Origin of the sequence: Cupriavidus sp. IK-TO18 (assembly GCF_015549295.1) — a bacterium.
Classification (GTDB): domain Bacteria; phylum Pseudomonadota; class Gammaproteobacteria; order Burkholderiales; family Burkholderiaceae; genus Cupriavidus; species Cupriavidus oxalaticus_A.
Genome location: NZ_JADGMP010000013.1, coordinates 1 through 54,564, shown reverse-complemented (window position 1 = coordinate 54,564; position 54,564 = coordinate 1). Strand labels below are relative to the sequence as shown.

Genomic DNA, 54,564 nt, shown 5'->3' with positions numbered 1-54,564 from the left:
TATGCCCATGACCGGAAAACCCATTGCCGAAGAGCGCGACGTCGCCTGGGAAGCCGATGCGGGCGAACGCCCGTTCGGCCTGCTGGCGCCGCTGCGCGACAAGGCCCCGATCTACTACCGGTTGCCCGATACGCCTGACGGGCACCATATCAAGGAATTCGCCAGCGGCCTGCGCCAGCTGGTACGTTTTGTCGGCGTCGAAGAACAGGTCGTCAAATACTGCCTGACCTGACTGGCGCGCTGCCTTTCCTGTGGTTGTCTCCTCCGAGCCCGATCCTGCGGGCAGGGACTTGAACCCGCGATTGCCGCGGGTTTTTTTCTTGCCGTGACGGTGTCCGGATGCGCCCGCCTCAGAGCTGCGGCGCACGGCAGGCCGCACCGCCGGCATTGGCGGCTTCAGGCATGCCGAACACCGCCCGCGCCCCGCACTGCGAACCGAACATGCGCGCCTGGTCGTGCCCCACGCCCACCACTTCATACGCCTGATGGCGGATGGCCAGGCCCGGGCTGGCGAGGTAGCGCTCGTAGCGCAGGTAGCCGCGCGCACGCTGCAGCCGCGTCGCGCCCTCGGCCTCGGCGCCGCAGGCCTTGTCGAGTACGCGGTGGTTGGGATCGTTGTCCTCGGTGCCGGCGAGATAGGTCACCTTGCGCCCGGCATAGCGCTTGTACAGCGCCATGCCGTCGGCACCTCTCGCGTACGGCACCATGTCCTGCACGCCGTAGCTGTACTTGTCGTAGTCCGGGCAAATGGCCTTGTCATACGGCGCGAACGACTTGCCATTGGCGCCGGCCGGCCGTACCGGCGTGAAATACAGGTAGGACGACGGATTGGCCACGACGTAGCGCAGGTCGATGCCGCCCGCGCGGATGCGCTCGTCGACATTGTTCAGCACCGCGTAGCGGTGCACGACCTGGGCGCCGCCGGAATGGCCGGCCACCGTCACCTTGCCGACCTGCGGCAGCCGCGCCTTGTCGGTGACGAAGGCGAGCAGGTCGTCGAGCACCTGCAGCGAACTGACGCGGGCCGGGCCGTCGATCGCGTCCTCGCCGCTGAGCCAGCCTTGCACCGACCATTGCGGCATGCCGGTAAAACCCTTCTTCTGGTCAGGCGTGCCGGGAAAATTCGGCGCGAGCAGCAGCACCTCGTCCGGCTTGCGGCCGCTGGCCTTCAGCAGTTCGGCGCCGGCGGCATAGTAGTCGTCGCCGTTGCGCTGCAGGCCATGCTGGACAAACACGACTTCACGAATGCGCGACAGGTCGCCGTCGAGCCGGTGGTTGGCATAGACCGGGAAGTCATAGCCGGCGCCAGCGCCAAGATGCACGCGTTGCCAGTGCGGTGCGGCCACCGCGGTATCGGCAGCCTTGGCCGCGGCGGGCGGCACTGCCGTCGTGCCGGCGCAGCCGGCCAGTACCACAGTCATGGCTGCAGCGGCCAGGGCCAGGGACAGGCGAGAACGGTTGTGCTGAGGCAAGCTGGCGGTCGACAGGATCATGGCTGGGCGCCTCCGGTTGGCATGCCGGCGATGGTAGGCCAGGGGCAAGCGGTTCGGCAACGCCTGCCGTGCCCGCCATCCCTGCGTTACGCCAGCCGCCTGGCCAGCGCCGCCACGTCGGGCCAGGTCACGCGCCGCACCATGACGCGCAGGCCCGGGCCGTGGAAATCGTCTTCGAACGGTTCCGATGCCTCGCCGCCCAGCCGCTGGTAGAACTCGCGCGCCTGCGTATTGGCCTCGAGCACATAGAGGAACAGCGGCTGCCCGGGCCAGCGCTGCGCCACGCGCTGCACGCAATGCGCCAGCAGCCGCTTGCCCAGTCCCTGGCCATGGAAGGCAGGCAGGACATGCAGGTTGTCCAGGTAGATGCCGTAGCGGGGGTCGGCCTCGGGCAACAGGCAGGCAAAGCCGGCGTCCGCGCCATCGACCAGCGCCAGCGTGGCCTCCACGGGGCCATCCGCGCCGTCATGCATGCGCGCGCGCCAGGCCGCCAGCCGCTCCGGATTGGCCTGCTCGCGCAGGTACGCGTCTGGCAGCATGCCGGGATAGGTGTGCTGCCAGCTGGCGGTGTGCATGGCGGCGAGGCGGTCGGCATCGGCTGCGGTGGCGGGAATCAGCGCAATATCGGGCATGGAGTGCATGGAGTATCGGGACGAGACGGGAACGGCACAGCGACGATGCCAGAAACGCCCATTGTGCCCGTGGCACGCCAAAGCTTGCAAAAGTCCGAGGAACAGATTGCAATCGGCATGCACCGCGAACCCTGCCTTCGCCCCTGCCCTGCCGGGAACGAAGGTTGCAGCGCCTCGTGGTCACCGGCGCAATCGAGAGGAATGCCTTATGTACATGGTCTACTGGTCCGAAGCCCACGGCACCGGACTGACGCCGCACGCGCAGTCGTTCCCGAGCGACGCGATGCGCGAGGCGCTGCACTTCACCGAAGCGCTGCGCCAGCGCCAGCATGCGGGCGAGCCGGTGAGCTTTGTCACACTGTGCTCGGAAAACCCCAACTCGGTCGGCCGCGCCGGCGCGGCGGATCCGCCGCCCGACTACGAGTGGAAGAAGCGGCGGCCGTGACGATTGCGGTCAGGCACCGGCCTGCTGCGCCGCACCGGCGCGCGCCGCCGGCCGCAGCGCGGCGCGCACCACGAACGCCATCACCACCGCGAACACCAGCATCGCCGCCAGGAAGTACAGCCCCGCCGCCAGGCTGCCGGTGGCGTCCTTGATCACGCCGATGCCATACGGCCCGAAGTAGCCGCCGAGGTTGGCCAGCGAGTTGATGGTGGCAATCCCCACCGCGGCGCTGGCGCCGGTCAGGAATTCGCCCGGCAGTGCCCATACCACCGCCTGGATCGAATAGATCGAGAACGCGGTCAGGCAGATAAACAGGAACTGCAGCACCGGCGACTGCACCCAGGCGCTCAGCGCCATGGTGATCGCTGCCATCCCCGACACCACCACGATATGGCCGTAGCGCTCGCCCTTGCGGTCCGAGTGGCGCGGCACCAGGTACAGGCCGACCACGGCGAACAGGTAGGGCACCGCCGACAGCAGGCCGGTCATTGCATCGGTCACGCCGAACTGCTTGATGATGGTCGGCAGCCACAGCGATAGCCCGTAGATGCTCAGCGGGAACGGCAGGAACAGCAGCGACAGCAGCAGCACGCGCTTGTCCCTGAGCGCCTGCAGAGGATTGCCGTGCGGCTTGAGCGCATAGGCGGCCTGGTCGGCGGCGAGTTCGCGCTCGATCCAGGCGCGGTCGGCCGGTGCCAGCCATGCGGCACTGGCGGGCGATTCCGGCAGGATGCGCAGCGTCGGCAGGCACAGCAGCACCGCGGGCAGGCCGCTCAGCACGAACAGCGTCTGCCAGTTGGACATGCCGAACAGCCCCTGTGTCGACAGCACCAGGCCTGCAATCGGTCCGGTGATGATCAGCGCGATCGGCTGGGCCAGCACCAGCAGGCCGATGATGCGCGCGCGATGCCGCATCGGGAACCACTTGGTCAGGAAGTACAGGATGCCCGGATACAGGCCGGCTTCGGCCGCGCCCAGCAGGAAGCGCAGCACGTAGAAGCTGTGCGCGCCCTGCGTGAACGCCATCGCCATGGTGATCAGGCCCCAGGTCAGCAGGATGCGCGCGAACCAGCGGCGCGCGCCGAAGCGCTCCAGCGCCAGGTTGCTCGGCACCTCGCACAGGAAATAGCCGACGAAGAACAAACCCGCGCCCAGGCCATAGGCCGCGTCGCTGATGCCGATCGCCGCGTTCATGTGCAGCTTGGCAAAGCCGACCACCGAGCGGTCGATATACGCGACCACGTAGATCAGCGCCAGGAACGGGATCAGCCGGCGCACCAGCATGCCGACGATGCGGGTCTCTTCCTGCGCCTGTGCGCCGGTTTCCTGTGCTGGGACGGCGCGCTCCAGCGGCGCGGTCTGTGTGCCTTGCATGGCTAGTCTCCTCTGTTCTTGTAAGGGGTCGCGCGCGCCGCCGGGGCCGCGCGCATTCAATGCAATGGGATGGAATCAGTGCGAGTGGCGCGGCACTTCACGTCCGCGGCAGCCGACCAGGAAGTCGAGGTCGCAACCTTCGTCGGCCTGCAGCACGTGGTTGACGTAGAGCTTGCGATAACCGCCGTCGGCGGGCGCCTGCAGCGGCTGCACGTCGGCCATGCGGCGTTCGAACTCGGCGGGATCGATATCCAGGTGCAGGCGCCCGGCCTCGCAGTCCAGCTCGATCCAGTCGCCGTCGCGCACGATCGCCAGCGGCCCGCCGGCGGCGGCCTCGGGCGCCACGTGCAGCACCACGGTGCCGTAGGCGGTGCCGCTCATGCGTGCATCGGATATGCGCACCATGTCCTTGATGCCCTGGCGCAGCAGCTTGGGCGGCAGGCCCATGTTGCCGACCTCGGCCATGCCGGGATAGCCGCGCGGGCCGCAGCGCTTGAGGACGAGGACGGAATTCTCGTCGACATCGAGCGATTCATCGACGATGCGCTCCTTGTAGTGCTCCAGGTTCTCGAACACCACCGCGCGGCCGCGGTGGCGCAGCAGCTTGGGCGTTGCCGCCGACGGCTTGAGCACCGCGCCGCGCGGCGACAGGTTGCCGCGCAGGATGCGGATGCTGCCGTCGCGGATCAGCGGCTTATCCAGCGGTCGGATGACTTCGTCGTTGGTGATCGGCGCATCCCTGACGTTGTCCCAGATCGCCTTGCCGTTGACGGTCAGCGCGCCCGGATGCGGCAGCAGGCCGGCCTCGCCCATGCGGCGCAGCACCGCGGGCAGGCCGCCCGCGTAGTAGAACTCTTCCATCAGGAAGCGGCCCGACGGCATCAGGTCGACGATGGTCGGCGTGTCGAGCCCCACGTTGCTCCAGTCTTCCAGCTCCAGCGGCACGCCGATGCGGCCGGCGATCGCCTTCAGGTGGATCACGGCGTTGGTCGAGCCGCCGATCGCCGCATTGACGCGGATCGCGTTCTCGAACGCCTGGCGCGTCAGGATCTTCGACAGCGTCAGGTCCTCGCGCGCCATCTCCACGATGCGGATGCCGGACATGTGCGCCAGCACGTAGCGGCGCGAATCGACCGCCGGGATCGCCGCGTTGTGCGGCAGCGACGTGCCCAGCGCTTCGGCCATGCAGGCCATGGTCGAGGCGGTGCCCATGGTGTTGCAGGTGCCGGCCGAGCGCGACATGCCGGCTTCGGCCGACAGGAACTGGTGCAGGTTGATCTCGCCTGCCTTCAGCGATTCATGCAGCTGCCACACCGCAGTGCCCGAGCCGATGTCCTTGCCGTCGAGCTTGCCGTTGAGCATGGGCCCGCCGGTAACGACGATGGCCGGCACGTCGCAGCTGGCCGCGCCCATCAGCAGCGCCGGCGTGGTCTTGTCGCAGCCGGTCAGCAGCACCACCGCATCGATCGGATTGCCGCGGATCGCTTCTTCCACGTCCATCGCGGCCAGGTTGCGTGTCAGCATGGCGGTCGGGCGCAGGTTCGATTCGCCGTTGGAAAACACCGGGAATTCCACCGGGAAGCCGCCGGCCTCGTACACGCCACGCTTGACGTGCTCGGCCAGCTTGCGGAAATGCGCGTTGCAGGGCGTGAGTTCCGACCACGTATTGCAGATGCCGATCACCGGGCGGCCGTCGAACGCGTGCTCGGGAATGCCCTGGTTTTTCATCCAGCTGCGATACATGAAGCCGTTCTTGTCGGCGGTGCCGAACCACGCCGTCGAGCGCAGCGGCTTGCGTTGCTTGTCCTTGGAATCCGACATGTTGTTCCTGATGCGAGGGCTGCCCGGGAAGGCGGCGGGAATGGCAGGGACGACGGATCCAGCGGCCTGGCGGGCTCCACGCTGTCTCCTGTCGTTGTTGTTTTGTCGGACGGAGTGTATGCAGCTTGCCGATATGCTACTAATGAAGAGTTCGGCATTTGCGATATCGATATCGGCATTGGTATTTACCCTATGGACGCCCCCAACCTTTCCGTCGCGGCTGATGCAGCACCTGCGGCACCCGTATGGCACAGCCACACCCGCCTGAAGACGCGCCAGCTGCTGCTTTTACTGGCCGTCGCCGACGAGGGCAGCATCCACCGCGCCGCGGAACGGCTGGCGATGACGCAGCCGGCCGCGTCCAAGCTGCTGCGCGAGCTGGAAGAGATGCTGTCGGTCCCCCTGTTCGAGCGCCTTCCGCGCGGCATGGCGCCGACGGACTATGGCCGCGCGATGATCCGGCACGCGCGCGCGGCGATCGGCAGCCTGAACCAGGCGCGCGAGGAAGTGCTGGCGTTGAAGGCGGGCCGGCTCGGCCACGTGGCGATCGGTGCGATCACCTCGCCCGGCGTGCGGCTGCTGCCGCCGGCGATCGCCCGGGTGAAGGCCAGCTATCCGGGATTGCGGGTCTCGGTGGAGATCGACAACAGCAACGTGCTGCTCGACCGGCTGGGGCAGGAGAAGCTGGACATGGTGGTCGCGCGGCTGTTTCCCGAGCACGACAAGGGCCGGTTGCGCTACGAGCCGATGGCGGAAGAGCCCGTCTGCGCCGTGGTGCGGCCCGGCCACCCGATGCTGGCGGCGCCCGCCCTGTCGCTGGCCGACACCACCGACGCCGCCTGGATGATACCGCCGGCCGGCACGGTGCTGCGCCACCGCTTCGAGCTGATGTTCCAGCGCGCGAGCCTGGCGCCGCCGACCAACGTGGTGGAAACCGCCGCGCTGCTGTTCCTGACGCGCATGGTGACGCAGTCAGACATGATCGCGGTGCTGACCGCGGATGTTGCGCAGTACTACGCGGCGTTCGGCATGGTGGAGGTGCTGCCGATGGCGATGCCCTGCCATATGGACGACTTCGGCCTGATCACGCCGACCGACCGGCTGATGTCGCCCGGCGCGCTGCTGGTCGCGGATGCGCTGCGCGAGACGGCGCTGCGCATCTACGGCCCGTAGTGCTAATGCCCGCTTCAGATCATCCCTGCCCGTCCTCGCGCGCTGCGATCCGGCGCCTGACGGTCTCGTCGAACCAGCGGTCCATCATCGCCTTTTCATAGCGCAGCCTGTCGCTCTGGCTGTAGACGTTGACACCCATGTTGAAGTTCTGGTCGGAGATGCGCTGCTCGCCGCTGCCGATCACGGCACCGTCGCTGCCGCGCAGTTCATAGCGCAGCGTCATGCGCGGCCAGGTGACATCGCGCACGATGCGCACGTCATCGCCGCGCACGCGCCATGGCTCGAAATGTCCTGCGAGATCGACATCCAGCACCGCGATGCTGAGCGCATAGCCCTGCGGCAGGTAGCGTGCCGCCAGCTCGTCGAAGTGTCGGCGGATATCGTTCATCACCTGCGCGCGCTCGCGGTCGCTGCCGTATGCGCTGCGGTAGGCGGCATCGGTGTAGGTTTCGGGATGGGGGAAGGAAACTGTCAGCGTTCCGGCAGGCGGCGCGGCGAAGGCACTGAAGGCGCTGACGGCACCGATGGCACACATCAGGCCCATGGGTGCCGCGCAGGCGGCCAGCAGACGGCGGGATCTGGCCATGGCGAACTCCAGCACAAGGGCATTGCGCTTCTTGATTGTAGTGCGCCAGGGCCGGTCAGCCAGCGACAGCCCGCCTGTCAGCCTGTCAGCCGATGATGTTGAACTGGCTGAAGTACTCCTCGTTCAACTCCAGCCCCAGCCCCGGCAGGTTGTCGTCAAGCTGCAGGTAGCCGTTGTCCGGGGCCGGATCCCCCTTGAAGATGTAGTAAAACAGCTCGTTGCCGACCTCGACGTCGTGCACGGGGAAGTACTCCGACATCGGCGATGCGGTCGACGCCATGGTCAGGTGGTAGTTATGCATCTGCCCCGCGTGCGGGATCACCGGCACCGACCACGCCTCGGCCATCGCGTTGATCTTCTGCGCCGCGGTGATGCCGCCGACGCGGTTGGTGTCGTACTGGATCACGTCGACGGCGCGGCGCTCCAGCAGGTCCTTGAAGCCGTACGAAGTGAACTCGTGCTCGCCGCCGGAGATCGGGAACGGGCTCGCCTTCTTCAGCTCAACATAGCCTTCGATATCGTCGGCGATCACCGGCTCTTCCAGCCAGCGGGGATTGAACTCCGCCAGGCGCGGCAGCATGCGGCGCGCGTATTCCAGCGTCCAGCCCATGTAGCACTCCAGCATGATGTCGACGCCGTCGCCGACCAGCTCGCGCAGCAGCCGCACCTGCTCGATGTTCTTCCGCATGCCGGCAGGGCCGTCCTTGGGGCCGTAGCCGAAGCGCATCTTCATCGCGGTAAAGCCCTGGTCGAGGTAGCCTTGCGCTTCGGCCAGGAAGGCGTCGCGGTCGTCGTTGTTGTAGAGCTTGGAGGCATAGCACCAGATCTTCTCCTTGGTGCGCCCCCCCAACAGCTTGAACACCGGCTTGCCGACGGCCTTGCCCATCAGATCCCACAGCGCGATATCGACCGCCGAGATCGCCGCCATGCCGATGCCCTTGCGGCCCCAGGCCTGGGTGCGGCGGTACATCTTCTGCCACAGGTATTCGTTGTCGAACGGGTCCTGGCCGATCACCACCGGCGCCAGGTATTCGTCGACGATCTGCTTGGCCACGCGCGGGGCCAGCGCGCAGTTGCCGATGCCGACCAGCCCGCTATCGGTCTCGATCTCGACCACCATCCAGCCGTGGAAGCGGAACGAGCCCATGGCGTCGCCGCGCTCGAACAGGATGTCGGTGGCGTTGGTGCAGAAATGCGCCTGCGGCGGCACGGTCTTGCCCTTCCATTCGAAGACGCGGGCGCGGACGTTGGTGATCTTCATGTTCAGCTCCTGATGGCAATGCGTTGGCGCGAACGCTCCCCGGCCGCGCCGGGGGCGGTCATGCTGATCCGGTATGGATTGATGGTGGCTAGGCGTTTGCGGCGGCGCGCCGTTGCGCGCCCATGCGGCAGGCGATCTGGAACGCCTGCTGCGTGGCGCCGGGATCGGCGCGGCCCTGCTGCGTGATATCGAACGCGGTACCGTGCGCCGGCGTGGTGATCGGCACCGGCAGCCCGCCCTGCACCGTCACGCCGCGCGAGAATCCCATCAGCTTGATGCCGATCTGTCCCTGGTCGTGGTACATGGTGACGATGGCGTCGAACTGCCGCTGCGACGGGCCGCCCTGCACCTTCAGGAAGATGGTGTCGGCCGGGAACGGGCCCTCGACGTTCACGCCGCGCCCGCGGGCAGCGGCGACGGCCGGGGCGATCACGTCGATCTCTTCGCGGCCGAAGGCGCCGTTGTCGCCGTTGTGCGGATTCAGGCCGCACACGGCGATGCGCGGGCTTGCCATGCCGGCGCGGCGCAGTGCCTGGTCGATCAGGTCGATGGCGCCACCGACGCGTTCCGGCGTGATCATCGCCGGCACGTCCTTCAGGGCCACGTGCGAGGTGACGCGCGAGGTCCACAGGCCGTCGAGCACGTTGAATTCGCAAAAATTGCCGTGGTAGCCGAGCTGCTCGGCAAACCAGTGCAGCTCGTCGCTATGGTCCATGCCGGCGGCATGCAGCGAGCTTTTATTGAGCGGCCCGAACAGGATCGAATCTGCCTGGCCCGACTGCGCCAGCTCCAGCGCGAGCGACAGCGTGCCGAGGCTGTAGCGGCCGCCCTCGGCACTGGATGCGCCGCGCGGATAGGCGGGCTTGCCGTCCAGCTCCCAGTGGTAGAGGCGCGGCGCGCCTTGTGCGAACGCGAGGGTATCGGTCTCTGCCAGCGCCAGCTCGACGCCCGCCACCTGCATGCCGTGGCGCCATTCGTCGCGGTCGGCGATCAGCAGGATGTCGGCCTGTTCGCTGGTGGCCGGGTCGGCCAGCAGGCGTGCGATCAGCTCGGGGCCGATGCCGGCGGGATCGCCCAGCACCATCGCGATTCGTGGACGTGAAGTCATGAAATTCTCTTGAAATACAGGCTCAGTCGAGCTTGACGCCAAGCTCGGCGATCAGCTTGCCATAGCGCGCGTACTCGGCGCGCGAGAAGGTATCGAACTGCGCGGCCGTCAGCGTGCCGGGCACGGCGCCGACCTCGCTCAGGCGGCGCACGGTATCCGGGTCCTTGATCACCGTGGTCAGCGCCGTGCCGAGCTTCTGCAGCGTGGCGGGAGGCGTGCCGGCCGGCGCATAGACGCCGTACCAGGCGTTCATCTGGATGCCCGGCACGCCGGCCTCGGCCAGCGTCGGCACATTGGGCAGCAGCGCCGAGCGCTTGTCCACGGTCACCGCCAGCGCGCGCAGCTTGCCGGCCTTGATATGGTTGATCACCGACGGCATGGTCTCGAAGCTCATGTCCACCTGGCCGCCCATCAGGTCCACCAGCGCGCTGCTGCTGCTCTTGTAAGGCACGTGCAGCAGCTTGCCCTGGATCTGGCGCGCAAACGCGGCGCCGGCCAGGTGCTGGGTGCTGCCGACGCCCGACGAGCTGAAGCGGAACTTGTCCGGGCTCGCCTGGATCTGCGCCACCAGCGCCTTGACGTCGCGCGCCGTGACCTGGTTGTTGACCACCAGCACGTTGGGCACCGACGACACCAGCGCCACCGGCGCCAGGTCCTTGAGCGGGTCGAACTGCAGCTTGAGCAGGTGCGGCGCGATCGCCTGCGAGGTGACCACGCCCATCAGCAGCGTGTTGCCGTCCGGCGCGGCCTTGGCGGTGATGTCCGCGGCGATGGTGTTGGACGCGCCGGGGCGGTTGTCGACCACGACGGGCTGCTTCAGCTGTGCGGCCAGCTTGTCGGAGACGATACGCGCCATCACGTCGGTGCCGCCGCCGGGCGCGGCGCCCACCATCAGGCGCACCGGCCGTGTGTCCTGCGCCCAGGCGCTGGTCGTCGCTGCAACGGCCACCGTGGCCAGGCCGGCAAGTGCGCCGGCGAGTTTGCCGGCGCACTTGCCAACATTCCGTGTCTTCATCGCTGTCTCCGTTGTGCTGTCCGGCTCTGGTGGCGCGGATGAGCAGACTATATGGGTATCAGCGATTCGCTACTACTGACGTTTTTTGAACTGGCGATCACCTGGCGTTATACCTCGGCCGCTGGCTTCCCCGCCTGCGCTTTCAGGATCGCCACCAGTTGCCGTGCGGAAGCCGACAAGGCGCCGCCGCGCCGCGTGACGATGCCGAAGGTCTGCTGGCGCGACTGCAGGTGCACTGGCAGTATGCGCAGCATCTTCTGGCGCACGAACAGCTCCGCCACGCTGGTCGGCAGCAGCGACACCAGCCCGGGATCGCGCTGGAGCATGGCCACGGTGATCAGCGCCGACGACGTCGAAATGGCGTTGGCGGGGAAGCTGACGCCGGCATGGTCCAGTTCGCGCTGCAGCAGGGCATGCATCGGCATGTGCCCCGCGTAAGTGATCCAGCGATAACCCTCAAGGTCGGCAAAGTCCATCGCCTGCACCCTGGATGCGGGGTGAACGTGACCGACCACCACGGACACCTGCTCGTCGCCGAGCGGGTGATAGTGGTACTTGCCGGGTTCGTCGCTGACCAGCGAGCGGCCGAGCACGAGGTCGAGGTGGCCGTCGTCGAGCTGGCCGAGCAGGCGCAGGCTGGTGTCCTCGATGATCTCGAGCGCCAGGTCGGGATGCGCCTGCCGCAGTTGTTCAAGCGCCGGCACCAGCACCTCGGGCACGGCGCCCATGATCACGCCGACGGCGACGCGCCCGCCACTGCCAGCGCGGATGCCGGCCACTTCCTCGCACATCGCCCCCAGGTCCGCCACCAGCTGCCGTGCATGGCGGATCACGCAATGGCCGAAGGCGTTGGGGCGCATGCCGCGTTTGGAGCGCTCGAACAGTGGCGCTTCCAGCATGCCTTCCAGTTCCTGCAAAGACTTGCTGGCGGCCGACTGCGTCATCGCCATCGCGCCCGCGGCCTGGTGCAGTGACTGGTGCTCGTCCAGCGCGATCAGCAGTTGCAGTTGCTTCATGCGCAGTCGGCCGGTGAGGGTGTCCAGGGTGGATTTCATATCGGGACCGTGTGAGTCGCAAAAGCGATCACAAGATGGAAATGATTCAATATACAGGCCCTCCCCCCGCTCGTATATTGGCCCGACCCGATTGACTGCCCAGAACCCGCGCCGGCCGCGTGCCAGCCGCAAGGAGGAGACCATGACCCGATCCCAGCCGCCCGTCTACCGCGGCGTATTCCCGGTAGCGCCAACCATTTTCGACGAGCAAGGCGGCCTCGACCTCGACGGCCAGCGCCGCTGCATCGACTTCATGATCGACGCCGGCTCGCACGGCATCTGCATCCTGGCCAACTTCTCCGAGCAGTTCGTGCTGACCGACGACGAACGCAGCGTGCTGATGAAGACCGTGCTCGAGCACGTGGACGGCCGCGTGCCGGTGATCGTCACCACCACGCATTTCAGCTCGCGCATCTGCGCCGAGCGCAGCCGCGCCGCGCAGGACGCCGGCGCCGCCATGGTGATGGTGATGCCTCCCTACCACGGCGCCACCATCCGCGTGCCCGAGCGCGGCATCTACGACTTCTTCGCCACCGTCTCCGATGCCATCGACATCCCCATCATGATCCAGGACGCGCCGGTCAGCGGCACCACGCTGTCCGCGCCCTTCCTCGCCCGCATGGCGCGCGAGCTGGCCAATGTCTCGTACTTCAAGATCGAAGTGCCGCAGGCCGCGGCCAAGCTGCGCGAACTCATCGAGCTGGGCGGCGACGCCATCGTTGGCCCGTGGGACGGCGAGGAGGCCATCACGCTGATGGCCGACCTGGAAGCCGGCGCCACCGGCGCGATGACCGGCGCGGGCTTCCCGGACGGCATCCGCCAGGTCCTGGATGCATGGCAGGCCGGCGACGCCGAGCTGGCGGCGCAGCGCTACCAGCAGTGGCTGCCGCTGATCAACTACGAGAACCGGCAGGGCTGGCTGGCAACCAGCAAGGTACTGATGAAGGAAGGCGGGGTGATTGCCTCGGATGCGGTAAGGCATCCGCTGCAGCCGATGCATCCGGCCACGCGCGAGGGGCTGCTGAAGATTGCGCGGCGGCTGGATCCGCTGGTGCTGCGCTGGGGGCGGTAAGGAAGCGCCACGCATCTTGTAGCGCCGGCCCTCTCCCCCGGCCCTCTCCCGCGTAGTGGGAGAGGGCCGGGGGAGAGGGCAAGAGCCTCCACGAAGTCGCGGCGGGTAACCAATGCCACTGCGCATACTCCATCGCTAGCCACAACACCCTTTCAAAGGACCAACCATGACCCTCACCGGCGAACTCCTGGTCGGCCGTCAATCCGTACCTGGCACCCACGGCACCCTCCACGCCATCGACGCAACCACCGGCGCAACGCTCGAACCCGCCTTTGGTGGCGCCACGCTGGCACAACTCGACCAGACCTGCGCCCTCGCCTGGCAGGCCTTCGACACCTATCGCGAGACCGCGCCCGCGCGGCGCGCCGACTTCCTCGAAGCCATCGCCGGCAACATCCTGGCGCTGGGCGATGCGCTGATCGAGCGCTGCGTCAGCGAATCGGGCCTGCCGCGCGCCCGCATCGAAGGCGAGCGCGGACGCACCGTGGGCCAGCTGCGGCTGTTCGCCGGCATGCTGCGCCAGGGCGATTTCCTTGAGCTGCGCGTCGACCCGGCCCAGCCCGAGCGCCAGCCGCTGCCGCGCCCCGACCTGCGCCTGCGCCATATCCCGCTGGGCCCGGTCGCGGTGTTCGGCGCCAGCAACTTCCCGCTGGCGTTCTCGGTGGCGGGCGGCGATACCGCATCCGCACTGGCCGCCGGCTGCCCCGTCATCGTCAAGGCGCATCCTGCGCACCCCGGCACCTCCGAACTGGTCGGCCGCGCCATCCAGAAAGCGGTGGCGGAACTGGACCTGCCCGAAGGCACCTTCTCCTTGCTCTTCGATACCGGATTGGAAATCGGCCAGGGGTTGGTGGCGGACCGCCGCATCAAGGCAGTCGGCTTCACCGGCTCGCGCGCCGGCGGCCAGGCGCTGATGGCGATCGCCGCGGCGCGCCAGGAGCCGATTCCCGTCTATGCGGAGATGAGCAGCATCAATCCGGTGCTGCTGTTCCCACACGCGCTGGCCAACCGCGCGCAAGCCATCGGCACGGCGTTCGCCAGCTCGCTGACGCTGGGCGCCGGACAGTTCTGCACCAACCCCGGACTGGTGCTGGCGGTGGAAAGCGAGGGCCTGGACCAGTTCCTGGAAGCGGCGGCGGCGAGCCTGGCGGACATCGGCGCACAGAACATGCTGACCGCCGGCATCCTGCGCGCCTTCTGCAACGGCGTGGGCACGCTCGCGCAGCATCCGCAGGTACAGCTGGTGGCGCGCGGCAAGGCAGGCAATGCGCTGCAAGGTCAGGCGGCACTGTTCAGCACCAGCGCCGAGGCCTTCCTGGCCGACGAGACGCTGCGCCATGAAGTCTTCGGCGCGTCGTCACTGGTGGTGCGCTGCCGCGACGCCGCGGAAATGCGGCGCGTGGTCGAATCGCTGGAGGGCCAGCTTACCGCGGCGCTGCATATCGACCCCGCCGACCACGACGCGGCGCGCACGCTGCTGCCCGCGCTGGAGCGCCTGGCGGGCCGCATCCTGGTCAACGGCTTCGGCACCGGCGTTGAAGTCGGACATGCCATGGTCCACGGCGGCCCCTGGCCGGCTACGTCGGATGGCCGCTCGACCTCGGTCGGCAGCCTGGCGATCGCGCGCTTCGTGCGGCCGGTCAGCTACCAGGACATGCCGGCGGACCTGCTGCCCGCGTCGCTGCGCCCCGACAGCGAACAGCGCCATCTCTGGCGCCTCGACGGCAAGCCGCAGCACTAGCGCGACAGCGCCCGCAGCGTATCGATCAGCAGGCTCATCGATGCGGTCGGCGGGCGCCCGCGCCGCGTGACGATGCCGTACGGCCCCAGTTTCCGCGGCAGCGGCAATGACAGCACCGCCAGCGCGCCCAGGCGGCCGTAGTAAGCCGCCACCGACTCCGGCAGCACCGCGATCAGCTCGCTGTCGGCCAGCAGCGACGTGGTCATCAGCACCGCGGCGGTCTCGATGGTCGACGGCGGCGCCGGCACGCCGGCATCCTCGAACGAGCGGTCGATCAGCGCGCGCATCGGGCTCGGCCGTGGCTGCATGATCCACGGGTAGCTGGTCAGTTCCGCGAACGACAGCTTGCGCCGCCGCGCCAGCGGATGTTGCGGCCCGACCACGATCGCCAGCCCCTCGTCGCCAAGCTGCTCGAACTCGAGGCCGCTGCTGTCCCAGCCATCGGGCACGCGGCCCAGCACGATATCGAGCTGGTCGCGCTCCAGCAGCGGCACCAGCAGGTCGCTGGTCTCCACCTGCACCGCCACCTCCAGCCGCGGATGATCGCGATTCAGCCGGCGGATCACCTCGGCCAGCAGGCCCGGCGTCGGCGCCATCACCGCGCCGACCCGCACGCGCCCGATCTTGCCCGACTCCAGCGCCACCAGCTCGTCGCGCAAGCCATCCATGTCGGCAAACACCAGCCGGGCGTAGCGCGTGGCCGCCATCCCGAAGCGCGTCGCACGCAGCCCGCGCGCATGGCGCTCGAACAACGGCACGGCCAGCAGGTCTTCCATATCCTGCAGCATCTTGCTGACCGCGGGCTGGGTCAGCGTCAGCGCTTCGGCGGCCTGCCGCAGCGAGCCGCGTTCCTCCACCGCCAGCAGCAGGCGCAGGTGCTGCATCTTGAGGCGGCCGTGGAGTGTGCTGACGGGTGGGATCATGGGTGGGACGAGGGGCAGAAAAGCGTGAAGGCCGGCTTGCGCCTGCGATCACAAATTCTTATCGCTTCATCCCGGATGGTCAAGCCGGAGATATCGCTGCAAAGCCCACGCCCGACATTCGACTACGACTTCCTGGGCGAATCCAGCGAGACTTTCGACGGGGTGATTTCCCCGACATCCGTCCATGCCTTGGTGTCGAAACGGAATTTGGCGACGGCGCAGGTCGGCATGTCGCTGATCTCGTCCGACAAGCGCTGCGCGAAGTCAGTGAACTCGGGGTTGTGACCGAACAACATCACGCTGCCAAGCTTCTTGTCGAGCGCACGGACGACAGCGAGCAGGTCATCCGCGCTACTGGCGTACAGCCGGTCTTCGATCTCGATGTCCTTGCGGGCAATGCCGAGTTCGTCGGCGATCAGGTGCGCCGTGGTCAGCGCGCGCACGGCCGGACTCGACACGAGCAGGTCTGGCTTGACCTTGCGCTCGGCCAGGCGCTTGCCCATCTCCGGGGCGTCGCGCAGGCCGCGATCGTCAAGCGGACGCTCGCGGTCGGGCAAGGATGGGTCATCGCGACTTGACTTGGCGTGGCGGACGAGAAACAGGGTCTTCATGGCCCCTCCTGATGCATCGGGATGTTGGTCGACTGTTGTTCGATTGCGGGCGTCCGCGGACCAGCAGACGAAGGCTGGCCTCGCCGCCACGCTCGCCCTATAGTGGACTGCGATGGGGCCGATTGCAACGCGGGCAGCGTCGAAGCACCATCTTCCGGAGGGCGGCCATGCGTAGCAGCAGTGCAGATGCCAGCGAGGTTGTGATCCCCGCGGATGGCGTGGCGTTGCAAGGCATGCTGGCCTTGCCGCCAGGCGCAGGCGCCCTGGTATTGTTTGCGCACGGCACCGGCAGTTCGCGGCATAGTCCGCGCAATCGGTACGTGGCCGCCGAACTCAACCGCTGCGGCATGGGAACGCTGTTGATGGACCTGCTCATGCCGGAGGAGGACCAGGTGCAGGCGATCCGCTTCGACGTCGGGCTGCTGGCCAAGCGGCTGGCACAGGCGACCGACTGGGTGGCGCGGCAGCAAGGCGTGCCACCGCGGTTGGGCTACTTCGGCGCCAGCATAGGTGCCGCCGCGTCGATCCGTGCCGCGAGCCAGTCGCCGATCCCGATACACGCCATCGTTTCACGAGGCGGCAGGGTCGACCTGGCGGGCGCCGACGCCCTTGCGAGCCTGTCCACGCCGACCATGCTGATCATCGGCGGACTCGATGTAAGCGTCATTGAACGGAATGAGTTCGCCTTTGCCCAGCTCAAGTGCCAGAAGAAGCTGGTAATCGTGCCCGGCGCCTCTCACTTGTTCGAGGAGCCCGGCGCACTGGAATCCGTCGCCCGCCTGGCAGCGCAGTGGTTCGAGCGTTATCTGGGCAAGGCCTCGCCCTGACCACGGGGCCTGCGGATCCCGGGATCCGCTTTTCGCGCCAAAGGTACAATGCGCCCGGGCCCGGCCTGACGGCCGGGCGGGCCATGCCATTCCGCAAACCTCTCTGGGAACAGGACACCACCCATGCGCGAACCCAGCCGGGAATTCCTCCTCGGTCCGCTGCTCAAAGGCGTTTCGCGTTCGTTCTACCTCACGCTGGGCGTGCTCCCTGCCCGGATGCGCGATCCGGTCGGCCTGGCCTACCTGCTGGCGCGCGCTGCGGACACGATTGCGGATACGGCGCTGGTTGCGCCGGAAAGGCGGCTGGCGTTGCTGCTGTCCTTGCGTGACCAGGTCAACGGCAACCCGGATGGCGCAGCGCCGGCGCTCAGCATCGCGACGGAAATGGCTCGCCACCAGGAGCATTCGGATGAGCGGATCCTGCTGGAGTCGCTCGATCCCGCGCTGGCGGTGCTGACGCAGCTGGAACCGGCTGACCGGCAAGCGGTGAGGCAGATCGTTTCCATCCTCAGCGAAGGCATGGAGTTCGACCTGCGCACGTTCCCCGACGAGCGCGCCGGCCGTGTCGTGGCGCTGCCTGACCTGGCGGCGTTGGACCACTACACCTACATGGTCGCCGGTTGCGTTGGCGAATTCTGGACCCGCATGACCGCGGCGCATGTGCCGGGTGCGATCAATGGCGACCTCGGCGCCATGCTGCGCAGTGGGGTCCGCTTCGGCAAAGCCTTGCAGATGACCAATGTGTTGCGCGACTGCGGCAAGGACCTGCGCATCGGCCGGTGTTACCTGCCGGCGTCGCTACTGGTTCAGCACGGGCTGGGCCCCCAGGACTTGCTGCTGCCTGACGCCTCGCAACGCGCGCGTGCCCTGATGCGTTCGCTCGCCGGCATGACGCTGGCGCATTTTCATGAGGCCATGGCATACACGCTGGCTATCCCTAAGCGTTTCGTCCGGCTGCGGCTGGCCTGCCTGTGGCCGATCCTGATCGGCATGGAGACCCTGCTGCTGCTGGTGCGCAATGAGTACTGGCTGGACCCGGCCCGCGCCTCGAAGATGCCGCGCCGCGAGGTCTACCGCATGGTTGCGGCTTCGCTTCCGATGATCTGGTCGAACGGCTTGCTGAGCAGCTGGTTTGCGCGCCAAAAGCGCAGCATCGAAAACGTCATCCGCTGACTCGGGCGCCAGGTCCGTTCAATGGCTGGTGAAGACCGTCAGCACCCCCGTATAGCCATAGAGGTGATCCCTCGCGATCTCGCCGCCGGCGAAGAAGCCGGCCAGCGGCAGGTCGCCCAGCGCAGCGCGCACGGTTTGCAGTTCGGCATGCGGCGCGCCGAAATGCGGCCCGCCCCGGCCCGAGCAGCTGATATAGAGCGCGCCACGCGCGTGGCCGCCGCCGTGTTCGATATCCGTGCGGATTTCCGTGGCGATGCGTTCCAGGTCCGCGCGCGCCGCGGCGGCGTTGCGCATGCAGAATGCCAGCCGCATGCCGGGCGCGACCTGGTCGGCAAGCGCGAGCACGCGATGCTGCACATCGAGGCCGATCAGGTGGCGCACCAGCGTATCCGCGCCGAACCGGCCCGGCTGCACCGGCGCATCGTCGGTGGCAGCGTTCAGGCCCGCAAGCGTTCCCGACAACGCTGCCGCCATCGCTTCCACGGGTGCGTCGCGCTCGACGCCCAGGTCCTGCAGCACGCAATCCAGCGCGGGCTTGCCGTCCAGCGCAAACAGCAGGTTGTGTTCGCTGCGCGTGACCGCGCGTGCCGGGCCGATCGGCTGGCAGCCCTGCGTGACGCGGGAGACGAGTTCGACTTCCGGGCCAAACAGCACGCCGGACAGGCCACCGGAATACACGCCGTCGGCAATATGCAGCGTACGGTTGCGTGCCGAGCTCAGTCCGCCGAACAGGTAGCCGGTGGCGGTACGCACGCTCAGCTCGTGCAGCAGCTCCTGCACGTCGGGTGTGCTGCCTTCGGCATGCACCAGCGCGGTATGGGGAACGAAGCCCGACGACGCGGCCGGCAAGGGCTGGCGCCCCGAGAACAGCTGGAAGGCCTGGCGCGGAAGCGGCGCTGCCAGCAGCACCATCGCCGGCTGGTCGAAGTACTCCACGCCGCTCGCCGACACGCCGAGGCCAACCGTGCCGACCCACGACACCCCGGGCCAGTTCTGCTGCAACGCGGCAAGGATCGCCTCGGCGGCGAGCGCGTAGTAATCGCTCAGGTAGCACCAGCCGAGCGTCAGCGGCGGCGCATGATCCAGCCGCGCCTGGCGCAGCAGGTCCTGCGTGTCCAGCTGCCTCTGGCAGTCAGCCAGTGCGACCTGCCACTCGACATGGGCGGCGTCAGCGTGAACAAAGGTCAGGTCATGCATGGCTTGCCTCCGGGTCCAGGCTGGCGTCATACCATTGGACTGCGGCAGGCAGCGGGTGTTCAGGTCCCGCGTCGATGCGCGTGGCCCTGGCTTAGTCCGCCTTCGCCCCCGACTCGCGTGCGACCTTGACCCACTTGTCGGTCTCGGCGCGGATAAACGCCGCGAGCTGCGCCGGCGTCATGTCGCCGGCGGTCACGCCCTGCTCTTCGAAGCGCTTCTGCACATCCGGCGCCTTCAGCAGCTTGCCCAGTTCCGCCGACACCCGCTGCCCGATCGCCGCCGGCGTACCGCGCGGCGCCATCAGCGCGAACCACGTGGTGACTTCATAGCCTTTCACGCCGCTCTCGGCCAGCGTCGGCACGCCCGGATAGGCGCCTGAGCGCTTCGCGGTGGTGACGGCCAGCGCCTTGACCTTGCCGCTGCGCACGTGCTGCGAGGCCGACGGGCTGGTCTCGATCGCCATCTGGATCTGGCCGGCGATCAGGTCAGTCATCATCGGCGCGCCGCCCTTGTACGGCACGTGCGCGATATCGGTCCCGGTGAGCGAGCGGAACAGCTCGCCGGACATGTGCTCGGTGCTGCCGATGCCGGCCGAGCCGTAGTTGACCTTGCCGGGGTGCGCCTTGATGTAGGCGATCAGCTCCGGCACCGACCGCGCCGGGATGGCGGGATTGACCACCAGCACGTTGGGCGTCAGCGCCACCAGCCCCACGGGATCGAGGTCGCGCGTGAACTCGTACGGCAGGCTCTTGTAGATGGCCGGCGCCATGGTGTGCGCCACGGTGGCGAGCAGGAAGGTATAGCCGTCGGGCTGCGCGCGCGCGACATTGGCCGCGCCAATGGTACCGCCGGCGCCGGGGCGGTTGTCGATCACAACGGGCTGCTGCAGCGCCTCGCCCAGCTTCTGGCCGACGGTGCGCGCGAGGATGTCGGTGGTGCCGCCGCTGGCGAAGGGCACCACCAGCGTGATCGGCTTGGTCGGCCAGCTGTCGGCAGCGAATGCGGAAGTGATGGCGGCGGGATTGCCCAGCACGGCGCCGGCGGCCAGCGCCGCAAGCACGCCGCGGCGGATGCGCGAAACGGAAGGCATGCAGTCTCCTTTGCGGGAAGTCATGTTGTTATGGGACGGCGGGCGGGCGCCCGCTTCTGGTGGTGCGACTCTACGCAGCCGCCATGGCGCGCGCCATCGGGCGGGCGTTAAGGGGTCTTCAGGATTCGTGAACCGCGACGGGTTTTCCGCTACCATGCCGCCAATTTGCGGCAGCGGGGATGCGACATGGAACTGAGGCAATTGCGCTACTTCGTCAGCGTGATCGAGCATGGCAGCATGGGCAAGGCGGCGCTGGAGCTTGGCGTGGTCACCTCCGCGCTGAGCCAGCAGATCAGCCGGCTGGAAAGCGAACTGTCGACGCGGCTGCTGCAGCGCACCTCGACCGGCGTGGTCGCCACCGATGCCGGCCTGGCCTTCTGGCGCCAGGCCCAGCTGGCGCTGCGCCATATCGACGACGCTGCGCTCGCGGCCCGGCAGGCGCGCTTGTCCGGCCATGTCAGCGTGGGGCTGCCGCCCAGCACGGCGGGAGTACTGGCGCTGCCTTTCATGCAGGCCATGCGCGAGCGCTACCCCGACGTGCGGCTGCGCATGGTGGAGAGCCTGTCTGGCTATCTCGGCGCCATGCTGAGCGCGCGCCAGATCGACCTGGCGGTGCTGTTCAGCGAGGAGCCGGCGCAGCGCTGGAGCGTGCTGCCGCTGCTCGACGAGCGCCTGTTCGTGATCGGCGCCGAAGGGCTGGCCGGGATGCCGCGCGGAGAAAGCACCTCGGTGGCGGCGCTGGACAAGCTGCCGCTGATCCTGCCCAGCGGCTCGCACGGCTTGCGCGCACTGGTCGCCGCCTGCTTCCGGCAGGCAAAGCGCGAGCCGCAGGTGGTGGCCGAGATCGATGGCCTGGCGATCCTGATGGATGCCGTGCAGGGTGGCCTGGGCGCCACCATCCAGCCCGGCGCGGCGCTGGCGCGCAGCCAGGGCATGCCCTACCGTAGCGTGCTGCTCACCGACACCGGCGCGACCCGCCCCAACCTGCTGGTGAGCCTGTCGGACGATGAGCTATCCCCGGCGGGGCTGGCCGCGCGCGTGGTGCTGGCCGACGTGGCCGCCACGCTGGTGCGCGAAGGGCGCTGGCCGGGGGCCACGCTGCGCCCTCGCTGACGCCTTCGGGATTGTCCCCGCCAGGGCTTCACGAAAGCTGAAGCCCCCTTGCCGCGGCCCTGATGGCGGCTGTGCGCCTTGCCGGCCAAGATGGCGCCAGCAAGGAGACAATCCCGATGGTCGACGTATTGGTGGACGTATTGATTATTGGCGGCGGCAACGCGGCCCTGTGCGCGGCGCTGATGGCGCGCGAAGCCGGGGCCTCGGTGCTGCTGCTCGAATCCGCGCCGCGCGCCTGGCGTGGCGGCAATTCCCAGCACACCCGCAACCTGCGCTGCATGCACGACGCGCCGCAAGACGTGCTGGTCGATGCCTATCCCGAGGAAGAGTACTGGCAGGACCTGCTCAAGGTCACCGGCGGCATCACCGACGAGCACCTGGCGCGGCTGGTGATCCGCGCCTCGTCCACCTGCCGGCCGTGGATGCGCAAGCATGGCGTGCGCTTCCAGCCGCCGCTGTCGGGCGCGCTGCATGTGGCGCGCACTAACGCCTTCTTCATGGGTGGCGGCAAGGCGCTGGTCAATGCGTATTACCGCAGCGCCGAGGCGATGGGCGTGCAGATCCGCTATGAAACGCCGGTCGACGCGATCGAAATGGATGGCGACCGCTTCGTCGCCGCGCGCAGCGGTGGCCAGCGCTTCACCGCGCGGTCCTGCGTGCTGGCCGCCGGCGGCTTCGAGTCCAACCGCGAATGGCTGCGCGAGGCCTGGGGCCGGAACGAACGCGGCGAATGGCCCGCCGACAACTTCCTGATCCGCGGCACGCGCTTCAACCAGGGCGTGCTGCTGCGGCACATGATCGAAGCCGGTGCCGATGCCATCGGCGATCCGTCGCAATCGCACTGCGTCGCCATCGATGCGCGCGCGCCGCTCTATGACGGCGGCATCTGCACGCGCATCGACTGCGTGTCGCTGGGCATCGTCGTCAACCGCGACGCCGAGCGCTTCTATGACGAAGGCGAGGACTTCTGGCCCAAGCGCTATGCGATCTGGGGCCGGCTCGTGGCGCAGCAGCCGGGGCAGATCGGCTATTCGATCATCGACAGCAAGGCCGTCGGCCGCTTCATGCCGCCGGTATTTCCCGGCGAGAAGGCCGACACGCTGCCCGAACTCGCGCGCAAGCTCGGGCTGCCGGAGGCGCAGTTCGTGCGCACCGTGCAGGACTACAACACCGCGTGCCGCGTCGGCACGTTCGACCATACCGCGCTGGACGATTGCCATACCGAGGGCCTGGCACCGGCCAAGACGCACTGGGCACGACCGCTGGACCAGGCGCCGTTCTACGGCTATGCGCTGCGGCCGGGCATTACCTTCACTTACCTGGGGCTAAAGGTGAACGACCGGGCCCAGGTGCATTTCGGCGGCAGGCCGAGCGGAAATCTATTTGTGGCAGGAGAAATGATGGCGGGCAACGTGCTGGGCAAGGGATATACGGCCGGAGTCGGCATGTCGATCGGCACCGCCTTCGGGCGCATTGCCGGCACGCAAGCCGCGCGGGCAGCTGGGATCAACTCGGGAGCGAGCCATGCAGAAGCTTGAAGCCCTGGCGCGAGAGGCCGCCGATCTGGCAGGCGCAGACGCTGTCGCCAGGCATGGCAACGCACGCGTGATCCGGGTGCTGCCGCTGACCGACAACGAAGCCGAAGTCGCGCGGCAGATGCAGATCTGCAATGCCTGCCGCTATTGCGAAGGGTTCTGCGCGGTGTTCCCGGCGATGACGCGGCGGCTTGAGTTCGGCAAGGCCGATGTCAACTACCTGGCGAACCTGTGCCACAACTGCGGGGCGTGCTACCACGCTTGCCAGTATGCGCCGCCGCATGACTTTGGCGTCAACGTTCCGCAGGCGATGGCCAGGGTGCGGCTGGAGACGTACAGCGAATATGCGTGGCCCGCGCCGCTGGGCAAGCTGTACCAGCGCAACGGCCTGACGGTAGCGGTGGCGCTGGCGATCGGGCTGGCATTGTTCCTGGTGCTGGCGGTGACGACGGGCGGTGCCCTGTGGCAGCGGCATGCCGGCGGCAACTTCTACGCGGTGTTCCCGCACAACACGCTGGCGGCGATGTTTGGCGCGGTGTTTGGGTTCTCGGTGCTTGCGCTCGGGGTTGGCGTGCGGCGCTTCTGGCGCGATGTGTCGGCCGGGACGGCGTCAGCGCCTGCGGTGGCCGAGGCGGCGAAGAACGTGCTGGCGCTGACCTACCTGGACGGAGGTCATGGCGATGGATGCAATGAGGCGAGTGATCGCTTTACGCTGGCACGGCGGCGCTTCCACCATTTCACGTTCTATGGCTTCATGCTGTGCCTTGCCTCGACGGCGGTAGCTACCGGGTACCACTATCTGCTGGGCTGGCATGCGCCGTATCCGGTTGCCAGCCTGCCGGTGCTGCTGGGTATCGCTGGCGGGCTGGGGCTGTTGATCGGGCCTGCTGGCTTGCTATGGCTGAATCTCCGGCGGCATCCGATGCAGGGGGATGTGCGCCAACGCCCGATGGATCGGGGTTTCATCGCGCTGTTGTTGCTGACCAGTGCTACCGGGCTCGGGTTGCTGGCGTTGCGTGACACGTTGGCGATGCCGTTGCTACTGGCGGTGCATCTTGGCGTGGTGATGGCGTTGTTTGCGACCCTGCCGTATGGGAAGTTTGCGCACGGGATCTATCGTAGCGCGGCGCTGCTCAAGTCCGCGATCGAGAAGCGGCATGGGGGCGGGCCGCAGCTGGGAAGCGATTGAGGCTTGTAAGGTCGGGCGTCTGACCCTGGCCACCAAAAAGCAAAACCCCACATTCCGAAGAATGTGGGGTTATCAACCATCTGACCAGCCCGACGGGACCGGCGATTTTCCAGGCTAAGAAAGCTTCAGGCTCAGTCTACCGTAGCACCCGAAGCCTTCACAACCTTCGCCCACTTGGCGGTTTCCGACTTCATGAACGCGGCCAGCTGCGCCGGCTTTTCCGGATTGGGTTCAGCGCCCTGGTCGGCCATCTGCTTCTTCACTTCCGGCATGGCCAGGATCTTGACCACTTCCGCGTTCAGGCGATCGACGATCGGCTGCGGCGTGCCGCCCGTGGCGTACAGCGCGAACCACGAAGTCGCCTCATAGCCCGGCACGCCCGACTCGGCCACGGTCGGCACGTTCGGCAGCGCCGGCGAGCGCTTGGCCGAAGTCACGGCGATCGCACGCAGCTTGCCCGCCTTCACATGCGGATACGACGACGGCATGTTGTCGAACATCAGGCCGATCTGGTTGCCCAGCAGGTCATTCACCGCCGGCGCGCTGCCCTTGTACGGAATGTGCTGGATATGCAGGCCGGTCATCGAGTTGAACAGCTCACCCGACAGGTGCATCGACGAGCCGCTGCCCGACGAGCCATACGACAGCTTGTCCGGATTGGCCTTCACGTAGGCGATCAGTTCCTTGACGTTGTTGACCGGCACCTTGGGGTTCACCACCACCAGGTTCGGCACCATCGCCACGCGCGTGATCGGCGCGAAGTCCTTGACCGGGTCATACGGCAGCTTGGAATACAGCGACTGGTTGATCGCGTGCGTGCCGATGGTGCCCATGAACAGCGTGTAGCCGTCGCCCGGCGCCTTGGCCGCCAGCGAAGCGCCGATGTTGCCGCCCGCGCCCGGACGGTTGTCGATCACCACCGGCTGGCCGAGCGCCTTGCCCAGTTGCAGGCCGACGATGCGGGCCAGGATGTCGGTGGTGCCGCCGGCCGAGAACGGCACGATCAGCGTGATCGGCTTGGTCGGGTAGCCGCCTTGTGCGTGCGCGGCGCCAGCGAAGCCGGCAAAGGTGGTGGCCAGCGCCACGCCGGCGGCGAGCAGGCGGCGGCGCGTGGTGGAGGTCTGGGAATCGTGTCTCATCGGTATTACTCCGGTAAAGCTGTCCCAACGGAGATTGGGGCCCGTGCAGGACGTTGTGCTGAAATGGCGTGATTGCCGTTCCCGAACGGATGCCGCGCACTCGCGCGCATCCCGGTTGACGGCCCGGCTCCGGGCCGCCATGCGTGACGTTTGGTTAACGTCTCTTCTTGTCGAATCTTTGAGTGCCGGGGCGCGCTTATACCGGCGCAACGCCCAGCGTGGTGCCGCCGCACACGTACATCACCTGGCCGGTGACGAAACCGTTGTCCGGCGACAGGAAGAACAGCGCGGCGCGCGCGACGTCTTCCGGGGTGCCCATGCGCTTGACGGTGATGCTGGCAAGGATGCGTTTGGTCTGCTCGGCGCCTTCCGGGTTGCTCTTGCGGAACAGCTCGGTGGCGATCGGGCCCGGGGCCACCGCGTTGACGGTGATGCCGTCGCCGCCAAGTTCCATCGCGAGCGTGCGGGTCATGCCGATCAGGCCGGCCTTGGTGGCCGAGTACACCACGCGCTCGGGCTTTCCCAGCGCGGCGCGCGAGGCCATGTTGACGATGCGGCCGAAGCCTGCGGCGCGCATCGCGGGCAGGCAGGCTTGCAGCAGCAGCAGCGGCGCTTGCAGGTGCAGGCCGGTCACGTAGTCCAGGTCGGCAACGGTGGCGCTGTCGGCGGTGCCGGGACGGGTGGCGCCGGCATTGTTCACCAGGCGCGTGACGGCAAAGCGCGACGTGACCTGCTCGGCCACGGCGCGGGTCGCGTCGGCGTCGGTCAGGTCGGCCTGGAAAAAGGTCATGTTGGGATGCGACCAGGCCGGCGCGGCGTAGTCGACATTGACCACCTGGGTCACGCCATCGGCCAGCAGCATTTCGCAGATGGCGCGGCCGATGCCGGAACTGCCGCCGGTGACGAGGGTGGCTACGGGGAGGGACATCTTTGACTCACTTTCAGGACTACCGCGGTCTTGCTCCCCCTCCCGCAAGCGGGAGAGGGGAGCCAACACTCAGCAATGCGACGACAACGATTAAACGCGCTCGATCACCATCGCAATACCCTGGCCCACGCCGATGCACATCGTGCACAGCGCGAAGCGGCCGCCGGTGCGGTGCAGCTGGTACATCGCGGTGGTCACCAGGCGCGCGCCGCTCATGCCGAGCGGGTGGCCCAGCGCGATCGCGCCGCCGTTCGGGTTGACGCGCTTGTCGTCGTCGGCCACGCCCAGTTCGCGCAGCACAGCCAGGCCCTGCGCGGCGAACGCTTCGTTCAGCTCGATCACGTCGATCTGGTCCAGCGTCATGCCCAGTTGCTTGAGCAGCTTCTGCGTCGCCGGTGCCGGGCCGATGCCCATCACGCGCGGCGCCACGCCGGCGGTGGCCATGCCGACGATGCGCGCACGCGGGGTCAGGCCGTGTTGCTTGATGCCGGCTTCGCTCGCCAGCAGCAGCGCGCAGGCGCCGTCGTTCACGCCCGAGGCGTTGCCGGCGGTGACGGTGCCGTCAGGGCGGACCACGCCGCGCAGCTTGGCCAGCGCTTCCATGCTGGTGGCGCGCGGGTGCTCGTCGCGCTCGACCACGATCGGGTCGCCCTTCTTCTGGGCGATGGTGACCGCGGTGATCTCCTGCGCCAGCGTGCCGTCGGCCTGCGCGCGCGAAGCCTTCTCCTGGCTGCGCAGCGCCATCAGGTCCTGGTCTTCGCGGCTGATCTTGTAGTCGGTGGCGACGTTCTCGGCGGTCTCGGGCATGGAGTCCACGCCGTAGGCCGCGCGCATGGCCGGGTTGATGAAGCGCCAGCCGATGGTGGTGTCGAAGATCTGCGCATCGCGCGAGAAGGCGCTGGTGGCCTTGCCCATCACGAACGGGGCGCGGCTCATGCTTTCCACGCCGCCGGCGATCATCAGCTGCGCTTCGCCCGCCTTGATGGCGCGCGCGGCGGTGCCGGTGGCGTCCATGCCGGAGCCGCACAGACGGTTGATGGTGGCGCCCGGCACGTCCTGCGGCAGGCCCGCCAGCAGCGACGACATGCGCGCCACGTTGCGGTTGTCTTCGCCGGCCTGGTTGGCGTTGCCGTAGATCACGTCATCGATGGCCTTCCAGTCGACATTGGGATTGCGGGCCATCAGTGCCTTCAGCGGCACCGCGCCGAGGTCATCCGGGCGCACCGCGGACAGGCTGCCGCCGTAGCGGCCGATGGGCGTGCGGATGGCGTCGCAGATAAAGGCTTCGGTCATGGTGTGTCTCTCTCTTTGTGATGGATATCGATGCGGCGCTCAGGCCTGCTTCAGGGGCACGCCGGTCAGGCGCTGCAGTTCTTCAAAACTCAGGCCTTCCACCAGGTCGCGCGCGACCAGGCCGTCGGGGGTCACGTCGAGCGTGGCAAGGTCAGTGTAGATGCGCGTCACGCAACCGATGCCGGTCAGCGGATAAGTGCACTGCGGCACGATCTTGCTTTCGCCCTGCTTGGTCTGGTGTTCCATCATCACGAACACCTGCTTGGCGCCGATCGCCAGGTCCATCGCGCCGCCCACGGCGGGGATGGCGCCGGGCGCGCCGGTGTGCCAGTTGGCCAGGTCGCCCTTTTCCGACACCTGGAACGCGCCCAGCACGCAGAAGTCGAGGTGGCCGCCGCGCATCATCGCGAACGAATCGGCGTGGTGGAAGTACGAGCCGCCCGGCTTGATCGTCACCGGCTGCTTGCCGGCGTTGATCAGGTCGCCGTCTTCCTCGCCGGCAGCGGGCGCGGGGCCCATGCCGAGCAGGCCGTTCTCGCTATGCAGCAGGATTTCCTTGTCTGCGGGCAGGTGGTTGCCGACGAGCGTCGGCAGGCCGATGCCGAGGTTGACCACGGCACCTTCCGGAATGTCTTTGGCCACGCGGGCGGCCATCTGGTCGCGGGTCAGGCGTTGCATGCTGTTTCTCCTGTTGCCGCGCTCAGGCGACCTTGACGACGCGCTTGACGAAGAGGCCCGGCGTCACGATGTGTTCGGGGTTCATCTCACCCAGCTCGACAACCTTGTTGACCTGCACGATGGCGCACTTGGCGGCCATGGCCATGATCGGGCCAAAGTTGCGCGCGGTCTTGCGGTAGGTGAGGTTGCCCCAGCGGTCGGCGGTGTCGGCCTTGATCAGCGCGAAGTCGGCGTGGATCGGCGATTCGAACACGTAGCCCTGGCCATCGATGATGCGGGTCTCCTTGCCCTCTGCCAGCGGCGTGCCGTAGGCGGTGCGGGTAAAGAAGCCGCCGATGCCGGCGCCAGCAGCCCGGATGCGCTCGGCCAGGTTGCCCTGCGGCACCAGTTCCAGCTCGATCTCGCCGGCGTGGTAGAGCGAGTCGAACACGTACGAGTCCGTCTGGCGCGGGAACGAGCAAATGATCTTGCGCACGCGCCTGGCCTTCAGCAGCGCGGCCAGGCCGGTGTCGCCGTTGCCGGCGTTGTTGTTGACGATGGTCAGGTCGCGCGCGCCTTGCTCGATCAGCGCGTCGATCAGTTCCGCGGGCATGCCTGCGAGGCCAAAGCCACCAATGAGGATGGTGGCGCCGTCGTGGATGCCGGCCACCGCCGCTTCCACCGTGTCGTATAGCTTGTTGATCACTTGCGTTTCCAGGTCGGAAGATCCGCAGGCTACCGGAGCGGGCCGCAAGGCGCGGCGCATGAAAGACGGTCTCCGATAGTCCTGCCGGAAGGATGTTCGTTCGCAGCCGGCGGCATTGGCGCCGCCAGTACCGCCCGTTGAACGGTCCAGCAGTCTGCGTGGTGTTGTTTGGGGCCGCGCGGTTCCCACGGCCGCGATCCGAAAGCCGCCAGCGGTTGGCTGGCCCATTGTTCGCTATTAGAACTTGAATTCGCAGAATGAACAGATTACACCTGCGCGCGGGCGACGGTCAACCAGTGGGCCCGCCCAGGGCACACACGGTGGGCGATCACCGCGCGAGGTGACGGCGGCTTCCCGTGTAGGACAGAACCGACAGGGGAATCGGTTCGCTGTCGATGTTGCGCCGGGGTCGCGGGGACTATCGTTGAATCAGAGGACGGCAGCGCCCGCACAGCAGCCCCCGGACCACCCGGCTCAGGCGCGCCGCCAGGCAACAGACAAGAACGAGGAGTCAGACCATGGCCACCGTCAATGTCCCGAATGCCTCCACGCAACATGCCGCAGCCCTTGCGCGCATCCTGCAGGTTACGCAGCAGGCGTGGGGATTGGGCCAGGAAAACAAGCGAAGCATCGCGTCCGCGACAGGTCTCGGCGTTGCGCCCAAGCTGTCGCGCCGCGCGCGGCTGGCGCGGGCCGCCGCACGCGCGTTCGAGGCGCAGGTCATGGCGATCCGCTGCCGCCAGGTGTTCGTCGGCTGAGCGGCATGCCGGCCACCCCGGCCGGCAAATACGCAAATATTCTCAGGCCGCGGCCGCCACGCCGCTCAGCGTGGCGCGGCTGCCGCCAACCCCCGGCCGCACTTCCAGACGCACGTCGATGCGCTCGCGCAGTTCTGCCACGTGCGAGATGATCCCTACCAATCGGCCGGCTTGCTGCAGGTCGAGCAGCGTGCGGATGGCAAAGTCCAGGCTTTCCGGATCCAGCGTGCCGAACCCTTCGTCAACGAACAGCGTATCGAGCTGGATGCCGCCCGCGCGCGACTGCACCACGTCGGCCAGGCCAAGAGCCAGCGACAGCGACGCCAGGAAGCCTTCGCCGCCCGACAGCGTATTGGCCGGGCGCGGCGCCCCGGTGTCGTGGTCGAACACTTCAATATCCAGCCCGCCTGCACTGCGCTGGTCGGCCTGCTCGCGCACGCGCTGCAGCACATAGCGGCCCCGGCTCATCGCCAGCAGCCGCGCCGACGCGGCTTCCAGCACCTCGTCAAGCAGCGTTGCCAGCACGAAGCGCTGGAAGGTCATGCGGCGCGGGTTGTTGCCGTTGGCCACCTCGGCCAGCCGGCCCAGCACCGCATAGCGGGCTTCGATATCGCGGCCCTGCGCGTCGAGCTGCTGCAGGCGCAACTGGCATTGCTGCAGCGTGTCGCGCGCGCGGCCGCGATCCGCCTGTTGCCGGACCAGGGCTTCGACTGCGTCGGCGGCGGCCTGCCCGGCGGCGCGCAATCCGTCCAGGTCCGGCACGCCGAGCCCTTGCGCGGCGGCGTCGGCGCGCTCGCGCAGCCGGGCGGCGGAGACCAGCTCCATATCGAATGCACGCAGCGCCTGGTCGATACGCGCCATCTCGGCATCGGGCAGGCTGGCCGCGGCATGCGCCCGTGCATCGGCAAGACCTTCACGCGCCAACGCTTGCGCCAGCGCGCCTTCCGACTCGGCAAGGCGCGCGGCGGCTTGCGCCTGGGCCTGCCGGGCCGAGCCGAGCGCGGCCTGCGCGGCGGCGGCATCGGTGGCTGCCTGCCGTTCCGCCGCCTGCGCGGTGGCGAGCGCGTGCTCCAGCGCCGCGGCATCGGCCTGGGCCTGGCGCAGGGCTTCGGCCAGCGCCACCGGATCGCGCGAGTCTTCGGGGACCTGCGCGCAGGCAACCTGCCATTCGACCTGGCACTGCGCCAGCGCTTGCGAAGCCGTTTCCGCTGCGGCGGCGGCTTCGCGGCCGGCGAGCTCCGCCGCTTCGCGCGCGGCGCGGCTGGCGGCGATGGCGGCTTCGCACTGGCCAACGCTGGCCGCTGCCTGCTGGCCTGCTGCCAGCGCGGCTTCCAGCGTTGCCATGTCTGTCTTCAGCTGGCGCGCGGCCTCCTCCGAGACATCGCCCAGGGCCTGCGCGAGTTCCTCGGCGCGCTCGCGCGCCTGCAAGCTGGCGGCCTGCGCGGCTTGTAGCTGGCCGGCGCAACGCACCGCCTGCGACTCGGCCTCGAGCATGGCGCCGCGCGCCTGCTCCAGCGCCTCATCGGACAGCGGTGTCTCGACATGCTGCGCCGGCGTGGGATGCGCACTGCTGCCGCATACCGGACACGCCTCGCCGGTGGCGAGCAACGCCGCCAGCCGGGCCGCCTGGCCGGCGCGCCACGCGGCTTCGGCTTCGGCCAGCGCGGCACGGCGGCGTTCGCGCATGCGGTCGGCCAGTTGCAGCGCCGCTTCCACGTCGGCTGCCTGCGCGACGGCATTGGCGAGCGCCTGCATCGCCTGCGCGTGACGGCTGAATTGCCGCGACTTTTCCTGCAGCGCGGCGAGCTGCAGTTGCGTGCCTTGCAGCTGCGCGGCAGCCAGCTGTGCCTGCCCGAGCGCGGCCTCCGCCGCCACGGCCTCGGCCTGGCTCGCCGCCAGCCTGGCGGCGGCACGCTCGCGCGCCGCGGCGGTGGCGGCTTGCTTCTGCTGTGCCGCCTCCAGGGCCTCGCGCAGCGTGCCGAGCTGGCGCGCGCGCGGCAGCATGGCGTCCAGTTCCGCGCAGCGCCGCTGCGCGGCCGAGCGCAATCCGGCACGGCCGGTCTCGGCCTGCAATGCGGCGGCGGCCTGCGCCGCCTGCTGCGTGGTGCGTGCCGCGCCCGCTTCGGCCTGCTCAAGCGCGGTCCCGGCCGCAGTGAGGTCCCGCTGCGCGAGCTGCCACTGCTGCAATGCCGGGTTGACGCGTGCCGCCCGCTGCGCCGCCTGCAGCCGCATGCGTTCGGCCTCCATCACGGGTTGCTGTGCCAGCAACGCCGTGTGCGCGGCTTCGGCCTGCTGGCGCTCCTGCAGCCGCGCCGCGACCTGTTCGCCCGCGCCCAGCGCCGCCTGCGCAGCGGCCAGCGCCTGGCGTGCGACCTGCTCCTGTGCCTGCAGCGCATGCATTTCCGCCTGCAGCGCGGCGATGCCGTCGGCAAGCGCCTGCGCGCTCTCCATGCCGGCCTGCCGCAGCGCTTCGTCGCGCTGGATGCCGATGCGCTCGGCATCGCGGCGGATGCCGGCCGCCTGCGTCTTCAGCAGTTCTTCCACGCGGCGATAGAGCTCGGTCCGGAACAAGCGCTCCAGGATCGCCTGCCGCGCCTGCGAACTGGCGGTCAGCAGTTCGCGGAAGCGCCCTTGCGGCAGCACGATGACCTGGCGGAACTGCGCGCTGTCGAAGCCGAGCAGCTCGCGGATGGCATCGCTGACCTTGCCCGGCTGGCCAGCCTTGCTGACCCAGCCATTGCCGTCATGCTGGTCGAGCTGCGCCTTGGCCGGCTCCGTCAGCCAGCCCTCGCCGCGCTGCTTGGGCCGCTCCTGCGCGGGCGAGCGCACCACGCGCCAGCGTTGCGCGCCCAGGCTGAATTCCAGCGTGACCTCGGTGCGCAGTCCCGGCGCGGCGTTGGCGCTGCGCATGGCCTGCGCACTGCGCTCGCCGCCGGAGGTATCGCCATACAGCGCAAAGCAGATGGCGTCGAGCAGCGTGGTCTTGCCGGCGCCGGTGGGGCCGTGGATCAGGAAGAAGGCCTGGTTGCCGAGCCGCGTGAAATCGACCTGCTCGGTCGCGGCAAACGGCCCGAAGGCCTGCAGGGTCAGGTGCAGAGGTCTCATGCCGACTCCCGCTCCGTCGCCGCCATGCCGGCCAGCACATGGTCCAGCACCTCGCGGTGGCCCGGCTCCAGCTCGGCATCGGCCACCTCGCGGAAAAAGCTGGCAAACAGCTCGCCGGTGCCAAGCTGGCGCAGCTGGCGGCCCGCTTCCGAGGCCGTGCCGCTGCGCGCCAGCACCGCGCGCTCGATCGCCAGCGCATTGGGGTAGACCTGGCGCAGCTTGGCCATGGGGTCGAGCAGCGCGCCGGCATCGGTCAGGCGCGCGTGGATATAGTCGTCGCGCTGCGGGTCATCTGCGCCAGCGGCAAGCAGCGCGGCCAGTTCGCCTTCCACCACGCGCACGTCGCGCAGCGGCTGCAGCGGCACCGGCGTGATCGAGACGGTGCCATCGCCATCCAGCTCGATGCGCGACACCGACTTGTCGTGCGCGCATTCGGACAGCGAGTACTTGAGCAGCGAGCCGGCGTAATGGATGCGGCCCCCGCCAAGCGTCTGCGGCCGGTGCAGGTGGCCCAGCGCGACCAGGTCGAAACCGGCGAAGAGGTCGGCCGCCACGGCGCCGCTGCCGCCGACCGACAGCGGCCGCTCCGATTCGCTGGCCGCGCCGCCGACCACGAAGGCATGGCCCACCACCACCGCGCGCACGCCCGGGGGATGGACCGCGCGGATCGCGTCGAGCTGCGCGCGCAGCGCGGCTTCGTGCGAGGGCAGATCGGCGCCCATGGCGTCGCGCACCACCGCGGGCTCGGCATAGGGCAGCGCGTAGACGCGCACTTCGCCGTGCGCGTCCTGCAGCGTCACGCTGGCGGCCTCGGCCAGCGTGCGGCCGGCCACGTGCAGGCCCTGCGCGCGCATCAGGCGCGCGCCAAATTCCAGCCGCTGCGCGCTGTCATGGTTACCGGCGATCATCACCACCGGAACGCCGGCATCGACGACGATGCGGCCCAGCACGTCGTCGAGCAGCGCCACGGCCTCGGGCGGTGGCACGGCGCGGTCATAGACGTCGCCGGCGATCAGCACGGCGTCGGGTCGTTCGGCTTTGACCAGTTCAACGAACTGGCCAAGGATATGGGCCTGGTCTTCCAGCAGGCTGCGGGCATGGAAGAGCCGGCCGAGATGCCAGTCGGCGGTGTGCAGGAAACGCAATCTGGGATCCGGTGGATTTTGCGCGCATGTGGCGCGCGAACCCAGCATGATAAATCGTCGCGGTGCCTGCATGACCGTTCAGCGACGGTTCAGCCGCGCCGGCGCATCATCCGTGAAGACCAAGCAGAAGGTGTGGCCGGCGTAGAAGCCCGTCGACGCCAGCACCACGGTGGAGCTGGTCGGCGAGTACGACACGGAGCTGATCGGCGAATCGCACTTCGACGTGAAGGAAATCCGCCTGCCTTGATCGTTGACCGCGCGGGCATGCGCCCGTCGGGGATTGCGCCGCAGTTGACCGCGGCGAACGGGCCGCCGCCGGCCGCTCTGTAAATGCAGGAGGCCAAGCAGTCCGAAGCAGGAACGATACGCGGCGCAAGCCGCGAGCGCGCCGGGCTCAGGTCACGCGGAAGCCGACCTTCAGCGTGACCTGGAAATGAGCGATCTTGCCGTTCTCGATATGGCCGCGCGTTTCCACCACTTCGAACCAGTCGATGTTCTTGATGGTTTCGCCAGCCTTGGCGATGGCGCTGCGGATCGCCGCATCGCAGCCATCCGGCGAAGAGCCGACGATTTCGACCAGCTTGTAGGTATGGTTCGACATGTCCCTCTCCTTGGCGGGCAGGCCCGCGGGGTTCCATCCATCATAGGCGCCATGCGCCGATAGTCCCAAGGCCGGTGCCGCCGGCGCATATCCTGTTACACATCGCCCTTTGCCAGTGGCGTATGCGGCTGCTACGCTGCGGTCCCGCGCACCACAGCCCGCGCCGCGCGCGCAGGCTGTCCCTGACCGAAGCCAGCATAAACGTCGCGACCTACGCGCCCTGACTTACCGAATGTTCCGCCGTACCGTACTGGGCCTTGCCCTCGCCGCCGCCGTATCGGCCTTCACCTCGTTCAGCCCCTTCGCCCTGATCGCGCATGCGCGTTCGGCGTCCGGCTTCGACCAGGTCACCGAGTCCATCACCAACAGCATCAGCGACACCTTCAGCGAAGCGGTAGCGAAGCACCTGCCTTCGCGGTCCGGCAAGCCGGCGCAGCCGCCCGAGGCCAGCCCCGCGCCGAGCAAGGCGTTCGCGCAGGGCAGCGGCTACACGCTGTGCTTCGTGCCCGACGGTGCGAGCTGCCAGGCGCTGCTGGTCAATGCCATCCGCAGCACGCGCCGGCAGCTGCTGATCCAGGCTTATTCGTTCACCAGCGCACCGATCGCCGAGGCCGTGGCGCAGGCGCACCGGCGCGGCGTGGACGTGCGCGTGATCCTCGACAAGAGCCAGCAGTCGGAGCGCTATACCAGCGCCACCTATCTCAAGCACGCGGGCGTGCCGGTGGTGATCGACAACAAGCCCGCGATCGCGCACAACAAAGTGATGGTGTTTGACGAACAGGCAGTGTTCACCGGCTCGTTCAACTTCACCAAGTCGGCGCAGGAGCGCAATGCCGAGAACGGCATGCTGATCCGCGGCGATGCGGCGGTGGTGAAGGCCTATACGGACAACTGGCACAAGCGCTACCGGCAATCGCGCGCATATTGAGCGCTTCCCTGACCCGGCAAACGGCAGCGCCGGCACGACGGCGCGCGCGGTGGCAAACTTGCGGCTGGCGCGCGGCACGCGCCGCGCATTCCGCCGACCCGCCGCGCGTTCCGCCTACCTAGTGAGCCATTCCGGAGAGCCTTTGCCATGACAGCCATTCCCGACAGCCAATGGATCCGCGTCGACAGCGACGCGGGCAGCTTCGACGCCTACCTCAGCCTGCCGCCGGCGGGCATCCGGCCCGGCGCGCCCGGCATCGTGCTGCTGCAGGAAATCTTCGGCGTGAACGAACACATCCGCGCGGTGGCTGACCAGTACGCCGCCGACGGCTATGCCGTGCTGGCGCCCGACGTGTTCTGGCGCGACGCGCCGCGCGTCGAACTGGGCTACGCCGGCGACGACATGACGCGTGCGCTGGCGCTGCGCCAGGCGGTCGACATCGAAGCCGCGATGGGCGACATCGCCGCCACCGTGCAGGCGCTGCGCCAGCGTACCGGCGCCGGCAAGGTCGCAGCGGTGGGCTACTGCTTCGGCGGCCTGCTGTCGTACCTGAGCGCGGCGCGCGGGCTCGTCGACGCGGCGGTGCCGTACTATGGCGGCGGCATCCAGAACCAGCTGCAGGAAGCGGCGAACATCCGCGTGCCGGTGCAGTTCCACTACGGCGCGCTCGACGCGCACATCCCGCCCGAGGCCGTGCTGAGCGTGCGCGACGCGGTGGCCGGCAAACCCGGCACCGAGATCCACGTCTACGGCAACGCCGACCACGGCTTCAACTGCTGGGCGCGGGCCTCGTACCACCAGCCCAGTGCCGCGCTGGCACACGGGCGCGCGCTGGCCTTCTTGGCGCAGACGCTGTAACAGGCCACCCGGGGGCGCTCGCCCCCTGCGCCGCCTTGCCAGGGCGAGGCGGCAGCCCTTATCCTCGGCGCTTGGCTTCAAAGACTTGCTGGACCCTCAAACCATAACGACGGAGACCACCATGCAGTCAGAGCAGCAGCGCGCCCTGCGCAACACCATCCCCGACGCCATCGCCCGCGCGGTGCGGCGCAGTCCCGCCAAGACCGCGCTCCGCTTCGGCGAGCGGGCCTGGAGCTACCGCGAACTCGACCTCGCCGCCGCGCGCGTGGCCGGCGCGCTGGCACGATGGGGCCTGCGCCCCGGCGACCGGGTCGCGGCCTTTGGCAAGAACTCGGATGCGTACGTGCTGCTGTGGCTGGCCTGCCTGCGCAGCGGCCTGGTCCATGTGCCGGTCAACTTCTCGATGACGCGAGCGGAGGTGGAATACCTCGTGACGCAGTCGGGCGCCAGCGCGATCTTTGCCGACCCGGTACTGGCGGCGCGCATCGAAGGCCTGCCGTGCCGCATCGGCGGCACGCTGCATGGCGGCGGCAGTGCGCGCGATATCCTCGCCGCGGCAGCCAGCGGGCCCGAAGCACCAATACTCGACAGCCTCGCCGACACCACGCCGGCGCAGATCCTGTACACCTCCGGCACGACCTCCGCACCCAAGGGCGCGGTGCTGACCCACCGCGCGCTGCTGGCCGAGTATGTCAGCACGATTGACGCCTGCGACATCCGCGCCACGGACTATTCGCTGGCAGCGCTGCCGCTGTACCACTCGGCGCAGATGCACGTGTTCCTGATGCCGCTGCTGCTGTGCGGCGGCACCACGCTGATCGCCGACAGCCCCGAGGCGGGCTACTGCCTGCGCACCATCCACGCGGAAGGCATCACCAGCTTCTTTGCCCCGCCCACGGTCTGGATCTCGCTGCTGCGCCATGCCGAGTTCGAGCCCGCCAGGCTCGGCGCGCTGGTCAAGGCCTACTACGGGGCATCGATCATGCCGGTGCCGGTGCTGCTGGAGTTGCAGCAGAAGCTGCCGGCGCTGCGCTTCTACAACTGCTACGGGCAGAGCGAAATCGGGCCGCTGGCGACAGTGCTGGGCCCCGACGAGCATGCGGCGCGGCCCGCGTCGGCAGGACGGCCGGTGCTGAATGTCGAGACGCGCATCGTCGACGAGACCATGCAGGACGTCCCTCCCGGCGAGCTCGGCGAGATCGTGCACCGCTCGCCGCAACTGCTGACCGGGTACTGGGACAAGCCGGAGCAGACCGCCGAAGCATTTGCCGGCGGCTGGTTCCATTCCGGCGACCTCGGCTACATGGATGCCGAGGGCTACCTGTACGTGGTCGACCGGATCAAGGACGTGATCAATTCAGGCGGCGTGCTGGTCTCGAGCCGGGAAGTGGAGGAGTGCCTGTACACGCATGGCGCGGTGGCCGAAGCGGCGGTGTTCGCGCTGCCGCATCCGAAGTGGGTCGAGGCAGTGGCCGCGTGCGTGGTGCGCAAGCGCGGCCAGGAGGCCAGCGAAGAGGCGCTGATCGCGCATGCGCGCGAAGCGCTGGCGCCGTTCAAGGTGCCCAAGCGCATCGTGTTCGTCGACGACCTGCCGCGCAATACGGCCGGCAAGCTGCTCAAGCGCCAGCTGCGCACGGATTACGCGCAGCTGTTCAGCACCGAAGCCTAGCCGGCCGGGAGCGCCATCGCATCGGCATCGGTCAGTACGGTACCGCCACGCCGTTCTCGACCTTGACGCGGTCGCCGATGCGCATCTGGTAGGCGTTGGACTGCGTCAGCGTCAGGTAGGCGTTGTCGCTGGTGCGCACGCGCACGCGGTAGGCCGACGCGCTGGTGCCGGTGCGCTTCTCGACCTCGTTGCCGGCCACCGCGCCTACCACGGCGCCGCCGATGGTCGCTACCGTATTGCCGCGGCCGCCGCCGACCTGGTGGCCGAGCAAGCCACCGACGATGCCGCCGACCACCGCGCCCGCGCCGCTGGTCGAGGGCGGCTGGCCGGCAACCACTTCGATGGCCTCTACCCAGCCGTAGCGTACGCCGTACGCCTGGTTGCCGTAGTTGCTGTTGCCATAGCCGTTGCTGTCGTAGCCGCCGTCCGGATATTGCTGCTGCGGATACCCCTGTTGCGGATAGCCTTGCTGCGGATATTGCTGTTGAGGGTAGCCCTGCTGGGGATAGCCCTGCTGCGCCGGGTAGCCGCTGATGGTGGTGCCGCTGGTGCCGTAGTTGCCGCCATAGCTTCCACCATAGCTGCCGCCATAGGCGGTATTGGTGCCGTAGCTGCCGTAGCCGCTGCCATACCCCCCGCCATAGCCGTTGTCATAGCCATACGGCGTGGCACACCCGGCGAGCGCACCGGCGCCCAGCACCGCAAGCACAACCGAACGAAAGGGGATGGACATGGCTCGACTCCTGCGCACTGCGCTTATTGATGATGGTGATGAATGCGCGCGAGTCTAGGGCCGCGCGCGGGCGGCGGGTGTCACCGGAGCTTTTGATTGGTAACCGCCTGTAACCGGATCCGTGGCACCCGGTTGGCACCCGGTTGGCGCTCGGCTGGCAGGCTCAGCCGCGCTCGGCGCCGTCGTCGTTGAACTGCGTGATGCGTGCCACGCGGAAGGTGTTGCGCAGCGATTCCAGCTCGGTCCGGTGCAGCATCGCCAGCCGGTTCAGGCTGCGCTCGCCCTTGGCCAGCAGGTGCACCTGCACCACGCGCCGGTCCTCGGGATTGAGGCGGCGCTTGACCAGTCCGGCCGCCTCGCAGCGGTTGACCAGCGCCACCACGCCGTGCTGCTTGGCCTGCAGTCGTTCGGCCAGCTCGCCGATCGAGGCCCACTCCTTGTCGGCGCTGCCGCGGATATGCAGCAGCAGCAGGTACTGCTGCACGGTCAGCCCTTCCTCGCGCGCCGCATCCTCGGAAAACCGCAGGAAGCGCCGCAGCTGGTAGCGGAAGTCCGAGAGCGCCTCGAAATCCGCCTTGTTGAGCGGCGCAGGGTTGCGGGACGAGGCTGGCTTGCTGGGCATAGGACGAGACGGAAGAACGGCGCAAGGCGCAAAAAAAAACGGGGACGTGCCCGCCGCCGGCGCAGTGCGGCCGCGGGCGCTCGCAATTATAGGGCGGCGCCGGCATGTTGGACGCGCCACAGGCACGCGACCCGGATGTGCCGACGTGACGCCGGGCTATGGCAGAATCTGTGCGGTTGCAGACACCCTAACCCCACCGGAAACCGCATCGATGTTTACGGAAATCGCCCTCTTCCTGCTGGATACCATCTTTACCTTGTTCGGCATGGCCCTGCTGCTGCGCGTCTGGATGCAGCTGACGCGGCTGCCGACGCGCAACCCGGTCTCGCAGGGCGTGTTCCAGATCACCGACTGGCTGGTGCGGCCGCTGCGCCGGATCATTCCGGGCGTGGGCGGCATCGACTGGGCCACGGTGGTGGCGGCCTGGCTGACGGCGGTCGTGTTCCTGCTGCTGGTCGCGCTGCTCAGCGGCGCCGACCTGCTGGCGTTCCTGCCGGCGGTGCTGCTGACCGCGTTGCTCTATGTGCTGAAGTGGGCGATCAGCCTGGTGATGTGGGTCACGCTGCTGATGGCGATCCTGTCGTGGGTCAACCCGCATTCGCCGATCACGCCCGCCATCGACCACCTGACCGCGCCGGTGCTGCGCCCGATCCAGCGCGTGGTGCCCCGCCTCGGGGGCTTCGATGTCTCGCCGCTGGTGCTGTTCGTGATCGCGCAGATCCTGCTGATGGTGGTCGCCAGGCTGGGCGCGAGCGTGTTCAACATGCATTTTTGAGGACCGCAGGCCGCTGCGATGGGGCCGGGCACTGGCCGGCGCATTGTCCAGATGTCTGGACAGTGTTTCGAGAATTGACGCTTTTTCTGCTTAGTGTGAAGTCCTACATTACAGGCAACGTGGCGCTGCAGCCACGCACCCTGCCAAGAAGGACCACACCATGAAGACCCTCGCACAACCCCGCAACCTGGCGCTTTCGCTGCTGTGCGCGGCCGGCCTGTCGTTTGCCGCCGCTGCCGCGCACGCCTCTGAACCCGTTTCCGATATTGCGCGCCTCGACGGCGGCATCGCCCACGCCAGCAAGGCCGATCCTTTCCTGGACGGCGCTCGATATGCCTTCCGGAACGGCCGCGCCGATCCGTTCACCGACGGTGCCAGGCAAGGCAAGGTCGATCCGTTCACCGACGGCGCCGCCATCACCGGCCGTCGCGACAGCTTCACCGAAGGCGCCTGAGTCTGCGCGTTTTCCCTTGCCACGGCCTTGCGCCGTGGTGGCCCGCCGGCGTCCTCAACCCGCAGGGCGGGCCTCTCCCTGTGCCAGGCCGCTTCCGTCCGCCTGCGCGTCGTCTTCGGGCCCAGCGCCCTCCCTCGCCCACTCGCCGGGCTCGATCCCTTCCAGGCCTGGCTCGGGCCCCAGCTCCGACACCATCATCGACTCGATCGCTTCCATGAACACGCGCACCTTGCGCGGTTGCAGGCGCCGGTCCGGCAGCAGCGCGAACACGCGCAGCGGCGGCAGCGGGAAATCCGGCAGCACCCGCACCAGGCGGCCCTGCGCGATCTCGGCCTCGCAGTAGTTCACCGACAGGCGCGCGATGCCGAGGCCCGCCAGCGCGCCCTGCAGGCGCAGCTCGGCGTTGAAGGTCTGCATGCGCGGGCGGATCGGCACAGAGACGGTCTCGCCGTCGCGGGTGAATTCCCACACCGTGTCGCCCGGCGTGGTCAGCGTCGGCATGTTGGCCAGGTCTTCCGGGCGCAGCTGCGCCGGCAGGCTGTCCGCCAGCGACGGCGCGGCGAACAGCCCGCGCTCGACGTGGTAGATGCGGCGGGCCACCGTGCCGGAGTCGGGCAGGTCGGCATCGACGATGACGAACGCCACGTCAAACCCGTCGCGGATCGGGTCGACCAGTCCCTGCGTGATCTCGACCGCCACATCCAGCGCCGGATGCGCGACGAGTGTACGGCAGATCACCCCGCCCAGTTGCTGGGCGCCAAATTCATAAGGTGTGGCGATGCGCAGCACGCCCTGCACGCGCTCCTCGCGCGCCAGCGTTTCCTGGCGGATCTCGCGCAGCCGCGCGAACAGCGGCGCCACGTCGCGATAGACCGCCTTGCCGGCATCGGTGAGGCGCATGCGCCGCGTGGTGCGCTCCAGCAGCTTGGCGCCGATGGCGGTTTCCAGCCGCGCGACCGCGGCCGAGACGCGCGACTTGGGGCAATCGAGCTGCTCCGCCGCGGCCGTGAACGTTCCCTGCTCGACGACGCAGCAGAACGCTTCCCAGTCGTTCCATTGAATTGTTTGATTCACCGGACAATGTTTCCCTGACAGCCTGTAGTTCTCGGCGGCAGGCGACATTATGCTTGAGCGATGCAACAAACGCCTGTCCCGGCTGCACCGGACGGCTCAGCCCCAGCGCTGGCAACATCAGTCCCGGCAGCCCTCGCCCCCGCTACGACACCGGCCTCCGCCCCAGCACACCCCCGCATGCAACTCACCAGTCACCCCGAAATGGGTCACTGGCGTCTTTCATTGTTCGGCCTGACGCTCGGCCTGGTCACCGGCATCGACTTTTCTTCCACGTTGATGATGGGCGTGGCCAGCCAGCATATCCAGGGCGCCGTCGGCGCCGCGCCGGAAGACTACCTGTACGCGGTCTCGGCTTATGCCGCCACCGCGGTGCTGATGAACATGGTGCTCGACCAGGTCGCGCGCCGCATCACGTACAAGCGCTTTACGCTGGTGTCGCTGGTGGTGTTCATCCTGGGTTCGCTGATCTGTGCCGAATTTGCCACCCCCACCGGGCTCATCTCCGGCAAGGCGGTGCAGGGCCTGGGCGCCGGGGGCCTGTTCGCGGCCTCGCGCATCCTGGTGCAGCTGGTGTCGACGCCGGCCGAACGCGGCGCGCTAATGCTGCGCTTCGGCGGCGGCGCGTTCTCGATGCTGGCGCTCGCGCCGTGGCTGACCAGCATGTTCCTCGACGATATCGGCTGGCGCGCGGTGTTCCTGTTCCAGGCCGGCATTGCCTTGCCGGTGCTGCTGTCGGTGGCGCTGACCTACCCCACGCGCGCGCCGCGCGACCGGCATCCGCCGGTGTCGACGCTGGACTGGCCCGCCGCGATCGCCGCCGCGGCCGGCGCGCTGGTGATCCTGCATACGCTGCAGGAAATGCGCTACACGCGCTTCTTCAGTTCGCTGGAAATGCCGCTGGCGGCGCTGTGCGGGCTGGCGCTGTTTGCCTTCGCCGGCTGGCGCCTGTACCGCCATCCCGACCCGTGGATCGACCTGTCGCGGCTGGCCGGGCGCCAGTATCTCTACGGGCTGGGCTTCTACACGCTGTATTACCTGATGTCGTCGGCATGGGCCTTCCTGCTGCCGTCGCTGACGCAGACCGGCCTGGGCCTGACCTTCCGCACCACCTGCATGCTGCTGGCAACCAGCGGCGCGGTGGCGACCATCGGCGCCGTGGCCATCACGCTGGGCATGGCGCTGGTATTCCGCAAGCGGCGCGTGATCGCGCTTGGCTTTGTCTTCTATGCCTGCGCCGCGATGCTGTTTTCGCACCAGCTGATGCCGGGCGCCCCCGACTATGCGCTGGTGCCGGTGGTGCTGCTGGAAGGGCTGACGCCGGTGCTGCTGATGGTGCAGGTGGCATCGATGACCTACCTGGAGGTGCCGGTCGAGGATTTCTCGCACGCCTACCAGTTCAAGAACGTGTGCAAGCAGATTGCCTCGGCCGTGGGCACCGGCCTGGCCAGCGTGTTCATGCAGGACGGGCTGGCCGAGCACCGCACCCACCTGGTCGAGCAGGTCACGCGCTTCAACCCGGCGCTGCAATCGCCGGATGCGCTGTCGGCCTCCGGGCTGGCGAAGATCTCGCTGGAAATCGACCGGCAGGCCACGCTGCTGGCAGGTATGGACATGCTGCATGGCTTCGCGGTGATCTGTGTGCTTGGCGCGGTGTTCGTGCTGGTGCAGCGCAGCTTCCGCTAAGACGCCTCTCCAGCCCCCGATAACAAGGGAGGCGGTGCAGGAGACAGCATGGCGGCGGCGTTCCGAACGGGCGCCGCCGGGGCCATGCCGCCATCCCCCGCTGGTGGTGAGCCATGGGGGCCGGCACTGGCGTTGTGCCGGCATTTCCTCTACCCTTTCGGCCTTTCCGTGCCAATCCGGCGACCCGCGCCGGTGCTACACCGATGGCCAGTTCCACCGACTCCCCCCGCGACGCGCAGACGCCCCAGGGCGCAGGCAGCGCCGCCGCGCCCGAGAAGCCAAGCGACAGCTATGTGCAGTCCTTTGCACGCGGGCTGTCGGTCATCCGTGCCTTCAATGCCCAGCACCCGGCACAGACGCTGACGGAAATCGCCCAGGCCAGCGGCCTGACGCGCGCGGGCGCGCGCCGCATCCTGCTGACACTGGTGGGACTGGGCTATGTGCAGGCGGACGGGCGGCTGTTCCGGCTGACGCCCAAGATCCTCGACCTCGGCTTTGCCTACCTGACCTCGATGCCGTTCTGGAACCTGGCCGAGCCGATCATGGAGACACTGTCGCAGCAGGTGCATGAAAGCTGCTCGATCTCCGTGCTGGACGGGACCGAGATCGTCTACGTGCTGCGCGTGCCGGCGCGCAAGATCATGACCATCAACCTGTCGATCGGCAGCCGGCTGCCGGCGTATTGCTCGTCGATGGGCCGCGTGCTGATGGCAGGGCTGAACGAAGCCGAGCTGGACGCCGTGCTGCGCGCCAGCGAACTGCGCGCGCGCACCAGCCGCACCGTGACTGACATCGAAGCGCTGAAGACCATCGTCGCCGATATCCGCACGCGCGGCTGGGCGTTGAACGACCAGGAGCTGGAAGAGGGACTGGTGTCGCTGGCGGCGCCGATCCGCAACCGCGCCGGCCAGACCATCGCCGCGATCAATATCAGCGGCCAGGCCAATCGCACCAGCGCGCAGGAAATGCTGGAGCGCTTCCTGCCGCCGCTGCTCGAAGCTTCGGAAAAAATTTCAGGGCTGGTCGGGCTGCGTACCTGAAGGCCGGCCCCACCACCCGCGCCGGCTGCCTCAGCCGGCCACCGGCAGCGCCACGCTGCCGAACTCGGCCGAACGCGTGCCGTCCAGCGGCCGGTTGCTGGCGCCGAAGTACGCAAAGGCAACCGACAGCTTGACCGCGTTGGAGGCATTGCGGCCCGCCGCGTGGAACAGCCGGCTGTCGAAGAACAGCACGTCGCCGCGGTGCAGCGCGAGCGGCCGCGCCGCCTGCAGCAGCGGCTGGCTGGCGGGATGCGCCTCGATCAGGAATTCCGCGGGATCCAGCTGGCCCGGCTCCAGCGCCGCGCGGTGCGAGCCCGGAATGACGCGCAGCACGCCGTTGCTTTCATCCTCGTCGCCCAGCGCCAGCCAGACCGTCACCAGCTCGGGCTTGGCAAACGACCAATAGCGCGTATCGCGGTGCCAGCCGGTCTGGCTGCCGTAGTGCGGGTGCTTGGTCATCACGCAGTTGTGGTGCGCCAGCGTCAGGCACGCGGGTTCGCCCAGCAGCGCCTGCACCACCGACACCAGCTTCGGAGCGGTAGCCCAGTCGTGGAACACTTCGTCGCGGCCGTAGGCCTGGCGCAGCCGCCTGACGGTGCCGCCGCCGGCGGCGTCGCGCGCGGCCGGGGCGCCGGGATAGCCCAGGTCGGCCTCGAACTCCACCGGTGGCACCACCGCCGCCAGGTGCCTGCGCGCCACCGCTTCCAGCGCGGCGCAGTCTGCCTCGCTCCCGAAGCCGCGCAGGATCACGAAGCCGTTGGCATGGAAGGCCTGCGCCAGGCGCAGCAGCGCGTCGGAATCGGCGGCGCCGGGGGTCAGCACGGCAGCCGCAGGGAGGTCGGCACGGAGGTCGGCACGGAGGTCGGCGGAGGGGTCCAGCGAGGCAGTCATTGCAGCGGGCAGCGGAAGGAGAAAGAAATACGGTTGGGCCGGCGGTGGCCCGACAGGCTCATGATGCCAGAACCCGCGCAAACTGGCGCAGCCTGTGCGCCATCCGGGTGCATCGCCGCCGGCCCGGGGTGTCTCCGTTCGGAAACAGACGGTGCCGCGTGCCGCGCACGCCGCTACAATGCGCTGCACTGCGTCCCCGTTTTTGCCGCCGGTCCGGCTCCCTTCCAACTCCCTTGCGCCGAGGTCCAACGTGACTGCTCGCCCACGCATCGTCGCTTCGCTGGCCGAGGCCCAGGCCCAGCTGGGCCGCATCGTCCTTGGCAAGCCGCAGCAGGTCCGGCTGGCGCTGGCCTGCATGCTGGCGGGAGGCCACCTGCTGCTGGAAGACGTGCCCGGCGTGGGCAAGACCACGCTCGCGCATGCGCTGGCGCGTACGCTCGGGCTGCAGTACCAGCGCGTGCAGTTCACCAGCGACCTGCTGCCGGCGGACCTGATCGGCGTCTCGGTGTTCGTGCGCGATGCGGGCGAATTCCGCTTCCATCGCGGCCCGGTGTTCGCGCAGGTAGTGCTGGCCGACGAGATCAACCGGGCGCCGCCCAAAACCCAGAGCGCCCTGCTCGAAGCCATGGCCGAGCGGCAGGTGACCCATGACGGCACCACGCACGCGCTGCCGGAACCGTTCTTCGTGATCGCCACGCAGAATCCGCTGGAGCAGCTGGGCACCCATGCGCTGCCTGAATCGCAGCTCGACCGCTTCACCATGCGCGTGTCGCTGGGCTATCCCGATCCCGCCTTCGAGCGCGTGCTGTACCTCGGCGGCGCCAGCGCGGCGGAAGCCACGCCGGTCATGGATGCCGCGCAGGTGCTGGCCCTGCAGCAGGCCGCCGCGCAGGTGTACGCCAGCCCCGCGCTGGTCGATTATGTGCTGGCACTGGTGCAGGCCACGCGGCGCCACAGCGGCTTTGCCGCCGGCCTGTCGCCGCGCGCCGGGCTGGCGCTGCTGGCCTGCGCGCGCGCACGGGCCCTGCTGGCGCAGCGCGAACTGGTGCTGCCCGAGGATGTGCAGGCGGTCTTTGCCGCCGTTGCCGCGCACCGGCTGCTGCCGGCGGGCGGCGGCAGCCCCGCGGCGGTGGACGGCGAGCTGGCGGCGCTGCTTGCCGGCGTGGCCATTCCCTGACGCCCATGGCGAGCGATCCGCTGGCGGCGCCGCACGACAACCGGAACGCGGCCGCACACCATCGCCTGCCCTGGCCAGGCCTGTTCGCGTCCGTCAGGCTCTTCCGCCAGCGCATTGCCGCGCGCCGGCCGTCCGGCGGCACCGTGCGGCTGGACCGGCGCCATCTCTATATCCTTCCCGCGCGGGGCGGCATCGGCTTTGCCGTGCTGCTCGGCGCGATGCTGCTGACTTCGCTCAACTACAACATCAGCCTGGGCTTCGCGCTGACCTTCCTGCTGGCCGGCATCGGCATGTCATGCATGTGGCTGGCCTACCGCAACCTGCTCGAACTGGCGGTGAGCGCGGGCACGGTGGCGCCGGTGCATGCCGGCCAGCTCGCGGTGTTTGCGCTGCGCGTCGACAACGCCGACGCCGGCGCGCGCATCGGCATCGAGGCGCGCGTGCCGGCGCTGCCAGAAGTCGTGCCGGCCACGCTGACGCTGGACGGCCACGCCAGCGGCACGCTTGCGCTGCACGTGCCGGCGCCGCGGCGCGGACGGCTGGCGCTGCCGCGCGTGGTGATCAGCAGCCGCTTCCCATTCGGGCTGTTCCGCGTCTGGAGCCATGCGGACCTGCCGCTGTCGACGCTGGTCTACCCGGCGCCGGAAGTTAATGCACCGCCCCCGCCCGCCGCGTATCGCCCTGGCGCGGATGACGCGGGACCTGCCGCGTCATCCGTTCCGGGCGACGACGGCATCGACCAGCTGCGGCGCTACCGCAGCGGCGACCCGCTGCACCGGATCGCGTGGAAGCACAGCGCGCGCACCGGCCGATGGCTGAGCCGCAGCGGCGATCCACCGCAGCGCCCGGCGCGCTGGCTCGACTGGCAGGCGATGCCCGCGGGCATGGACGCCGAAGCGCGGCTGTCGCGGCTGTGCGCCTGGCTGCTGGCCGCGCCGGACGATGCGGAAATCGGCCTGCGCCTGCCGGGCCTCGAATTGCCGCCCGCATGCGGCGCAAGCCATCGGCGCGCCTGTCTTGAAGCGCTGGCGTTGTGGCCGCAGCATCCAACGCGGCCCGGAGCCCGCCGATGAACGCCGTGGCAAGGCCGCTGCGGCATGAAGACCACGGCATGCTGCTCGGCCAGCTGGCGCTGGTGCTGGCGCCGCAGGCGCGGACCTTGCCGGTGTCGGTCAGCCTGCTGTTGTTGCTGCTGCTGGGCTGGCGCTGGCTGCTGTGGCGCCGGCGCGCGCCGCTGCCGTCGCGCTGGATGCTCGGCACCACCGCGCTGCTGGTGCTGCTGGTGGCCAGTGCGCTGGCCTGGCAGGCCGGCGGCGGCGTGGGGCGCGAGCTGGCGGTGGCGCTGCTGGGTGCGTTCGTCATCCTCAAGCTGCTCGAGTGCCGCGCGCTCGGCGATGCCACGCTGGTGACGCAGTTGTCCTTCTACCTGATACTGACGCTGTACCTGTCGGACCAGCCTTTCTGGCTGGCGCTGTACAGCCTGGCCATCGGCGCCTGGGTGTTGCGCAACTGGCTGCTGCTGCACCACCCGGAGGCGCGCAGCCGGCTGGCGATCTGGCCGATGCTGAGCCGCATGGCGCTGCTCGGCCTGCCGTGGGCGGTGGCCATGTTCGTGCTGTTCCCGCGGCTGGAGCATCCGCTGTGGCAGCTGCCGCAGTCCGCGCCCACCGGCACCACCGGCCTCAGCGATACCATGCGGCCAGGCAGCGTCGGCCAGCTGATCCGCTCGCCGGCGCTGGCGCTGCGCGCTGAAGTCGCCGGCCCGCCGCTGCCTGCCGCGGCGCTGTACTGGCGCGCGCTGGTGCTGTGGGAGTACGACGGCACCACCTGGCGTCCGGCGCGGCAGCGCCTGCACGCGCAGGCGCCCGCACCTGCGATGGCAGTGGCTGGGCGTGGAGTCGACTACAGCATCACGCTCGAGCCCAGTTCGCAGCACTGGCTGCTGGTGCTGGACCGCGGACAGGCCCTGTCGCCATCCGCCGACGCCGCCGTCACGCCAGATGGCGAATTCCTGTCGCGCCGGCCGGTGGACCAGCGCATCCGCTACCAGGCGCGATCGACGCTCACGCCGGCACCGGAGGCGCTGGATGCCGCCACGCGCCGGCTGGCGCTGGCCCTGCCCGCAGGCAACCCGCGCGCCCGCGCGCTGGCGTCAACATGGGCCGCGCAGCACGCCGATCCCGCCGCACGCGTGCAGGCGGCACTGCGCCTGTTCGCCGCCGCGCCGTTTGCCTACACGCTTAGCCCGCCACAGCTCGGCGCGGAGCAGGTCGACAGCTTTGTGTTCGACACCCGGCGCGGCTTCTGCGAACACTACGCCAGCAGCTTCGTCTTCCTGATGCGCGCCGGCGGCGTGCCGGCACGGGTCGTCACTGGCTACCAGGGCGGCGAATACAACCCCATCGGCGGCCACTACGTGGTGCGCCAGTCCGACGCCCACGCCTGGGCCGAAGTCTGGCTCGACGGCCGCGGCTGGGTGCGCGTCGATCCCACCAGCGCGGTCGCGCCCAGCCGGATCGAGCGGGGCCTGGACGCCGTCCTTGGCGCCGAGGCCGCGGCCTGGCGCCCGGCGCACCAGCCGGGCTGGCTGCAGGATGTCCGTTGGGCCTACGAGGGCATGGTCTACCGCTGGCAGCGCTGGGTGCTGCAGTACGACCACGCGCAACAGGCGCGCCTGCTGGCCACCCTCGGCACGGGCGCCAGTGCCGGGCAGCTGCTGGCCGGCGCGCTCGGGGTGCTGTGCCTGCTCGCACTGGTGCCGCTGTGGCGGCGCCGGGAGCGGGCCGATCCGCTTGACGCAGCCTACGACCGCTTCTGCGAACTGTTGGCCCGGCACGGCTGCGCGCGCGCGCCGGCCGAAGGTCCCCAGGACTTCGCCGCACGCGCCAGCACCCGACTGCCGCAGGCGGCCGCAGCCATCGCGGCGGTTGCCGCGGCCTACATCGGGCAACGCTATGGCAATGCCGATCCGGCTCACGTGCGGCAGGCGGCGGAGCGCATGCGGGCGGGTACGCGGGACATCGCGGGCGCGCTGCGTCGGTAATCAATCCGTCGCCAACGGATTGCTGCCCGCCATGAGTTTCGAAGCCCGCATAGATCGCTATTGCGCCAACCATCCCGAAGCGCCGCGCGACCTGATCCTGGCCTCGCGCTTGCTGCTGCGCGCGCATATCGACCAGGCGCTCGCCCCCTTTGAGCTGGACATGAACCAGTACCTGGTGATGAGCATGCTGTCGGCCGACGAAGGCCAGCCCAGCATGGCGTCCGAGTTGGGTACGACACTGGACGTCACCCGCACGCAGATGACGCGGCTGCTGGACGGGCTCGAAGCGCGGGGCCTGCTGCGCCGCCAGGCGTCGGCGCAGGACCGCCGCGGACTGGAACTGACCCTGACCGCGGCCGGACGGCGCCTGCTGGAGCGGGCCGCGCCGGTGGTCCACGCCGCCTACGGCGAGGCCTGGGCACCGGTGGGCGCGAGCGGCCTCGCCGGTGCCACCCGCGCGCTGACGCAGTTGCACCGGACCCTGCAAGCCCTGCAGCCATGACGGCCGGCACATCCTGGCGGCCGCTGTCGCGGCTGCGCGTCGACATGCGCTGGCTGCGCTGGCTCAGCCACCGCCAGCGCCAGACGCTGCTGATGATGCTGCTGGCGCTGGCCACCGGCGTGGAGTTCCTCGAGAACATCATGTTCGTGTTCGCGTCGAGCCATATCGTCGGCGGCATCGGCGCCGATCCGCGCACCTTTGCCCCGGTGCAGGCGGCCTACGCCGTCGGCAGCATGCTGATGATCCTCAAGCAGCGGTGGCTGTTGCGCCGGTTTGGGTACCGCTATTAGCTGACCGGCGCCCTGCTGCTGTTCATGGCCGGTACGCTTGCTGCGGCCACCGGCCATACGCTGGCGCAGATGTGGCGGCGCGTTTTGTCCAGGGCGTGCAGCAATGGGGGGCGTCGGTGCAGGCGGCGCTGTCCGCGCGCGGCTTCGACATGGCACAGGCACACCAGGGAGCACTGGCGCAACTCGCAGCGATGGTCGAGCAACAGGCCAGGCTGATTGCCTGCGAGGATATCTACCGGTTGATTGCGGTGCTCGCGCTTGGCGCGGCGGCGTTTCATGCTGGCGCAGCGGCGTCTGGCCTGAAACGCGCGCATTTTCCCGCCGTCAGTGGCGGAACGCTGGATTGACTGCAGGGCGAATGAATCGGGGAGGTGCGGAGTCGCCGCGCAGCGGATGATGGCGCGGACGGGTCGCAGTGCCGGCAGAGGCGGCAGCGGCGAAATACCTGCTCAGAACAGCGACAGCTGGCGCATGCCGAAACCGATGGTTTCTTCGACGCGCGCGCGTGCGTGGGCCAGCGATCCTTCGGCGCCCGAGTAATTGCCTGCGGCCCAGTGGTAGACCACGGGAACTTCGCCGCGCTCGGACAGGCGCACCTCGCCAAGCTTGTCGCCGCGTTCATTGCGGTAGAAATGCGAGCGATAGCCGCGCTCCCAATGCGGGGCGACTACTTTCTTGCGCCGCCGGGGCTTCGGCGCGGAGCCGGCCGCCGACGTCGTTGACGCCAGTCGCCGCGCTCTATCGGTACCCGGCGTTGTGGCGCGGGTGAAATCCAACTGCATAGACTTCCTTTTTGTCGATTCAGCAGAACCAGGGCCGGCGGGGGCTACCGCCGCATGCTTCGTGCATCGCAGTCGAGATAATACCTGTTGGCGCGCCTTCTGTAAGTAATTGGTTGTGCGGAATGCCGCTTCCCATAAGGCTTAGCGGGCCGTATACCGGTCGAGGTATACGGCCCGCGTTAACCCAAAAGCCTTGTCTGTTAACGATTAGCGGGTAGCGCCGGCGCGCCCGGTGTCAGCCGATATCGAGCGGAATAAAGATGCGGGCATCGTCGCGCTGCACCAGCAGCGCCACCTGCTTGCCGGACTTTGCCACCAGCGCTTTCAGCTGCTCGGCCGAAGTGATCGGCGTGCCGTTGAGCGACAGGATCACGTCGCCCGGCTGGATGCCAACCCGCGCCGCTGGCCCGGCCACGCCTTCGACCACCAGGCCGCCTTCGATGCCGCTGTCGCGCTTTTCTGCCGGCGACAGCGGACGCACCGCCAGCCCGAGCCGGCCGCTGGCCTCGTTGGTGCCGCCCTTCTGCGCCACCGCCTGGTCCTTGGCCGTGCCGATTTTCACCGACAAGGTCATCGGCTCGCCCTTGCGGATGATCTTCAGCGAGCTTTGCGTGCCGGGCTTGAGGTCGGCCACATGCTCGGGCAGGTCGCCCGAATGGTCGATCACGTCGTTGCCCAGCTGCACGATCACGTCGCCCGGCTTCAGGCCGGCTCGCGCTGCGGGACTGTCCGGCTCGACCGAGTTGACCAGCGCGCCGGTCGGCTTGGACAAGCCGAACGATTGCGCCAGCGCCTGGTTGACTTCCTGCACGCTGATGCCGAGGCGGCCGCGCGTGACCTTGCCGGTCGCCACCAGCTGCTGCTGGACCTTGGTGGCCACGTCTATCGGGATCGCGAACGACAAGCCCTGGTAGCCACCGGTCTGGCTGTAGATCTGCGCGTTGATGCCGATCACCTCGCCACGCTGGTTGAACAGCGGGCCGCCCGAGTTGCCCGGGTTGACGGCCACGTCGGTCTGGATGAACGGCACGTAGGTATCGTCAGGCAGCGAGCGCGACTTGGCGCTGACGATGCCGGCAGTCACGGTGTTCTCGAAGCCGTACGGCGAACCGATGGCCAGCACGGGCTCGCCGACGCGCACCTGCGAGGGATCGCCCAAGCGAACCGTCGGCAGGTTCTTGGCATCGATGCGGATCACCGCCACATCGGTCTGCGGATCCGTGCCCAATACCTTGGCCTTGAATTCGCGACGGTCGGTGAGCTTGACGGTCACCTCCTGCGCGCCGTCGACGACGTGCGCATTGGTCAGGATCAGGCCGTCAGGGCTGACGATAAAGCCGGAGCCCAGGCCGCGCACCAGTTGCTGCTGGCCACCTTGCGGGCCCTGGAACTGAGGGCCGAAGCGCTTGAAGAACTGGAACAGCGGATCGTCGGGATCGATCCCGGGCGGCATCTGCGCGGCGGTGCGTTGGGCGCGCGCGGTCACGCTGATATTGACCACGGCGGGTCCATATTGCGCAACGATGCCGGAGAAGTCCGCCGGCGTGGCCACGGCGGCCGCTGGCTGCGTGGCTGCGAGGGGCGTCGGCATGGGAGCAGCGTATCCGGGCGTGACGACTTCCTTCTGCAGGTAGGCATACCCGCCGCCCAGGGCGGCGAGGGCCGCAATACCGACGGCCGTGCGAGCAATGGTCTGGCGAATCATGTCAGGGTCCTTACGTAGAAGATCTGGCGTCGGCACTTTGCGACGCGACGGGATCATGCTAACGACCGAGACTTAAAACAGGCTTAAGGTTACGAGTGCCTTGATTATCACTTTTAGCGCAGGTGACAAATTTATGTTGCACACAATTCAATTGCGTATAATATATCGGCATGGAACGCAACAACGATGACACCTCGAATTGGCTGCTGCTCGATCGGCAACTATGCTTTGCCCTGTATTCGACGTCGCTTGCGATGACCAAGCTGTACAAGCCCATGCTTGGTGAGCTTGGACTCACTTATCCGCAATACCTGGTGATGCTTGTATTGTGGGAGACTGAAACGCTGACGGTATCGGAACTGGGTGGTCGCCTTGCGCTGGATTCCGGCACGCTGACACCGTTGTTGAAGCGGCTGGAAGCCACCGGCCTGGTTACCCGCAACCGCGATACCGGCGACGAGCGCCGGGTACTGGTGCGCGTGACCGAGGCCGGTCGGGCCCTGCGCGATGCAGCCGAACGTATTCCTGAACAGATGTTGTGCGCCACGCAGTGCCCGGTCGAAGAAATCCAGGCCCTGACGCAGCGCCTGCATGCACTGCGGTCCACGCTGGAAGCAGCGCGTACCGATTTCCCACCGCCGCACGACGGCAAGCCTTGATACGCCCCTGCGGGCAACCAAACGGAGCCTTAAATGAAACTCGAAAAAGTCGTTTATACCGCCCATGCCAAAGCAACCGGCGGCCGCGATGGCCGGGCCACAACCTCCGATAGCCAACTCGACGTCAAGCTGGCAGTGCCCAAGGAAATGGGCGGCGCCGGCAACGGCCTGAACCCGGAACAGCTGTTTGCCGCTGGCTACTCGGCCTGCTTCCTGGGCGCGATCCGGTACGTGGCCGGCCAGCAAAAAATCAATGTACCGGCAGAGGCTTCGATCGAAGGCGCCGTCGGCATCGGGCCGATTCCGCAAGGTTTCGGCATCCAGGTCGAGCTGAAGATTTCGCTGCCGGGCTTCGAACGCGAAGCGGCGGAGAAACTGGTGGAGCAGGCTCACCAGGTTTGCCCGTATTCGAATGCCACCCGCGGCAATATCGACGTGACGCTGACGGTCGTCTGATTCCGCGCCCAGACAAAACGGCCAGGATCGCCTAGCGGTCCTGGCCGTTTTTATTTTGGGTCTTCGTGCTGCGCACAGAACGCGCGCTTCTGCGCCGCACTCATCCGCTTGATCTCGATTTCCGCCTTCAATGCTTCCGATTTGGTTTCAAAACGAAGCCGCACCATGACCCGGATGGGCTTGCGCGAACGCGTATATTTGGCCCCCTTTCCCGACAGATGCTCCGCAAAGCGCCGATCGACGTCGGTGGTGATCCCGGTATAGATCGAGTCACCGGTGCATTCGAGCAGGTAGAGATACCAGGCGCAGTCGTCTGACATGGAATGAAAGGTCTAAGCGAGCCGATAAACCGCTGATAAACTCGAAGCCGCAAAAAGCAAAAACCCCTCGCAGCACATGCTGTCGAGGGGTTTTGCACAATAAGAGCCTGGCGATGACCTACTTTCACACGGGTAAT

General features: G+C 68.4%; 52 protein-coding genes and 1 pseudogene. 25 read left to right on the top strand and 28 right to left on the bottom strand.

Going from position 1 to position 54,564, the window contains the following annotated elements; genetic code table 11:
- The first annotated feature begins 7 nt into the window (after positions 1–7).
- Positions 8–232, top strand: a complete 225-nt coding sequence (locus IPF36_RS11795; protein WP_135703474.1) for a hypothetical protein — start codon at positions 8–10, stop codon at positions 230–232.
- 118 nt (positions 233–350) lie between these two features.
- Here the strand turns inward: IPF36_RS11795 and IPF36_RS11790 are convergent, their stop codons facing one another.
- Both IPF36_RS11790 and IPF36_RS11785 read right to left on the bottom strand, forming a co-directional pair.
- Complete coding sequence (locus IPF36_RS11790) at positions 351–1,493, bottom strand: hypothetical protein (RefSeq protein ID WP_195428018.1); 1,143 nt, start codon at positions 1,491–1,493, stop codon at positions 351–353.
- Positions 1,494–1,579: 86 nt separating this feature from the next.
- Positions 1,580–2,125, bottom strand: coding sequence for a GNAT family N-acetyltransferase (locus tag IPF36_RS11785; RefSeq protein ID WP_135703996.1), 546 nt, complete (start codon positions 2,123–2,125; stop codon positions 1,580–1,582).
- Between the two features lie 208 nt (positions 2,126–2,333).
- On the opposite strand from IPF36_RS11785, the gene IPF36_RS11780 reads away from it, so the two are divergent.
- Positions 2,334–2,570 (top strand): hypothetical protein, encoded by a 237-nt coding sequence (locus IPF36_RS11780; protein ID WP_029048395.1) that lies wholly within the window; start codon positions 2,334–2,336, stop codon positions 2,568–2,570.
- Positions 2,571–2,579: 9 nt separating this feature from the next.
- Here the strand turns inward: IPF36_RS11780 and IPF36_RS11775 are convergent, their stop codons facing one another.
- The gene (locus tag IPF36_RS11775; protein ID WP_133097954.1) at positions 2,580–3,944 is read right to left on the bottom strand and encodes an MFS transporter; all 1,365 of its coding nucleotides are present in this window, start codon (positions 3,942–3,944) and stop codon (positions 2,580–2,582) included.
- A gap of 75 nt (positions 3,945–4,019) precedes the next feature.
- Positions 4,020–5,765: an IlvD/Edd family dehydratase gene (locus IPF36_RS11770; RefSeq protein ID WP_135703472.1), complete on the bottom strand. Its 1,746-nt coding sequence runs from the start codon at positions 5,763–5,765 to the stop codon at positions 4,020–4,022.
- A 192-nt stretch (positions 5,766–5,957) separates the two neighbouring features.
- Between IPF36_RS11770 and IPF36_RS11765 the strand changes: the two genes are divergently transcribed.
- Positions 5,958–6,938: a LysR substrate-binding domain-containing protein gene (locus IPF36_RS11765; RefSeq protein ID WP_195428017.1), complete on the top strand. Its 981-nt coding sequence runs from the start codon at positions 5,958–5,960 to the stop codon at positions 6,936–6,938.
- A gap of 19 nt (positions 6,939–6,957) precedes the next feature.
- Here the strand turns inward: IPF36_RS11765 and IPF36_RS11760 are convergent, their stop codons facing one another.
- The 5 genes from IPF36_RS11760 to IPF36_RS11740 all read right to left on the bottom strand — a co-directional run bounded on the left by IPF36_RS11760 (position 6,958) and on the right by IPF36_RS11740 (position 11,963).
- Positions 6,958–7,524 (bottom strand): DUF3016 domain-containing protein, encoded by a 567-nt coding sequence (locus IPF36_RS11760; RefSeq protein ID WP_135703471.1) that lies wholly within the window; start codon positions 7,522–7,524, stop codon positions 6,958–6,960.
- Between the two features lie 85 nt (positions 7,525–7,609).
- Positions 7,610–8,785 carry an L-rhamnonate dehydratase gene (locus tag IPF36_RS11755; RefSeq protein ID WP_133097951.1) on the bottom strand — a complete coding sequence of 392 codons (1,176 nt, stop codon included), beginning with the start codon at positions 8,783–8,785 and terminating at the stop codon, positions 7,610–7,612.
- Positions 8,786–8,873: 88 nt separating this feature from the next.
- Complete coding sequence (locus IPF36_RS11750) at positions 8,874–9,893, bottom strand: 4-hydroxythreonine-4-phosphate dehydrogenase PdxA (protein ID WP_135703470.1); 1,020 nt, start codon at positions 9,891–9,893, stop codon at positions 8,874–8,876.
- Positions 9,894–9,915: 22 nt separating this feature from the next.
- Complete coding sequence (locus IPF36_RS11745) at positions 9,916–10,908, bottom strand: tripartite tricarboxylate transporter substrate binding protein (RefSeq protein ID WP_135703469.1); 993 nt, start codon at positions 10,906–10,908, stop codon at positions 9,916–9,918.
- A gap of 107 nt (positions 10,909–11,015) precedes the next feature.
- Positions 11,016–11,963: a LysR family transcriptional regulator gene (locus tag IPF36_RS11740; RefSeq protein WP_135703468.1), complete on the bottom strand. Its 948-nt coding sequence runs from the start codon at positions 11,961–11,963 to the stop codon at positions 11,016–11,018.
- A 142-nt stretch (positions 11,964–12,105) separates the two neighbouring features.
- On the opposite strand from IPF36_RS11740, the gene IPF36_RS11735 reads away from it, so the two are divergent.
- Both IPF36_RS11735 and IPF36_RS11730 read left to right on the top strand, forming a co-directional pair.
- Complete coding sequence (locus IPF36_RS11735) at positions 12,106–13,035, top strand: dihydrodipicolinate synthase family protein (RefSeq protein WP_135703467.1); 930 nt, start codon at positions 12,106–12,108, stop codon at positions 13,033–13,035.
- A 166-nt stretch (positions 13,036–13,201) separates the two neighbouring features.
- Positions 13,202–14,776 (top strand): aldehyde dehydrogenase (NADP(+)), encoded by a 1,575-nt coding sequence (locus tag IPF36_RS11730; RefSeq protein WP_195428016.1) that lies wholly within the window; start codon positions 13,202–13,204, stop codon positions 14,774–14,776.
- Here the strand turns inward: IPF36_RS11730 and IPF36_RS11725 are convergent.
- Together IPF36_RS11725 and IPF36_RS11720 are read right to left on the bottom strand one after the other, a co-directional pair.
- A complete protein-coding gene (locus IPF36_RS11725) occupies positions 14,773–15,699 on the bottom strand; it encodes a LysR family transcriptional regulator (protein ID WP_195428015.1) in 927 nt (308 codons plus the stop codon). The two genes, IPF36_RS11730 and IPF36_RS11725, sit on opposite strands and share 4 nt — an antisense overlap.
- 122 nt (positions 15,700–15,821) lie before the next feature.
- On the bottom strand, positions 15,822–16,310 hold the full coding sequence (locus IPF36_RS11720; protein WP_135703464.1) for a histidine phosphatase family protein: 489 nt from the start codon (positions 16,308–16,310) through the stop codon (positions 15,822–15,824).
- Positions 16,311–16,477: 167 nt separating this feature from the next.
- Here IPF36_RS11720 and IPF36_RS11715 point away from each other — a divergent pair, with 167 nt between their 5' ends.
- On the top strand, positions 16,478–17,137 hold the full coding sequence (locus IPF36_RS11715) for a dienelactone hydrolase family protein (protein ID WP_133097943.1): 660 nt from the start codon (positions 16,478–16,480) through the stop codon (positions 17,135–17,137).
- A 123-nt stretch (positions 17,138–17,260) separates the two neighbouring features.
- Positions 17,261–18,310 carry a phytoene/squalene synthase family protein gene (locus tag IPF36_RS11710; RefSeq protein WP_195428014.1) on the top strand — a complete coding sequence of 350 codons (1,050 nt, stop codon included), beginning with the start codon at positions 17,261–17,263 and terminating at the stop codon, positions 18,308–18,310.
- 18 nt (positions 18,311–18,328) lie between these two features.
- Here the strand turns inward: IPF36_RS11710 and IPF36_RS11705 are convergent, their stop codons facing one another.
- Positions 18,329–19,507, bottom strand: a complete 1,179-nt coding sequence (locus IPF36_RS11705; protein ID WP_133097941.1) for an FIST N-terminal domain-containing protein — start codon at positions 19,505–19,507, stop codon at positions 18,329–18,331.
- A 91-nt stretch (positions 19,508–19,598) separates the two neighbouring features.
- Positions 19,599–20,597, bottom strand: a complete 999-nt coding sequence (locus tag IPF36_RS11700; RefSeq protein ID WP_195428013.1) for a tripartite tricarboxylate transporter substrate binding protein — start codon at positions 20,595–20,597, stop codon at positions 19,599–19,601.
- A 186-nt stretch (positions 20,598–20,783) separates the two neighbouring features.
- On the opposite strand from IPF36_RS11700, the gene IPF36_RS11695 reads away from it, so the two are divergent.
- From IPF36_RS11695 to tcuB, 3 genes are all read left to right on the top strand, one after another.
- Complete coding sequence (locus tag IPF36_RS11695) at positions 20,784–21,710, top strand: LysR family transcriptional regulator (protein WP_133097939.1); 927 nt, start codon at positions 20,784–20,786, stop codon at positions 21,708–21,710.
- Positions 21,711–21,838: 128 nt separating this feature from the next.
- The gene (tcuA, locus tag IPF36_RS11690; protein WP_135703994.1) at positions 21,839–23,248 is read left to right on the top strand and encodes an FAD-dependent tricarballylate dehydrogenase TcuA; all 1,410 of its coding nucleotides are present in this window, start codon (positions 21,839–21,841) and stop codon (positions 23,246–23,248) included.
- On the top strand, positions 23,235–24,434 hold the full coding sequence (gene tcuB, locus IPF36_RS11685; protein WP_135703460.1) for a tricarballylate utilization 4Fe-4S protein TcuB: 1,200 nt from the start codon (positions 23,235–23,237) through the stop codon (positions 24,432–24,434). The genes tcuA and tcuB overlap by 14 nt, the downstream gene beginning before the upstream one ends.
- Positions 24,435–24,565: 131 nt before the next feature.
- Here the strand turns inward: tcuB and IPF36_RS11680 are convergent, their stop codons facing one another.
- The 5 genes from IPF36_RS11680 to IPF36_RS11660 form a co-directional block, all read right to left on the bottom strand.
- Positions 24,566–25,573 (bottom strand): tripartite tricarboxylate transporter substrate binding protein, encoded by a 1,008-nt coding sequence (locus tag IPF36_RS11680; RefSeq protein WP_133097937.1) that lies wholly within the window; start codon positions 25,571–25,573, stop codon positions 24,566–24,568.
- A 196-nt stretch (positions 25,574–25,769) separates the two neighbouring features.
- Complete coding sequence (locus IPF36_RS11675; protein ID WP_133097936.1) at positions 25,770–26,501, bottom strand: SDR family NAD(P)-dependent oxidoreductase; 732 nt, start codon at positions 26,499–26,501, stop codon at positions 25,770–25,772.
- A gap of 90 nt (positions 26,502–26,591) precedes the next feature.
- Positions 26,592–27,794, bottom strand: coding sequence for a 3-oxoadipyl-CoA thiolase (pcaF, locus tag IPF36_RS11670; protein WP_133097935.1), 1,203 nt, complete (start codon positions 27,792–27,794; stop codon positions 26,592–26,594).
- 39 nt (positions 27,795–27,833) lie between these two features.
- The gene (locus IPF36_RS11665) at positions 27,834–28,472 is read right to left on the bottom strand and encodes a 3-oxoacid CoA-transferase subunit B (protein WP_063241051.1); all 639 of its coding nucleotides are present in this window, start codon (positions 28,470–28,472) and stop codon (positions 27,834–27,836) included.
- Between the two features lie 22 nt (positions 28,473–28,494).
- Positions 28,495–29,157, bottom strand: a complete 663-nt coding sequence (locus IPF36_RS11660; RefSeq protein WP_195428012.1) for a 3-oxoacid CoA-transferase subunit A — start codon at positions 29,155–29,157, stop codon at positions 28,495–28,497.
- 518 nt (positions 29,158–29,675) lie between these two features.
- Between IPF36_RS11660 and IPF36_RS11655 the strand changes: the two genes are divergently transcribed.
- Complete coding sequence (locus IPF36_RS11655; protein ID WP_135703458.1) at positions 29,676–29,915, top strand: hypothetical protein; 240 nt, start codon at positions 29,676–29,678, stop codon at positions 29,913–29,915.
- Positions 29,916–29,957: 42 nt separating this feature from the next.
- On the opposite strand, the gene IPF36_RS11650 is transcribed toward IPF36_RS11655, so the two are convergent.
- From IPF36_RS11650 to IPF36_RS11640, 3 genes are all read right to left on the bottom strand, one after another.
- Positions 29,958–33,020, bottom strand: a complete 3,063-nt coding sequence (locus tag IPF36_RS11650; protein WP_195428011.1) for an AAA family ATPase — start codon at positions 33,018–33,020, stop codon at positions 29,958–29,960.
- Positions 33,017–34,165 carry an exonuclease SbcCD subunit D gene (locus IPF36_RS11645; protein ID WP_195428010.1) on the bottom strand — a complete coding sequence of 383 codons (1,149 nt, stop codon included), beginning with the start codon at positions 34,163–34,165 and terminating at the stop codon, positions 33,017–33,019. The genes IPF36_RS11650 and IPF36_RS11645 overlap by 4 nt, the downstream gene beginning before the upstream one ends.
- Before the next feature lie 394 nt (positions 34,166–34,559).
- Positions 34,560–34,766, bottom strand: a complete 207-nt coding sequence (locus IPF36_RS11640) for a dodecin (RefSeq protein WP_029048440.1) — start codon at positions 34,764–34,766, stop codon at positions 34,560–34,562.
- Between the two features lie 232 nt (positions 34,767–34,998).
- Between IPF36_RS11640 and IPF36_RS11635 the strand changes: the two genes are divergently transcribed.
- From IPF36_RS11635 to IPF36_RS11625, 3 genes are all read left to right on the top strand, one after another.
- Entirely contained in the window at positions 34,999–35,694 is a 696-nt protein-coding gene (locus IPF36_RS11635) for a phospholipase D family protein (protein WP_133097930.1), read from the top strand.
- Positions 35,695–35,841: 147 nt separating this feature from the next.
- The gene (locus IPF36_RS11630; RefSeq protein ID WP_195428009.1) at positions 35,842–36,552 is read left to right on the top strand and encodes a dienelactone hydrolase family protein; all 711 of its coding nucleotides are present in this window, start codon (positions 35,842–35,844) and stop codon (positions 36,550–36,552) included.
- 121 nt (positions 36,553–36,673) lie between these two features.
- Positions 36,674–38,221 (top strand): acyl-CoA synthetase, encoded by a 1,548-nt coding sequence (locus IPF36_RS11625; RefSeq protein WP_195428008.1) that lies wholly within the window; start codon positions 36,674–36,676, stop codon positions 38,219–38,221.
- 31 nt (positions 38,222–38,252) lie between these two features.
- On the opposite strand, the gene IPF36_RS11620 is transcribed toward IPF36_RS11625, so the two are convergent.
- Positions 38,253–38,954 carry a glycine zipper 2TM domain-containing protein gene (locus IPF36_RS11620; protein ID WP_135703453.1) on the bottom strand — a complete coding sequence of 234 codons (702 nt, stop codon included), beginning with the start codon at positions 38,952–38,954 and terminating at the stop codon, positions 38,253–38,255.
- A gap of 163 nt (positions 38,955–39,117) precedes the next feature.
- Positions 39,118–39,576: a MarR family winged helix-turn-helix transcriptional regulator gene (locus IPF36_RS11615; protein ID WP_133097926.1), complete on the bottom strand. Its 459-nt coding sequence runs from the start codon at positions 39,574–39,576 to the stop codon at positions 39,118–39,120.
- Between the two features lie 211 nt (positions 39,577–39,787).
- Between IPF36_RS11615 and IPF36_RS11610 the strand changes: the two genes are divergently transcribed.
- Together IPF36_RS11610 and IPF36_RS11605 are read left to right on the top strand one after the other, a co-directional pair.
- Positions 39,788–40,351 (top strand): YggT family protein, encoded by a 564-nt coding sequence (locus IPF36_RS11610; RefSeq protein ID WP_133097925.1) that lies wholly within the window; start codon positions 39,788–39,790, stop codon positions 40,349–40,351.
- 160 nt (positions 40,352–40,511) lie between these two features.
- A complete protein-coding gene (locus tag IPF36_RS11605; RefSeq protein ID WP_135703452.1) occupies positions 40,512–40,805 on the top strand; it encodes a hypothetical protein in 294 nt (97 codons plus the stop codon).
- A 54-nt stretch (positions 40,806–40,859) separates the two neighbouring features.
- Here the strand turns inward: IPF36_RS11605 and IPF36_RS11600 are convergent, their stop codons facing one another.
- On the bottom strand, positions 40,860–41,879 hold the full coding sequence (locus tag IPF36_RS11600) for a LysR family transcriptional regulator (RefSeq protein WP_133097923.1): 1,020 nt from the start codon (positions 41,877–41,879) through the stop codon (positions 40,860–40,862).
- 60 nt (positions 41,880–41,939) lie between these two features.
- Here IPF36_RS11600 and IPF36_RS11595 point away from each other — a divergent pair, with 60 nt between their 5' ends.
- Together IPF36_RS11595 and IPF36_RS11590 are read left to right on the top strand one after the other, a co-directional pair.
- Positions 41,940–43,562, top strand: a complete 1,623-nt coding sequence (locus IPF36_RS11595; RefSeq protein WP_195428007.1) for an MFS transporter — start codon at positions 41,940–41,942, stop codon at positions 43,560–43,562.
- Positions 43,563–43,765: 203 nt separating this feature from the next.
- Entirely contained in the window at positions 43,766–44,602 is an 837-nt protein-coding gene (locus IPF36_RS11590; protein WP_133097921.1) for an IclR family transcriptional regulator, read from the top strand.
- Positions 44,603–44,632: 30 nt separating this feature from the next.
- Here the strand turns inward: IPF36_RS11590 and IPF36_RS11585 are convergent, their stop codons facing one another.
- A complete protein-coding gene (locus IPF36_RS11585; RefSeq protein WP_135703450.1) occupies positions 44,633–45,493 on the bottom strand; it encodes a phytanoyl-CoA dioxygenase family protein in 861 nt (286 codons plus the stop codon).
- 250 nt (positions 45,494–45,743) lie between these two features.
- Between IPF36_RS11585 and IPF36_RS11580 the strand changes: the two genes are divergently transcribed.
- From IPF36_RS11580 to IPF36_RS11560, 5 genes and pseudogenes are all read left to right on the top strand, one after another.
- Positions 45,744–46,670 carry a MoxR family ATPase gene (locus IPF36_RS11580; protein ID WP_135703449.1) on the top strand — a complete coding sequence of 309 codons (927 nt, stop codon included), beginning with the start codon at positions 45,744–45,746 and terminating at the stop codon, positions 46,668–46,670.
- A gap of 5 nt (positions 46,671–46,675) precedes the next feature.
- On the top strand, positions 46,676–47,743 hold the full coding sequence (locus IPF36_RS11575) for a DUF58 domain-containing protein (RefSeq protein ID WP_135703448.1): 1,068 nt from the start codon (positions 46,676–46,678) through the stop codon (positions 47,741–47,743).
- A complete protein-coding gene (locus IPF36_RS11570) occupies positions 47,740–49,713 on the top strand; it encodes a DUF3488 and DUF4129 domain-containing transglutaminase family protein (protein ID WP_195428006.1) in 1,974 nt (657 codons plus the stop codon). The genes IPF36_RS11575 and IPF36_RS11570 overlap by 4 nt, the downstream gene beginning before the upstream one ends.
- 31 nt (positions 49,714–49,744) lie before the next feature.
- Entirely contained in the window at positions 49,745–50,215 is a 471-nt protein-coding gene (locus tag IPF36_RS11565; protein ID WP_135703446.1) for a MarR family winged helix-turn-helix transcriptional regulator, read from the top strand.
- Positions 50,212–50,603: pseudogene (locus IPF36_RS11560) on the top strand (MFS transporter); the annotation flags it as partial. The gene IPF36_RS11565 and the pseudogene IPF36_RS11560, both read left to right, overlap by 4 nt.
- 351 nt (positions 50,604–50,954) lie before the next feature.
- On the opposite strand, the gene IPF36_RS11555 reads toward IPF36_RS11560, so the two are convergent.
- Together IPF36_RS11555 and IPF36_RS11550 are read right to left on the bottom strand one after the other, a co-directional pair.
- Complete coding sequence (locus IPF36_RS11555; RefSeq protein ID WP_133097915.1) at positions 50,955–51,287, bottom strand: hypothetical protein; 333 nt, start codon at positions 51,285–51,287, stop codon at positions 50,955–50,957.
- 235 nt (positions 51,288–51,522) lie between these two features.
- Positions 51,523–52,992, bottom strand: a complete 1,470-nt coding sequence (locus IPF36_RS11550; protein WP_135703445.1) for a DegQ family serine endoprotease — start codon at positions 52,990–52,992, stop codon at positions 51,523–51,525.
- A 170-nt stretch (positions 52,993–53,162) separates the two neighbouring features.
- Between IPF36_RS11550 and IPF36_RS11545 the strand changes: the two genes are divergently transcribed.
- Positions 53,163–53,651 carry a MarR family winged helix-turn-helix transcriptional regulator gene (locus tag IPF36_RS11545; RefSeq protein ID WP_195428005.1) on the top strand — a complete coding sequence of 163 codons (489 nt, stop codon included), beginning with the start codon at positions 53,163–53,165 and terminating at the stop codon, positions 53,649–53,651.
- Between the two features lie 33 nt (positions 53,652–53,684).
- The gene (locus tag IPF36_RS11540; RefSeq protein WP_133097912.1) at positions 53,685–54,107 is read left to right on the top strand and encodes an organic hydroperoxide resistance protein; all 423 of its coding nucleotides are present in this window, start codon (positions 53,685–53,687) and stop codon (positions 54,105–54,107) included.
- 50 nt (positions 54,108–54,157) lie between these two features.
- Here the strand turns inward: IPF36_RS11540 and IPF36_RS11535 are convergent, their stop codons facing one another.
- Positions 54,158–54,427 (bottom strand): GIY-YIG nuclease family protein, encoded by a 270-nt coding sequence (locus IPF36_RS11535; RefSeq protein ID WP_063241085.1) that lies wholly within the window; start codon positions 54,425–54,427, stop codon positions 54,158–54,160.
- Positions 54,428–54,564 lie beyond the last annotated feature (137 nt).

Bases quoted from the DNA above. Each gene is read 5' to 3' on its own strand.
- IPF36_RS11795 (WP_135703474.1), top strand. From the start codon at position 8: ATGACCGGAAAACCCATTGCCGAAGAGCGCGACGTCGCCTGGGAAGCC.
- IPF36_RS11790 (WP_195428018.1), bottom strand. From the start codon at position 1,493: ATGATCCTGTCGACCGCCAGCTTGCCTCAGCACAACCGTTCTCGCCTG.
- IPF36_RS11785 (WP_135703996.1), bottom strand. From the start codon at position 2,125: ATGCCCGATATTGCGCTGATTCCCGCCACCGCAGCCGATGCCGACCGC.
- IPF36_RS11780 (WP_029048395.1), top strand. From the start codon at position 2,334: ATGTACATGGTCTACTGGTCCGAAGCCCACGGCACCGGACTGACGCCG.
- IPF36_RS11775 (WP_133097954.1), bottom strand. From the start codon at position 3,944: ATGCAAGGCACACAGACCGCGCCGCTGGAGCGCGCCGTCCCAGCACAG.
- IPF36_RS11770 (WP_135703472.1), bottom strand. From the start codon at position 5,765: ATGTCGGATTCCAAGGACAAGCAACGCAAGCCGCTGCGCTCGACGGCG.
- IPF36_RS11765 (WP_195428017.1), top strand. From the start codon at position 5,958: ATGGACGCCCCCAACCTTTCCGTCGCGGCTGATGCAGCACCTGCGGCA.
- IPF36_RS11760 (WP_135703471.1), bottom strand. From the start codon at position 7,524: ATGGCCAGATCCCGCCGTCTGCTGGCCGCCTGCGCGGCACCCATGGGC.
- IPF36_RS11755 (WP_133097951.1), bottom strand. From the start codon at position 8,785: ATGAAGATCACCAACGTCCGCGCCCGCGTCTTCGAATGGAAGGGCAAG.
- IPF36_RS11750 (WP_135703470.1), bottom strand. From the start codon at position 9,893: ATGACTTCACGTCCACGAATCGCGATGGTGCTGGGCGATCCCGCCGGC.
- IPF36_RS11745 (WP_135703469.1), bottom strand. From the start codon at position 10,908: ATGAAGACACGGAATGTTGGCAAGTGCGCCGGCAAACTCGCCGGCGCA.
- IPF36_RS11740 (WP_135703468.1), bottom strand. From the start codon at position 11,963: ATGAAATCCACCCTGGACACCCTCACCGGCCGACTGCGCATGAAGCAA.
- IPF36_RS11735 (WP_135703467.1), top strand. From the start codon at position 12,106: ATGACCCGATCCCAGCCGCCCGTCTACCGCGGCGTATTCCCGGTAGCG.
- IPF36_RS11730 (WP_195428016.1), top strand. From the start codon at position 13,202: ATGACCCTCACCGGCGAACTCCTGGTCGGCCGTCAATCCGTACCTGGC.
- IPF36_RS11725 (WP_195428015.1), bottom strand. From the start codon at position 15,699: ATGATCCCACCCGTCAGCACACTCCACGGCCGCCTCAAGATGCAGCAC.
- IPF36_RS11720 (WP_135703464.1), bottom strand. From the start codon at position 16,310: ATGAAGACCCTGTTTCTCGTCCGCCACGCCAAGTCAAGTCGCGATGAC.
- IPF36_RS11715 (WP_133097943.1), top strand. From the start codon at position 16,478: ATGCGTAGCAGCAGTGCAGATGCCAGCGAGGTTGTGATCCCCGCGGAT.
- IPF36_RS11710 (WP_195428014.1), top strand. From the start codon at position 17,261: ATGCGCGAACCCAGCCGGGAATTCCTCCTCGGTCCGCTGCTCAAAGGC.
- IPF36_RS11705 (WP_133097941.1), bottom strand. From the start codon at position 19,507: ATGCATGACCTGACCTTTGTTCACGCTGACGCCGCCCATGTCGAGTGG.
- IPF36_RS11700 (WP_195428013.1), bottom strand. From the start codon at position 20,597: ATGCCTTCCGTTTCGCGCATCCGCCGCGGCGTGCTTGCGGCGCTGGCC.
- IPF36_RS11695 (WP_133097939.1), top strand. From the start codon at position 20,784: ATGGAACTGAGGCAATTGCGCTACTTCGTCAGCGTGATCGAGCATGGC.
- tcuB (WP_135703460.1), top strand. From the start codon at position 23,235: ATGCAGAAGCTTGAAGCCCTGGCGCGAGAGGCCGCCGATCTGGCAGGC.
- IPF36_RS11680 (WP_133097937.1), bottom strand. From the start codon at position 25,573: ATGAGACACGATTCCCAGACCTCCACCACGCGCCGCCGCCTGCTCGCC.
- IPF36_RS11675 (WP_133097936.1), bottom strand. From the start codon at position 26,501: ATGTCCCTCCCCGTAGCCACCCTCGTCACCGGCGGCAGTTCCGGCATC.
- pcaF (WP_133097935.1), bottom strand. From the start codon at position 27,794: ATGACCGAAGCCTTTATCTGCGACGCCATCCGCACGCCCATCGGCCGC.
- IPF36_RS11665 (WP_063241051.1), bottom strand. From the start codon at position 28,472: ATGCAACGCCTGACCCGCGACCAGATGGCCGCCCGCGTGGCCAAAGAC.
- IPF36_RS11655 (WP_135703458.1), top strand. From the start codon at position 29,676: ATGGCCACCGTCAATGTCCCGAATGCCTCCACGCAACATGCCGCAGCC.
- IPF36_RS11650 (WP_195428011.1), bottom strand. From the start codon at position 33,020: ATGAGACCTCTGCACCTGACCCTGCAGGCCTTCGGGCCGTTTGCCGCG.
- IPF36_RS11640 (WP_029048440.1), bottom strand. From the start codon at position 34,766: ATGTCGAACCATACCTACAAGCTGGTCGAAATCGTCGGCTCTTCGCCG.
- IPF36_RS11635 (WP_133097930.1), top strand. From the start codon at position 34,999: ATGTTCCGCCGTACCGTACTGGGCCTTGCCCTCGCCGCCGCCGTATCG.
- IPF36_RS11630 (WP_195428009.1), top strand. From the start codon at position 35,842: ATGACAGCCATTCCCGACAGCCAATGGATCCGCGTCGACAGCGACGCG.
- IPF36_RS11625 (WP_195428008.1), top strand. From the start codon at position 36,674: ATGCAGTCAGAGCAGCAGCGCGCCCTGCGCAACACCATCCCCGACGCC.
- IPF36_RS11620 (WP_135703453.1), bottom strand. From the start codon at position 38,954: ATGTCCATCCCCTTTCGTTCGGTTGTGCTTGCGGTGCTGGGCGCCGGT.
- IPF36_RS11615 (WP_133097926.1), bottom strand. From the start codon at position 39,576: ATGCCCAGCAAGCCAGCCTCGTCCCGCAACCCTGCGCCGCTCAACAAG.
- IPF36_RS11610 (WP_133097925.1), top strand. From the start codon at position 39,788: ATGTTTACGGAAATCGCCCTCTTCCTGCTGGATACCATCTTTACCTTG.
- IPF36_RS11605 (WP_135703452.1), top strand. From the start codon at position 40,512: ATGAAGACCCTCGCACAACCCCGCAACCTGGCGCTTTCGCTGCTGTGC.
- IPF36_RS11595 (WP_195428007.1), top strand. From the start codon at position 41,940: ATGCAACAAACGCCTGTCCCGGCTGCACCGGACGGCTCAGCCCCAGCG.
- IPF36_RS11590 (WP_133097921.1), top strand. From the start codon at position 43,766: ATGGCCAGTTCCACCGACTCCCCCCGCGACGCGCAGACGCCCCAGGGC.
- IPF36_RS11585 (WP_135703450.1), bottom strand. From the start codon at position 45,493: ATGACTGCCTCGCTGGACCCCTCCGCCGACCTCCGTGCCGACCTCCGT.
- IPF36_RS11575 (WP_135703448.1), top strand. From the start codon at position 46,676: ATGGCGAGCGATCCGCTGGCGGCGCCGCACGACAACCGGAACGCGGCC.
- IPF36_RS11570 (WP_195428006.1), top strand. From the start codon at position 47,740: ATGAACGCCGTGGCAAGGCCGCTGCGGCATGAAGACCACGGCATGCTG.
- IPF36_RS11565 (WP_135703446.1), top strand. From the start codon at position 49,745: ATGAGTTTCGAAGCCCGCATAGATCGCTATTGCGCCAACCATCCCGAA.
- IPF36_RS11555 (WP_133097915.1), bottom strand. From the start codon at position 51,287: ATGCAGTTGGATTTCACCCGCGCCACAACGCCGGGTACCGATAGAGCG.
- IPF36_RS11550 (WP_135703445.1), bottom strand. From the start codon at position 52,992: ATGATTCGCCAGACCATTGCTCGCACGGCCGTCGGTATTGCGGCCCTC.
- IPF36_RS11545 (WP_195428005.1), top strand. From the start codon at position 53,163: ATGGAACGCAACAACGATGACACCTCGAATTGGCTGCTGCTCGATCGG.
- IPF36_RS11540 (WP_133097912.1), top strand. From the start codon at position 53,685: ATGAAACTCGAAAAAGTCGTTTATACCGCCCATGCCAAAGCAACCGGC.
- IPF36_RS11535 (WP_063241085.1), bottom strand. From the start codon at position 54,427: ATGTCAGACGACTGCGCCTGGTATCTCTACCTGCTCGAATGCACCGGT.